At 65.3% G+C, this 55,144-nt stretch carries 59 protein-coding genes (2 of these 59 cut by a window edge); 34 read left to right on the forward strand and 25 right to left on the reverse strand.

Annotated features, from left to right (window positions below):
- The 5 genes from WDM24_RS17610 to WDM24_RS17630 form a co-directional block, all read left to right on the forward strand.
- Positions 1-887, forward strand: partial view of an ABC transporter substrate-binding protein gene (locus WDM24_RS17610; RefSeq protein ID WP_166296334.1) — the 3' portion only. It extends 334 nt beyond the left edge of the window; only the last 887 of its 1,221 coding nucleotides appear in the window; its start codon lies beyond the left edge, outside the window; the stop codon is at positions 885-887.
- 64 nt (positions 888-951) lie between these two features.
- Positions 952-1,815 carry a branched-chain amino acid ABC transporter permease gene (locus tag WDM24_RS17615; RefSeq protein WP_029083566.1) on the forward strand — a complete coding sequence of 288 codons (864 nt, stop codon included), beginning with the start codon at positions 952-954 and terminating at the stop codon, positions 1,813-1,815.
- 1 nt (position 1,816) lies between these two features.
- Positions 1,817-2,785, forward strand: coding sequence for a branched-chain amino acid ABC transporter permease (locus WDM24_RS17620; RefSeq protein ID WP_166296331.1), 969 nt, complete (start codon positions 1,817-1,819; stop codon positions 2,783-2,785).
- A gap of 147 nt (positions 2,786-2,932) precedes the next feature.
- Positions 2,933-3,577: a DUF47 domain-containing protein gene (locus WDM24_RS17625; RefSeq protein WP_166296328.1), complete on the forward strand. Its 645-nt coding sequence runs from the start codon at positions 2,933-2,935 to the stop codon at positions 3,575-3,577.
- Between the two features lie 103 nt (positions 3,578-3,680).
- A complete protein-coding gene (locus tag WDM24_RS17630) occupies positions 3,681-4,685 on the forward strand; it encodes an inorganic phosphate transporter (RefSeq protein ID WP_166296325.1) in 1,005 nt (334 codons plus the stop codon).
- A 56-nt stretch (positions 4,686-4,741) separates the two neighbouring features.
- Here WDM24_RS17630 and sugE read toward each other — a convergent pair whose 3' ends face one another.
- Complete coding sequence (gene sugE / locus WDM24_RS17635; protein WP_029083562.1) at positions 4,742-5,056, reverse strand: quaternary ammonium compound efflux SMR transporter SugE; 315 nt, start codon at positions 5,054-5,056, stop codon at positions 4,742-4,744.
- A gap of 155 nt (positions 5,057-5,211) precedes the next feature.
- Here sugE and WDM24_RS17640 point away from each other — a divergent pair, with 155 nt between their 5' ends.
- Positions 5,212-6,831, forward strand: coding sequence for a peptide chain release factor 3 (locus WDM24_RS17640; RefSeq protein WP_338831922.1), 1,620 nt, complete (start codon positions 5,212-5,214; stop codon positions 6,829-6,831).
- A 380-nt stretch (positions 6,832-7,211) separates the two neighbouring features.
- Here WDM24_RS17640 and WDM24_RS17645 read toward each other — a convergent pair whose 3' ends face one another.
- A complete protein-coding gene (locus tag WDM24_RS17645) occupies positions 7,212-8,102 on the reverse strand; it encodes a LysR substrate-binding domain-containing protein (RefSeq protein WP_338831923.1) in 891 nt (296 codons plus the stop codon).
- 99 nt (positions 8,103-8,201) lie between these two features.
- Between WDM24_RS17645 and WDM24_RS17650 the strand changes: the two genes are divergently transcribed.
- The 10 genes from WDM24_RS17650 (at position 8,202) to WDM24_RS17695 (ending at position 18,104) form a co-directional block, all read left to right on the forward strand.
- Complete coding sequence (locus WDM24_RS17650) at positions 8,202-9,464, forward strand: amidase (protein WP_338831924.1); 1,263 nt, start codon at positions 8,202-8,204, stop codon at positions 9,462-9,464.
- Between the two features lie 57 nt (positions 9,465-9,521).
- A complete protein-coding gene (gloA, locus tag WDM24_RS17655; protein ID WP_338831925.1) occupies positions 9,522-9,917 on the forward strand; it encodes a lactoylglutathione lyase in 396 nt (131 codons plus the stop codon).
- Between the two features lie 100 nt (positions 9,918-10,017).
- Positions 10,018-10,629 (forward strand): hypothetical protein, encoded by a 612-nt coding sequence (locus tag WDM24_RS17660; RefSeq protein WP_338832396.1) that lies wholly within the window; start codon positions 10,018-10,020, stop codon positions 10,627-10,629.
- A 198-nt stretch (positions 10,630-10,827) separates the two neighbouring features.
- Positions 10,828-11,412 carry an NnrU family protein gene (locus WDM24_RS17665; protein WP_029083559.1) on the forward strand — a complete coding sequence of 195 codons (585 nt, stop codon included), beginning with the start codon at positions 10,828-10,830 and terminating at the stop codon, positions 11,410-11,412.
- A gap of 2 nt (positions 11,413-11,414) precedes the next feature.
- Positions 11,415-12,236, forward strand: coding sequence for a 3-methyl-2-oxobutanoate hydroxymethyltransferase (gene panB / locus WDM24_RS17670; RefSeq protein WP_338831926.1), 822 nt, complete (start codon positions 11,415-11,417; stop codon positions 12,234-12,236).
- An 11-nt stretch (positions 12,237-12,247) separates the two neighbouring features.
- Positions 12,248-13,840 (forward strand): class I adenylate-forming enzyme family protein, encoded by a 1,593-nt coding sequence (locus WDM24_RS17675; protein WP_338831927.1) that lies wholly within the window; start codon positions 12,248-12,250, stop codon positions 13,838-13,840.
- 159 nt (positions 13,841-13,999) lie between these two features.
- Positions 14,000-14,656, forward strand: coding sequence for a tetratricopeptide repeat protein (locus tag WDM24_RS17680; RefSeq protein ID WP_029083556.1), 657 nt, complete (start codon positions 14,000-14,002; stop codon positions 14,654-14,656).
- Positions 14,657-14,764: 108 nt separating this feature from the next.
- Entirely contained in the window at positions 14,765-15,328 is a 564-nt protein-coding gene (locus tag WDM24_RS17685) for a hypothetical protein (protein WP_029083555.1), read from the forward strand.
- Positions 15,329-15,468: 140 nt separating this feature from the next.
- Complete coding sequence (der, locus tag WDM24_RS17690) at positions 15,469-16,851, forward strand: ribosome biogenesis GTPase Der (protein ID WP_338831928.1); 1,383 nt, start codon at positions 15,469-15,471, stop codon at positions 16,849-16,851.
- Complete coding sequence (locus WDM24_RS17695) at positions 16,848-18,104, forward strand: TCR/Tet family MFS transporter (protein ID WP_338831930.1); 1,257 nt, start codon at positions 16,848-16,850, stop codon at positions 18,102-18,104. The genes der and WDM24_RS17695 overlap by 4 nt, the downstream gene beginning before the upstream one ends.
- A 53-nt stretch (positions 18,105-18,157) precedes the next feature.
- Here WDM24_RS17695 and WDM24_RS17700 read toward each other — a convergent pair whose 3' ends face one another.
- Together WDM24_RS17700 and WDM24_RS17705 are read right to left on the reverse strand one after the other, a co-directional pair.
- Positions 18,158-19,096 carry a hypothetical protein gene (locus WDM24_RS17700; protein WP_029083552.1) on the reverse strand — a complete coding sequence of 313 codons (939 nt, stop codon included), beginning with the start codon at positions 19,094-19,096 and terminating at the stop codon, positions 18,158-18,160.
- 255 nt (positions 19,097-19,351) lie between these two features.
- A complete protein-coding gene (locus tag WDM24_RS17705; protein ID WP_338831931.1) occupies positions 19,352-19,741 on the reverse strand; it encodes a YybH family protein in 390 nt (129 codons plus the stop codon).
- 206 nt (positions 19,742-19,947) lie between these two features.
- Between WDM24_RS17705 and WDM24_RS17710 the strand changes: the two genes are divergently transcribed.
- From WDM24_RS17710 to WDM24_RS17725, 4 genes are all read left to right on the forward strand, one after another.
- Positions 19,948-20,229 carry a hypothetical protein gene (locus tag WDM24_RS17710; protein WP_166296293.1) on the forward strand — a complete coding sequence of 94 codons (282 nt, stop codon included), beginning with the start codon at positions 19,948-19,950 and terminating at the stop codon, positions 20,227-20,229.
- Positions 20,230-20,405: 176 nt separating this feature from the next.
- Positions 20,406-21,068 carry a TetR/AcrR family transcriptional regulator gene (locus WDM24_RS17715; protein WP_338831932.1) on the forward strand — a complete coding sequence of 221 codons (663 nt, stop codon included), beginning with the start codon at positions 20,406-20,408 and terminating at the stop codon, positions 21,066-21,068.
- A gap of 218 nt (positions 21,069-21,286) precedes the next feature.
- A complete protein-coding gene (locus WDM24_RS17720; protein WP_338831933.1) occupies positions 21,287-21,949 on the forward strand; it encodes a DUF3313 domain-containing protein in 663 nt (220 codons plus the stop codon).
- Positions 21,950-22,001: 52 nt separating this feature from the next.
- Positions 22,002-22,568, forward strand: coding sequence for a DUF2147 domain-containing protein (locus WDM24_RS17725; RefSeq protein ID WP_338831934.1), 567 nt, complete (start codon positions 22,002-22,004; stop codon positions 22,566-22,568).
- 125 nt (positions 22,569-22,693) lie between these two features.
- Here the strand turns inward: WDM24_RS17725 and WDM24_RS17730 are convergent, their stop codons facing one another.
- The 13 genes from WDM24_RS17730 to WDM24_RS17790 all read right to left on the reverse strand — a co-directional run bounded on the left by WDM24_RS17730 (position 22,694) and on the right by WDM24_RS17790 (position 37,056).
- On the reverse strand, positions 22,694-23,920 hold the full coding sequence (locus WDM24_RS17730) for an ABC transporter substrate-binding protein (RefSeq protein WP_338831936.1): 1,227 nt from the start codon (positions 23,918-23,920) through the stop codon (positions 22,694-22,696).
- A 148-nt stretch (positions 23,921-24,068) separates the two neighbouring features.
- A complete protein-coding gene (locus WDM24_RS17735; protein ID WP_338831937.1) occupies positions 24,069-25,205 on the reverse strand; it encodes a hypothetical protein in 1,137 nt (378 codons plus the stop codon).
- A gap of 307 nt (positions 25,206-25,512) precedes the next feature.
- The gene (locus tag WDM24_RS17740) at positions 25,513-26,253 is read right to left on the reverse strand and encodes an SDR family NAD(P)-dependent oxidoreductase (protein WP_166296276.1); all 741 of its coding nucleotides are present in this window, start codon (positions 26,251-26,253) and stop codon (positions 25,513-25,515) included.
- Positions 26,254-26,494: 241 nt separating this feature from the next.
- Positions 26,495-27,991, reverse strand: coding sequence for an amidophosphoribosyltransferase (purF, locus tag WDM24_RS17745; protein ID WP_414645758.1), 1,497 nt, complete (start codon positions 27,989-27,991; stop codon positions 26,495-26,497).
- Between the two features lie 64 nt (positions 27,992-28,055).
- A complete protein-coding gene (locus tag WDM24_RS17750; protein WP_029083542.1) occupies positions 28,056-28,691 on the reverse strand; it encodes a CvpA family protein in 636 nt (211 codons plus the stop codon).
- 188 nt (positions 28,692-28,879) lie between these two features.
- Positions 28,880-30,361 (reverse strand): DNA repair protein RadA, encoded by a 1,482-nt coding sequence (gene radA / locus WDM24_RS17755; protein ID WP_166296274.1) that lies wholly within the window; start codon positions 30,359-30,361, stop codon positions 28,880-28,882.
- A 106-nt stretch (positions 30,362-30,467) separates the two neighbouring features.
- Positions 30,468-30,932, reverse strand: coding sequence for a hypothetical protein (locus WDM24_RS17760; RefSeq protein WP_338700174.1), 465 nt, complete (start codon positions 30,930-30,932; stop codon positions 30,468-30,470).
- 17 nt (positions 30,933-30,949) lie between these two features.
- Entirely contained in the window at positions 30,950-31,675 is a 726-nt protein-coding gene (locus WDM24_RS17765) for a sulfite exporter TauE/SafE family protein (protein ID WP_338831938.1), read from the reverse strand.
- A 128-nt stretch (positions 31,676-31,803) separates the two neighbouring features.
- Entirely contained in the window at positions 31,804-32,607 is an 804-nt protein-coding gene (locus WDM24_RS17770) for an outer membrane protein (RefSeq protein ID WP_338831939.1), read from the reverse strand.
- 363 nt (positions 32,608-32,970) lie between these two features.
- Complete coding sequence (locus tag WDM24_RS17775) at positions 32,971-33,741, reverse strand: exodeoxyribonuclease III (protein WP_338831940.1); 771 nt, start codon at positions 33,739-33,741, stop codon at positions 32,971-32,973.
- A gap of 30 nt (positions 33,742-33,771) precedes the next feature.
- Positions 33,772-35,091 carry an alanine racemase gene (alr, locus tag WDM24_RS17780; RefSeq protein WP_338831941.1) on the reverse strand — a complete coding sequence of 440 codons (1,320 nt, stop codon included), beginning with the start codon at positions 35,089-35,091 and terminating at the stop codon, positions 33,772-33,774.
- Between the two features lie 48 nt (positions 35,092-35,139).
- The gene (locus WDM24_RS17785) at positions 35,140-36,642 is read right to left on the reverse strand and encodes a replicative DNA helicase (RefSeq protein ID WP_029083536.1); all 1,503 of its coding nucleotides are present in this window, start codon (positions 36,640-36,642) and stop codon (positions 35,140-35,142) included.
- A 291-nt stretch (positions 36,643-36,933) separates the two neighbouring features.
- Complete coding sequence (locus WDM24_RS17790) at positions 36,934-37,056, reverse strand: hypothetical protein (protein ID WP_256372062.1); 123 nt, start codon at positions 37,054-37,056, stop codon at positions 36,934-36,936.
- A 133-nt stretch (positions 37,057-37,189) separates the two neighbouring features.
- Between WDM24_RS17790 and WDM24_RS17795 the strand changes: the two genes are divergently transcribed.
- Positions 37,190-37,411, forward strand: a complete 222-nt coding sequence (locus WDM24_RS17795; protein ID WP_338700185.1) for a hypothetical protein — start codon at positions 37,190-37,192, stop codon at positions 37,409-37,411.
- Between the two features lie 20 nt (positions 37,412-37,431).
- On the opposite strand, the gene WDM24_RS17800 is transcribed toward WDM24_RS17795, so the two are convergent.
- Positions 37,432-38,685, reverse strand: coding sequence for a cyclopropane-fatty-acyl-phospholipid synthase family protein (locus tag WDM24_RS17800; RefSeq protein ID WP_338831942.1), 1,254 nt, complete (start codon positions 38,683-38,685; stop codon positions 37,432-37,434).
- Between the two features lie 258 nt (positions 38,686-38,943).
- Between WDM24_RS17800 and WDM24_RS17805 the strand changes: the two genes are divergently transcribed.
- From WDM24_RS17805 to WDM24_RS17815, 3 genes are all read left to right on the forward strand, one after another.
- On the forward strand, positions 38,944-39,921 hold the full coding sequence (locus WDM24_RS17805; RefSeq protein WP_338831943.1) for a hypothetical protein: 978 nt from the start codon (positions 38,944-38,946) through the stop codon (positions 39,919-39,921).
- Positions 39,922-40,013: 92 nt separating this feature from the next.
- Positions 40,014-40,619 carry a TetR/AcrR family transcriptional regulator gene (locus WDM24_RS17810; RefSeq protein ID WP_338831944.1) on the forward strand — a complete coding sequence of 202 codons (606 nt, stop codon included), beginning with the start codon at positions 40,014-40,016 and terminating at the stop codon, positions 40,617-40,619.
- Positions 40,616-41,077, forward strand: coding sequence for a PaaI family thioesterase (locus WDM24_RS17815; protein ID WP_338831945.1), 462 nt, complete (start codon positions 40,616-40,618; stop codon positions 41,075-41,077). The genes WDM24_RS17810 and WDM24_RS17815 overlap by 4 nt, the downstream gene beginning before the upstream one ends.
- A gap of 39 nt (positions 41,078-41,116) precedes the next feature.
- Here the strand turns inward: WDM24_RS17815 and rplI are convergent, their stop codons facing one another.
- From rplI to rpsF, 4 genes are all read right to left on the reverse strand, one after another.
- On the reverse strand, positions 41,117-41,716 hold the full coding sequence (gene rplI / locus WDM24_RS17820) for a 50S ribosomal protein L9 (RefSeq protein WP_166296244.1): 600 nt from the start codon (positions 41,714-41,716) through the stop codon (positions 41,117-41,119).
- Between the two features lie 53 nt (positions 41,717-41,769).
- Positions 41,770-42,732: a DUF2232 domain-containing protein gene (locus WDM24_RS17825; protein WP_166296241.1), complete on the reverse strand. Its 963-nt coding sequence runs from the start codon at positions 42,730-42,732 to the stop codon at positions 41,770-41,772.
- 126 nt (positions 42,733-42,858) lie between these two features.
- The gene (gene rpsR / locus WDM24_RS17830; protein WP_016844287.1) at positions 42,859-43,098 is read right to left on the reverse strand and encodes a 30S ribosomal protein S18; all 240 of its coding nucleotides are present in this window, start codon (positions 43,096-43,098) and stop codon (positions 42,859-42,861) included.
- 6 nt (positions 43,099-43,104) lie between these two features.
- Complete coding sequence (gene rpsF / locus WDM24_RS17835; RefSeq protein ID WP_029083529.1) at positions 43,105-43,569, reverse strand: 30S ribosomal protein S6; 465 nt, start codon at positions 43,567-43,569, stop codon at positions 43,105-43,107.
- Between the two features lie 341 nt (positions 43,570-43,910).
- Between rpsF and WDM24_RS17840 the strand changes: the two genes are divergently transcribed.
- The 9 genes from WDM24_RS17840 to gmk all read left to right on the forward strand — a co-directional run bounded on the left by WDM24_RS17840 (position 43,911) and on the right by gmk (position 52,623).
- Positions 43,911-44,627: a TetR/AcrR family transcriptional regulator C-terminal domain-containing protein gene (locus WDM24_RS17840; RefSeq protein WP_338831946.1), complete on the forward strand. Its 717-nt coding sequence runs from the start codon at positions 43,911-43,913 to the stop codon at positions 44,625-44,627.
- Positions 44,624-45,649, forward strand: a complete 1,026-nt coding sequence (locus tag WDM24_RS17845; protein ID WP_338831947.1) for a fatty acid desaturase family protein — start codon at positions 44,624-44,626, stop codon at positions 45,647-45,649. The genes WDM24_RS17840 and WDM24_RS17845 overlap by 4 nt, the downstream gene beginning before the upstream one ends.
- Before the next feature lie 209 nt (positions 45,650-45,858).
- Positions 45,859-46,812, forward strand: a complete 954-nt coding sequence (gene fabD, locus WDM24_RS17850) for an ACP S-malonyltransferase (protein WP_338831948.1) — start codon at positions 45,859-45,861, stop codon at positions 46,810-46,812.
- A 21-nt stretch (positions 46,813-46,833) separates the two neighbouring features.
- A complete protein-coding gene (gene fabG, locus WDM24_RS17855) occupies positions 46,834-47,571 on the forward strand; it encodes a 3-oxoacyl-[acyl-carrier-protein] reductase (protein WP_338831949.1) in 738 nt (245 codons plus the stop codon).
- Between the two features lie 289 nt (positions 47,572-47,860).
- The gene (locus WDM24_RS17860) at positions 47,861-48,100 is read left to right on the forward strand and encodes an acyl carrier protein (RefSeq protein ID WP_011441358.1); all 240 of its coding nucleotides are present in this window, start codon (positions 47,861-47,863) and stop codon (positions 48,098-48,100) included.
- Between the two features lie 96 nt (positions 48,101-48,196).
- Positions 48,197-49,462 carry a beta-ketoacyl-ACP synthase II gene (gene fabF, locus WDM24_RS17865; protein WP_338700232.1) on the forward strand — a complete coding sequence of 422 codons (1,266 nt, stop codon included), beginning with the start codon at positions 48,197-48,199 and terminating at the stop codon, positions 49,460-49,462.
- Between the two features lie 127 nt (positions 49,463-49,589).
- A complete protein-coding gene (mltG, locus tag WDM24_RS17870) occupies positions 49,590-50,849 on the forward strand; it encodes an endolytic transglycosylase MltG (RefSeq protein ID WP_166296220.1) in 1,260 nt (419 codons plus the stop codon).
- A 229-nt stretch (positions 50,850-51,078) separates the two neighbouring features.
- A complete protein-coding gene (locus WDM24_RS17875) occupies positions 51,079-51,966 on the forward strand; it encodes a YicC/YloC family endoribonuclease (RefSeq protein WP_338831950.1) in 888 nt (295 codons plus the stop codon).
- Between the two features lie 3 nt (positions 51,967-51,969).
- Complete coding sequence (gmk, locus tag WDM24_RS17880; RefSeq protein ID WP_338831951.1) at positions 51,970-52,623, forward strand: guanylate kinase; 654 nt, start codon at positions 51,970-51,972, stop codon at positions 52,621-52,623.
- A gap of 64 nt (positions 52,624-52,687) precedes the next feature.
- On the opposite strand, the gene WDM24_RS17885 is transcribed toward gmk, so the two are convergent.
- Positions 52,688-53,731, reverse strand: coding sequence for a hypothetical protein (locus WDM24_RS17885; RefSeq protein ID WP_338831952.1), 1,044 nt, complete (start codon positions 53,729-53,731; stop codon positions 52,688-52,690).
- Positions 53,732-53,855: 124 nt separating this feature from the next.
- Here WDM24_RS17885 and WDM24_RS17890 point away from each other — a divergent pair, with 124 nt between their 5' ends.
- On the forward strand, positions 53,856-54,392 hold the full coding sequence (locus tag WDM24_RS17890) for a hypothetical protein (protein ID WP_338831953.1): 537 nt from the start codon (positions 53,856-53,858) through the stop codon (positions 54,390-54,392).
- A 65-nt stretch (positions 54,393-54,457) separates the two neighbouring features.
- Here the strand turns inward: WDM24_RS17890 and WDM24_RS17895 are convergent, their stop codons facing one another.
- Positions 54,458-54,958 carry a hypothetical protein gene (locus WDM24_RS17895; protein WP_414645733.1) on the reverse strand — a complete coding sequence of 167 codons (501 nt, stop codon included), beginning with the start codon at positions 54,956-54,958 and terminating at the stop codon, positions 54,458-54,460.
- 33 nt (positions 54,959-54,991) lie between these two features.
- A protein-coding gene (locus tag WDM24_RS17900; protein ID WP_338831955.1) for a caspase family protein crosses the window boundary here: on the reverse strand, positions 54,992-55,144 show its 3' portion. 1,212 nt of this gene lie beyond the right edge of the window; the window shows 153 of its 1,365 coding nt (coding positions 1,213-1,365); its start codon lies beyond the right edge, outside the window; it ends in the stop codon at positions 54,992-54,994.

Below are 55,144 nucleotides of genomic sequence, written 5' to 3' on the forward strand. Positions count from 1 at the left end.
ACAACGTCGTGAAGGAGAAGAACGGCGTCTACATCAATTCGGGCGCCGCGACCTCCGACCTCACCAACGCGCAGTGCTCGCCGAACACCGTGCACTGGACCTACGACACCTACATGCTGGCCCACGCCACCGGCCAGGCGCTGGTGAAGGCGGGCGGGGACACCTGGTTCTTCCTGACCGCGGACTATGCATTCGGCGCCGCGCTCGAGCGCGACACCACGGCTGTCGTGACCGCCAATGGCGGCAAGGTGGTCGGCGGCGTCAAGCATCCGCTCAACACCGCTGATTTCTCCTCCTTCCTGCTGCAGGCGCAGGCCTCCAAAGCCAAGATCATCGGTCTTGCCAATGCCGGCGGCGACACCACCAACTCGATCAAGCAGGCCGCCGAGTTCGGCATCGTCAAGGGCGGCCAGAAGCTCGCCGCGCTGCTCTTGTTCCTCACCGACGTCAAGGCGATCGGGCTCGAGACTGCGCAGGGCCTCAACTTCACCGAGACGTTCTACTGGGACCTCAACGACAACACCCGCGCCTTCTCCAAGCGCTTCTCGGCGCGGATGAAGAGCGGCGCGCCCCCGACCATGGTGCAGGCCGGCGTCTATGCGGGCCTCATGCATTACTTCAAGGCGCTGGAAGCGCTCGGCGGCAATCCGCATGACGGCGCCAAGGTGGTCGCGAAGATGAAGACCATCCCGACCGACGATCCGCTGTTCGGCAAGGGCGAGGTCGAGGCCAACGGCCGTGTCACCCACGACGCCTATCTGTTCGAAGTGAAGAAGCCCTCGGAGTCCAAGGGTCCGTGGGACTTCTACAAGCTGGTCGGCACCGTGCCGGGCAACCAGGCCTTCACGCCGCTCGACAAGAGCACCTGCGCTCTTCTGAAGAAGTGACGGTCATGCCCGCCGGCCATGAGCGTGGCCGGCGGGCTTCATCTATCTAGCGAAAGCTCATTCGATGCAGGCTCTCTACGCACAGCTTCTGGTGGGACTGATCAACGGCTCGTTCTACGCGCTGCTCAGTCTGGGGCTCGCCGTCATCTTCGGCATGCTCAACATCATCAATTTCGCGCACGGCGCGCTCTACATGATGGGCGCCTTCGTGGCGTATTTCCTGCTCAACCTGGGCGGCATCAACTACTGGTGGGCGCTGATCATCGCGCCGGTCATAGTCGGCATCTTCGGCATGATCCTCGAGCGCACCATGCTGCAATGGCTGGCCGGCCTCGACCATCTCTACGGACTGCTCCTGACCTTCGGCATCGCGCTGATCGTGCAGGGCGTGTTCCAGAACTATTTCGGCTCCTCCGGTCTGCCGTATTCGATCCCGGATCAGCTCAAGGGCGGCGTCAATCTCGGCTTCATGTTCCTGCCGATCTATCGCGGCTGGGTCGTCATCTTCTCGCTGGTGGTGTGCCTTGCCACCTGGTTCCTGATCGAGAAGACGCAGCTCGGCGCCTATCTGCGCGCCGCGACTGAGAACCCGACGCTGGTGCGCGCCTTCGGCATCAACGTGCCGCGCATGATCACGCTGACCTACGGGCTCGGCGTCGGCCTCGCCGCGCTCGCCGGCGTGTTGTCGGCGCCGATCAACCAGGTCCGCCCGCTGATGGGGGCCGATCTCATCATCGTGGTGTTCGCGGTGGTCGTGATCGGCGGCATGGGCTCGATCATGGGCTCGATCATCACCGGCTTCGCGCTCGGCGTGATCGAGGGACTGACCAAGTATTTTTATCCCGAAGCCTCCAACACCGTGGTGTTTGTCCTGATGGTGGTGGTGTTGCTGGTGAAGCCAACGGGACTGACGGGACGGGCGGCCTGATATGTCAGCATTGACCGACGATACACTTCCGGTGACGCCGCGCGCGATGCGCGACGAGATGATCGTATTCGCCGTAATGGCGGCGCTGCTGGCGGTGGTGCCGTTCACGGGGATCTATCCTTTCTTCGTGATGCAGGCGCTGTGCTTTGCGCTGCTCGCCTGCGCCTTCAACCTGCTGATCGGCTATGGCGGCCTGCTGTCGTTCGGCCACGCGATGTTCCTCGGCACTGCCGGCTACGTTACCGCGCATGCGCTGAAGGTGTGGGGGCTGCCGCCCGAGCTCGGCATCGTGGTCGGCACCGCCGCCGCGGCGTTGCTCGGCCTCGTCACCGGCTTCATCTCGATCCGCCGCCAGGGCATCTACTTCTCGATGATCACGCTGGCGCTGTCGCAGCTGCTCTACTTCATCTATCTGCAGGCGCCGTTCACGCACGGCGAAGACGGCATCCAGGGCATCCCGCAGGGACGACTGTTCGGGATCTTCGACCTCTCGAAGCCGATGGTGCTTTACTACGTCGTGCTGGTCGGCTTCCTCGCCGGCTTCCTGCTGATCTACCGGACCATCAACTCGCCGTTCGGCGAGGTCTTGAAGGCGATCCGCGAGAACGAACCGCGCGCGATCTCGCTCGGCTACAAGACCGACCAGTACAAGATGCTCGCCTACATCCTGTCGGGCACGCTGGCGGGCTTCGCCGGCTCGCTGAAGGTGTTCGTTGCGCAGAACGCCTCGCTCACCGACGTGCACTGGTCGATGTCCGGTGAAATCGTGCTGATGACGCTGGTCGGCGGTCTCGGCACCATCTTCGGACCGGTGGTCGGCGCATTCGTGATCATCGCCATGCAGCAATATCTCGCCGGCTTCGGCCAGTGGGTGACGGTGATCCAGGGCGTGATCTTCGTCGCCTGCGTGCTGCTGTTCCGGCGCGGCCTGGTCGGCGAGCTGGCCCATATGCTCCGGCGGTCGCTGTAGGGCAGGGCGCGGCCCGCGATTTTCCGCTGACATAGCGGTGGACGACCGCCCGTTCGGGCGGTCGATCGGTGCTTTCCCCGCCAGATGCTCTATGACAGTTCTGTGACAGTCGCTAAAAGGGCTGTCCCGGAACGATGGAACTGAGACATGCTGCGCTGGTTTCGCGCCTTCCTGCCCAAGGAAGAGCGGTTTTTCGACCTGTTCGCCCGCCACGCCCAGACCTCCGTGAAGTGCTCGCTGGCGCTGCAGGACATGCTGAAGGGCGGCGAGGAGACCCCGGTCTTCTGTCAGCGCGTCAATCAGTTCGAGAACGACGCCGATAGTGTCACCCGTGAGGTGCTGACCGCGGTTCGCCGCACCTTCATCACCCCGTTCGACCGCGGCGACATCAAGAACCTGATCACGGCGATGGACGACGCGGTCGACCAGATGCAGGCGACTGCAAAGGCGGTCATGCTGTTCGAGGTGCGCGAGTTCGAGCCGCCGATGCGCGAGATCGGCACCCTGATCGTCGAATGCGCCAATCTGGTCGTCCGCGCGCTGCCCTTGTTGCAGGCGATCGGTCAGAACGTCTCGATGCTGACCCAGATCACCGAGGAACTGACCAAGCTCGAGGGCCGGGTCGACGATCTCCATGATATCGGGCTGAAGGAATTGTTCCTGAAGCACCGCAACGCCAACACGATGGACTTCATCGTCGGCGCGGAGATCTACGATCACCTCGAGAAGGTGGCCGACCGCTTCGACGACGTCGCCAACGAGATCAATTCGATCGTGATCGAGCAAGTATGAGCATGATCCGGAAAAGTGTGATGCGGTTTTCCGGCGCGACAAACGCGGAACGCGTTTGCGCGGAGATCATGCTCAAAAAAGCACAATAGAGCGGGGCCATCACGTGGACGCCACGCTGGGTCTTCCGGTTCTCACCATCCTGATCGCGGTCGCGCTGCTGTTCGACTTCCTGAACGGCCTGCACGATGCCGCGAACTCGATCGCAACCATCGTCTCGACCCGCGTGCTGCGGCCGCAATATGCGGTGTTCTGGGCGGCCTTCTTCAATTTCGTCGCCTTCGCAGTCTTCGGCCTGCACGTCGCCAACACCATCGGCACCGGGATCATCGACCCGTCGGTGGTGGACGCGACCGTGATCTTCGCCGCGCTGGTCGGCGCGATCGTGTGGAACGTGATCACTTGGGCGCTCGGCATCCCCTCGTCGAGCTCGCACGCGCTGATCGGCGGGCTGGTCGGCGCCGGCATGGCGAAGGCGGGCATTTCGGCTGCGGTGTGGAGCGGGCTCACCAAGACCTTGCTCGCGATCGTGCTGTCGCCGCTGGTCGGCTTCCTGCTGGCGCTGGTGCTGGTGGCCGTCGTGTCCTGGCTCTCGGTGCGCTCGACGCCGTTCGCGGTCGATCGCGCCTTTCGCATCCTGCAATTCGCCTCGGCCTCGCTCTATTCGCTCGGCCATGGCGGCAACGACGCGCAGAAGACCATGGGCATCATCGCCGTGCTGCTCTACTCGCAGGGCCATCTCGGCGACACCTTCGAAATTCCGTTCTGGGTCGTGCTGTCCTGCCAGAGCGCGATGGCGCTGGGCACCTTGATGGGCGGCTGGCGGATCGTGCGCACCATGGGGCTGCGGATCACCAAGCTGACGCCGATGCAGGGCTTTTGCGCTGAGACCGGCGGCGCCGCGACGCTGTTCATCGCGACCTATCTCGGGGTTCCCGTATCGACCACCCATACCATCACCGGCGCCATTGTCGGCGTCGGTGCGGCACGGCGGCTCTCCGCCGTGCGCTGGAATGTGGCGAGCTCGATCGTCTATGCCTGGGTGATCACAATCCCGGCGTCGGCTGCGGTCGCCGCCGCGACCTATTGGGCGGTGCAGATTCTGAAGTAGCGTTTTCGAGCGAAGTGGAAGCCGGTTCGCGTTAAGAAAACGCGTCCAGAAGAGATTCATCCGACGAGCTTCAGCCCGACGATGCCGGAAACGATCAGGGCGATGCTGGCGAGCCGCATCGCGGTCGCGGGTTCGCCGAGCAGGATGATGCCGAGCGCCGCGGTGCCGACCGCGCCGATCCCGGTCCAGACCGCATAGGCGGTTCCAATCGGCAGCGTCTTCAGCGCAATGCCAAGCAGGATCACGCTGCCGGCCATCGCCGCGAGCGTCAGCACCGACGGCACCAGCCGCGAGAAACCCTCGGTATATTTCAGCCCGATCGCCCAGCCGATCTCGAGCAGGCCAGCGGTGAACAGAATGGCCCAAGCCATCACGAACCCTCCAGAAAAGGCAGGGTCGTCCCCGCTGACGGTATGGTGAGGAGAAGGTCGTCCTTCTCGTACCTATATGGGGATGGTGCGCCCGTCCGCATCGCGACAAAACGCCCTTGATTGCGCCCGTTTTCCCTGCCAAACGCTGCCCCGCCATGTCCGATACCGCTGCAACAACCGAATCGCCGTCCCGCTCGCCACTGTCAGAGGAAGTGGCGCGACGGCGCACCTTTGCGATCATTTCCCATCCGGACGCCGGCAAGACCACGCTGACGGAAAAGCTGCTGCTGTTCGGCGGCGCCATCAACCTCGCGGGTCAGGTCAAGGCCAAGGGCGAGCGCCGCAACACCCGCTCGGACTGGATGAAGATCGAGCGCGAGCGCGGCATCTCGGTCGTCACCTCGGTGATGACCTTCGAGTTCAACGACCTCGTGTTCAACCTCTTGGACACGCCGGGCCACGAGGACTTTTCGGAAGACACTTACCGGACGCTGACCGCGGTCGACTCCGCGGTCATGGTGATCGACGCCGCCAAGGGCATCGAGGCGCGGACGCGAAAGCTGTTCGAGGTGTGCCGCCTGCGCGACATCCCGATCATCACCTTCATAAACAAGATGGACCGCGAGAGCCGCGACACGTTCGATCTGCTGGACGAGATCGAGAAGACGCTGGCGCTCGATACCACGCCGATGACCTGGCCGGTCGGCCGCGGCCGCGACTTCCTCGGCACCTATGACGTGGTCAATGGCGGCGTGCGGCTGCTCGAGGGCGGCGGCGCCAAGACCGGCGCCACCGAGCAGATCGACATCGCCGATCTCGGCAAGCGCAACCCCAATCTCGACGTCTCCGAGGTCAGGGACGAACTCGCGCTGGCCTCGGAAGCCTGCAAGCCGTTCGAGCTCGCGGCGTTCCGCGAGGGCCATCTGACGCCGGTCTATTTCGGCAGCGCACTGCGCAATTTCGGCGTCGGCGACTTGCTCGAAGGCCTCGGCAAGTTCGCACCGGCGCCGCGCGCGCAGGATTCCGATCTGCGCAGGGTCGAGGCGGCCGAGCCGCGCATGAGCGCGTTCGTGTTCAAGATCCAGGCCAACATGGATCCGAACCACCGCGACCGCATCGCCTTCGCCCGGCTGTGCTCGGGCAAGCTGAGCCGCGGCATGAAAGCCAAGCTGGTGCGCACCGGCAAGAACATGAGCCTGTCGAGCCCGCAATTCTTCTTCGCCCAGGACCGCTCGGTGGCGGACGAGGCGTTTGCCGGCGACGTCGTCGGCATTCCGAACCACGGCACCTTGCGGATCGGCGATACCCTGACCGAGGGCGAGGATCTGACCTTCGTCGGCGTGCCGAGCTTTGCTCCGGAAATCGTCCGCCGTGTTCGCCTCACCGATGCGATGAAGGCGAAGAAGCTGAAGGAAGCCCTGCAGCAAATGTCGGAGGAGGGCGTCGTGCAGGTGTTCCGCCCGCGCGACGGCGCGCCGGCGCTGGTCGGCGTGGTCGGCCCGCTGCAGCTCGACGTGCTGAAGGCGCGGCTGGACGCGGAATATTCACTGCCGGTCGAGTTCGAGATCTCTGAATTCTCGCTGGCACGCTGGATTTCCTCCGACGACCGCAAGAAGCTCGACGCCTTCGTCGCCGCCAACAATTCCGGCATTGCCGACGACGTCGACGGCGATCCCGTGTTCATGGCCAAGAACGAGTTCTATCTCGGCTACACCCGCGAGCGCGCCGAGGGCATCACCTTCTCCAACGTCAAGGACGTGAAGAAGAAGGCGTAATGCCCATTCCTCGGTGTCGTCCCCCGGCTTGACCGAGGGACCAGTACGCCGCGGCCTCTCGATTGATCACAACTGCCTCTGGAATACTGGATCGCCCGGTCGAGCCGGGCGATGACAGTGGGGGTGTGACGCGAAAAGCGCGAGGACGTGAAGAAGCGGGCGTAGTGTCGCCAAGCCTGCCGCTGTCGTCCCCCGGCTTGCCGCCTTCGCTAAAGCTTCGGCGCGCCTGGGATTCGTGGCCTCGTCGAAGCCTTGGCGTAGACGGGACCGGGGGACCCAGTACGCCGCGGCTTCTCAATGACACACCGCCGCCTCTGGAATACTGGATCGCCCGGTCAAGCCGGGCGATGACAGCGAGTTTGCTGCTACCCGGAGCGGCGCTACCGAGCAAGCGCTCGGTTCGCGCCGTGTAGGCTATCGGCCAACGTTTCGACCAGGATGGCCTTCAGTCGCTCGGCGGCGGGCGACAATTCCCGGCCGGCATCATGCAACGCCAATCGGATCGTTGGGGCAGGCGGGAGGCCGGAGGATTCGTGCAGCACCGTCAGGGAGCGAGGCAAACCGACGACCGTGCGCAGGGTAATGCCAAGGCCCGCATCGACGGCGGCCCATAGCCCGTGCAGGCTGGTGCTTGTGAACGATGTGTGCCAGGCGATGCCGGCCTTGTCCAAGGCATCGATGCTCGCCTGACGGAAGAAGCAGGGAGGGCTGTACACCACCAGCGATATCGGCTCGCTCGTCTTGATCACAGACTCTTTCGGTACGGGGCCAATCCACGTCATCGGCAGCTCGGCCAATTGATGCGCATCGGCACGTGGACCGCCGCCAAATGCGATCGCAAGATCAAGCTGTCCCTTATCCAGCCGCTCGAGCAGCAGCGCGTTGCGCTCGACGACGACCTCGATCAAGACAGCAGGATGGGCGCGCTTGAAGTGCCCCAACACTTTCGGCAACCACGTCTCGGCGAGGTCGCTCGGCAAGCCAAACCGGACGGTCCCCGCGATCGCGATTCCCCGCACCGCGGCGATCGCCTCGTCGTTGAGATCGAGGATGCGACGGGCATAGCGCAGGATCACGTCGCCGGCTTCGGTGGGGACCAACCCTCGTCCTTCCTTGCGGAACAAGGCCTCGCCAACCTGCTCCTCCAGTTTCCGGACTTGCTGGCTGACCGCTGACTGAGACCGGCCGACCTGGTCGGCAGCGCGGTTGAAGCCACCCAGGTCCTGGGCAGCCACCAAAGTCCGAAGGATGTCCATGTCGAGGTTGCGCATAGTTCAGTTAAGCGAAATTGTTGGATAAGAAATATTGGTTTTTCTTATCATATGTCCCGAGCTATTTCCAGTGGCAACGCCACAACTGGAAATCGCGCCATGGATGACCTTTCTCAGCTGACCGCAACGGACGCCACTCGCCGCATTCAAAGTGGCAGGTTGAAGCCGGCCGACCTTCTCGAAGCGTGCCTCGCGCGTATCGCCGATCGCGACCCGGCGGTCCGGGCGCTGGCCTTCCATGATCCGGATCAGGCGCGAAGTGCCCACGCAAATCCAGGGCCGCTCCATGGCATCCCGATCGGGGTAAAGGATGTCATCGATACGCACGACATGCCCACAGAGCATGGTTCTCCGATCTGGAAGGCGTGGCGTCCGAAAGCCGATGCGGCCGCCGTCACTTGGGTACGCGCCGCCGGGGCCGTGGTGATCGGCAAGACGGTCACCGCGGAGTTCGCCATCCGCACGCCTGGTCCAACGGTTCACCCGCTGACGCTCGGGCACACCCCAGGTGGATCGAGCAGCGGCTCGGTGGCGGGTGTTGCGGACTACTTCTTCCCGCTTGCGTATGGGACGCAGGCGATGGGCAGTCTGATCAAGCCGGCCGCCTATTGTGGCGTGGTGGGTTACAAGCCGAGCTTCGGAGTGATCAATCGCGGCGGTGTGAAGCTGGTCGCCGAGACCGTTGACACGGTTGGCGTTGTCGCCAGATGCGTCGCTGATTGCGCGCTCTTGGTCGGGACCGTCAGCGGCCTGCCGCTCGGCGATCCTGATCGGAAGCCTGAACGCGCGCCTCGCATCGGAATATGCAGATCGCCCAGCTGGGACAAGGCGCTGCCCGAGACCCGCAAGCTTCTTGCTGACGTAGCGACGGCGTTATCGCGCGCGGGTGCCGCGGTCGTCGATCGCGAGCTGCCGTCAGCGTTCGATGCATTTCACACTGCATTCCCCAAGGTGCTCAATCGCGAGGCCGCTCAAGGGCTCGGCTGGGAGCTGGCGCATGCACGAGACCAGATCAGTTCGCCTCTCCGGCAGCAACTCGACGCAGGATTGGCCATTTCCCACGCCGACTATCTCGAAGCGGCGGAGACACTTTCGCAGCTGCGCCGCCGGTTTCCGGCGACGATCGAGGATCTTGATATTCTGGTCACGCCCGCCGCGACCGGCCAGGCTCCCGAGGGCCTCGCTTCCACCGGGGACTCGTCGTTCAATTCACTTTGGACCGCCTTGCATGGCCCTGCCATCACCGTTCCTGCTGGAGCCGGCCCCGAGGGGCTGCCGCTTGGAATTCAGATCGTTGCCCGACCCGGTGCCGATCGAGAAGCGCTCGCCTGGGCGCAATGGGTCGCTGCCGCTCTGGCCTGATGAACACTGCGCAGCCGCTGACCCTAGCCATCGAAAGATTTTCCAAAAGGACTAGCCATGAACAGAATCCTGTACACGATGATCCGCGTCGGTGACCTCGAACGAAGCATTTCGTTCTACAAGCAGCTCGGCATGACGGAGCTCCGGCGCCGCGATGTTCCGGAAGGGCGATATACGCTTACGTTTCTCGGCTGCGGCGAGGCGGCCGGTTCGGGACTCGAGCTGACATACAATTACGGCATCGAGACTTATGAACACGGCAACGCGTTCGGCCAATTGGTCATCGAGGTCCCGGACATCTACCACCTCTGCGGCAGCCTTCGCGCGGCCGGAGTCAAGATCAGACGGGATCCCGGCCCGGTCAAATTTGGCGCGTCGATCATCGCCTTCGTCGAAGATCCGGATGGCTACAAGGTCGAGCTCATTCAACACGCGCGAGCCGCGTCAGCCTAGCATCGCAGCATGAAACACGCGCGGGGACGTGAACGCGGCAAGGCTTGAACCTGCCCGCCGCGTTTCACATCTTGGTTGGACCGCCTTCCAGGGCTCGTCCATGCTCCGACGCATCGCCATCTACCTCGTTCTTACCGTGCTGGCCATCAGCCTTGTGGGCGTGGCCGGCGCGCAGGAAAGGCAACAGACCAACCCGGTGCCGTTCGCGCACACACCCTGCAGCGTGCTCGACGGCGGGCCCTGCACGCCGTCTTATTGCAGCGTGTTCAACCACGGCCCGTGCCTTCCCGAGATGGATTATCCGTACGGCGAAAATCTCCAGCTCACGATCCTGACCGTGCCGCCCGAGGGGCAAGCCCAGAAGTACCGCAAGCCGGACCATGATCTCGATACCATCGGCGATCTCTTCGCGGCGCTGCGTTCCTGTTGGGCGCCGCCGCCAGTGGACGATGCGCGCGAGGGCATGCAGATGTCGGTGCGCTTCAGCTTCAAGCGGACTGGCGAGATGATCGGCGCGCCGCGCCTGACATTCGCGACGCGGGGCGTCCCGACGGACACCCGCACGACCTACCTCAATGCCATCAACGCCTCGCTCGGCGCCTGCCTGCCGCTGAAATTCACCGGCGGGCTCGGCGGCGCACTGGCCGGCCGCCCGATCATGATCCGCTATGTCGACAACCGCGAGTTCGGCAAGCAACCAGAGAGACCTTGAGGCTCGTCATTCCGGGGCGATGCGGAGCATCGAACCCGGAATCTCGAGATTGGTTTGCGCGCCCGACAACTTCGAGATTCCGGGTCTGGCCCTGCGGGCCATCCCGGAATGACGGAATATGGCGGTGGGCGTGATGCATTGCCTACCGCCCGGCGAAGATGTTACGCGAAGACACCAATCGATCAGGGGAGGAACATCGTGGGACTGCTCGTCATGATCCTGGGTCTCGTGCTGTTCCTCGGCATCCATGTGCTGACCAGCCTACGCGACCTGCGTGCCGGCCTGATCAAAACGATGGGCGAGGGCGTCTACAAGATCGTCTATTCGCTCGCCGCCGCCGCAGGGCTGTTCCTGATTGTCTGGGGCTTCGGCCACTACCGCGCGACCGGATGGATCGATGTCTGGACGCCGCCGACCGCGTTGAAGCACATCACGGTGGCGCTGATGCTGCCCGCCGTCATCCTGGTCGTCGCCTCCTATATCCGCGGCCGCATCTATACCACGCTGAAGCACCCGATGCTGGCGGGCGTGAAGCTGTGGGCGTTCGCGCATCTGCTCGCCAATGGCGACCTCGGCTCGATCATCCTGTTCGGCTCGATTCTCGGCTGGGCGGTCTATGACCGCATCTCGCTAAAGCGCCGCGCGGATGCCGGCGCGCCGCCGATCCCGGTGGGCGGCCCAACTAACGACCTGATCGCGATCGCGGTTGGTGTCATCGCTTATCTGGCGCTGGCGTTTGCGTTCCACCCGGTCGTGATCGGCGTGCCTGTCATGGGAGCCTGACAATGTCTGTTCAATCTGCCATCAAGCGCAAGACCGCGCCCGATCTGCGCGCCCGCAAGAACGGCGAGCCGATCGTGATGCTGACGTCCTACCACGCGCATACCGCGGCGCTGGTCGACCGTCATTGCGATGCGATCCTGGTCGGCGATTCCCTCGGCAACGTCATGCACGGCTTCGAGACCACGGTGCCGGTCACGCTCGACATGATGATCCTGCAGGGCCGCGCCGTGATGCGCGGCTCGCAGGCGGCGCTCGTCGTGGTCGACATGCCGTTCGGCTCCTATGAAGGCTCCAAGGAGCAGGCGTTTCAATCGGCGGTGCGGATCATGAAGGAGACGCTGTGCGGCGCGGTCAAGCTCGAGGGCGGCGCGCGGATGGCGGAGACGGTGGCGTTCCTTTCCGAGCGCGGCATTCCCGTGATGGGCCATATCGGCCTGACGCCGCAGTCGATCAACACGCTTGGCTCGTTCCGCGCCCAGGGCCGCGAGGAGACCAACTGGGCGCCGATCGAAAACGACGCTCACGCGATCGCGCAAGCCGGCGCGTTCTCGATCGTGGTCGAGGCGGTCGCCGAGCCCTTGGCGCGCAAGATCACGCAATCGATCGCCGTGCCCACCATCGGCATCGGCGCCAGTGCCGCCTGTGATGGCCAGGTGCTGGTGCTGGAGGACATGCTCGGCCTGTCGCCGGGCGCGCCGAAATTCGTGCGCCGCTACGGCAATCTGGGACCGATGATCGAGGAAGCGATCGCGGGCTATGCGCGCGACGTCAAGAGCCGCGCCTTCCCCGGGCCGGAGCACGTCTACGGCATGAAGAAGAGCTGACGAGAGCGCGCATGGACTGGTCGCAACACGCACTGCCGCCGATGCGGCTCGAGCCGCGCTTCGCTGACCGCGTCGTGCCGGCGTTCCCGGAACGGCCGGGCAGCCTGTGGGCGATGGTCACTGAGGCCGTCGCGCAGAACGGCGACGGCGAGGCGCTGGTCTGCGGCGATCAACGCCTGAGCTGGCGCGAGGTGGCCGAGCAGTCGGCGAAGGTTGCGGCGGGCTTTGCTGCGTTTGGTCTTGCGCCCGGCGATCGCGTCGCGATCCTGCTCGGCAACCGCATCGAGTTCGTGCTGACGATGTTCGCCGCCGCCCATGCCGGGCTGGTCACGGTGCTGCTCTCGACCCGCCAGCAGAAGCCCGAGATCGCCTATGTGCTGAACGATTGCGGCGCGACGCTTCTGGTCCATGAGGCATCGCTTGCCGATCGCATCCCGGACGCTGCCGACATTCCAGGCCTCAAGCATCGCATCTCGGTCAGCGACGACGGCGCGTCGCAATTTGCAGGTCTGCGCGACAATGCGCCGGCCAAGGCGCCAGCGGAGGTGAGCGAAGAGGACACCGCGATGATCCTCTACACCTCGGGCACCACCGGCCGGCCGAAGGGCGCGATGCTCGCCCATTGCAACATCATCCATTCCTCACAGGTGTTCGCGTCCTGCCTGAAGTTGACCATGGACGATCGCTCGATCGCCGCGGTGCCGCTCGCGCATGTCACCGGCGCGGTCGCCAACGTCACCACCATGGCGCGCTGCGCCGGTGCGCTGATCATCATGCCGGAGTTCAAGGCGGCGGAGTATCTCAAGGTCGCCGCCCGCGAGCGGGTCACCTACACGGTGATGGTGCCGGCGATGTATAATCTCTGCCTGATGCAGCCGGATTTCGACAGCTACGACCTGTCGAGCTGGCGCATCGGCGGCTTCGGCGGCGCGCCGATGCCGGTTGCCACCATCGAGAAGCTCGACGCAAAAATTCCCGGGCTGAAGCTCGCCAATTGCTACGGTGCGACCGAGACCACGTCGCCCTCGACCTTGATGCCGGGCGAACTGACCGCGGCCCATATCGACAGCGTCGGCCTGCCGTGTCCCGGCGCCGAGATCATCGTGATGGGGCGCGACGGCCGCGAGGTGCCGCGCGGCGAGATCGGCGAGCTCTGGATCCGCAGCGCCTCCGTCATCAAGGGCTACTGGAACAATCCGAGGGCGACCGCGGAGAGCTTTACCGCCGGCTTCTGGCATTCCGGCGATCTCGGCTCGGTCGACGCGGCAAACTTCGTCCGCGTGTTCGATCGCCAGAAGGACATGATCAACCGCGGCGGCCTGAAGATCTATTCCGCCGAGGTCGAGTCGGTGCTGTCAGGCCATCCGGCCGTGGTCGAGAGCGCGATCATCGCCAAGCCGTGTCCGGTGCTCGGCGAGCGCGTCCACGCCGTGATCGTGACCCGTACCGACGTCAACGCGGAGAGCCTGCGCGCCTGGTGCGCGGAGCGCCTGTCGGACTACAAGGTGCCGGAGACGATGGCGCTGACCGTAGAGCCGCTGCCGCGCAACGCCAATGGCAAGGTGATCAAGCGCCAGCTGCGCGAGGGCCTGGCGGGGGCGTGAGCCCCGGGGCAGGACAAACTTCCCCTGTTAACGCGTTGATCCGCCTCGCTTTGCCTTGCCTCCGCCACACCGTTAGGGTAACGCCGCCGCGATGTGGGGATCGGGTGCGGGCATGGCCCCACCGAGATTCGCGGTCCCGAGGGGATGGGATAGCCTTAAGTGTCTGAATTATTTGACGAAGTCGACGAGGAAGTCCGTCGCGATCAGCTCAAGAAGCTGTGGGACAAGTACTCGATCTTTATCATCGCGCTGGCGATCCTGGTGGTCGCCGGCGTCGGTGGCTGGCGTGGCTACCAATATCTCGAGGCCAAGAAGGCGGCCGAGGCCGGTGCGGCGTTCGACCGCGCGGCCGAGCTGTCCGAGCAGAACAAGCACGCCGAGGCAGAGGCTGCGTTCGCCGACCTCATCATCAAGGCGCCGTCCGGCTACCGCAATCTGGCGCGGCTGCGCATGGCCGCCGAGGTCGCGACCCGCGACCAGCCGGCCGCAGCGAAGATCTATGACGAGATCGCGGCCGATCGCAGCGTCGGCGGTCCCGAGCAGGATCTGGCGCGGATTCGTGCCGCGCAGATCCTGATGGAAACCACGACCTATCCGAACATGCTGCAGCGGCTCGAGGCGACGGCCACGGCGAAGGATTCGACCTTCCGCCACTCCGCGCGCGAGCTGCTGGCGCTGTCGGCCTTGCGCGCCAACGATGCCACCGCCGCGCGCCAATGGCTCGAGCAGATAGCCAATGACGGTGAGACGCCGCCGAGCCTGCGTTCGCGCGCCGAAGCGCTGCAGGCACTGTTGCCGCCGGTCGCCAAGAGCTGAGGAGGCATGATCCGCAAAAGTGGGAACCGGTTTTCCCTCGCGACAAACGCGAAGCGTTTGCGCGGAGATCATGCCCAGACGAACCCGAGTTTGAGTGAGAGATCGACCATGCGCCGCTCGCAACGCCTGATCGCAGCCGCAGTTCTCATCGCGCTTTGCAGCGTGTTGGCGGGCTGCGGCGGTGGCGGCATGTCCAATTTCGACCCGAGCGACCTGCTCGACTTCCTCGACACCAAGAAGAAGCTGGCCGGCGACCGCAAGCCGGTGTTCCCGGAAGGCGTGCCTGGCCTTGAGCAGGGCGTGCCGAAGGAATTGTACAAGGGCTCGCAGCAGGAACAGCTCGACCAGCAGAACGCCGCGGCTGCCGCCGCCCAGCAGGCTCCGCCGCCCGAGCCGCCGAAGGGCGCCAAGAAGAACGCCAAGGGCAGGGCGGCGCCGGCCGCAGCCCCCGCGGCGGATCAGGCGGCGGCTCCCGACGCTGCGCCGGAGGAGGGCGCGCCCGCCGCGCTGCCGCCCGAGCCGAAGCCGAAGAAGATCGTCCGCCGCCGCACCACCGCGCCACCGGCCGACGACCAGCAGGCGCAGCCTGCGGCGCCGGCCCAGACCCAGACCTCGCAACAATCCGGCGGCGGCTTCCCCGCGCCGGTGCCGAGCGGCGGCTTTACACGCTAACCGTTAAGCTGAGTTCCACCTCGCCCCGCTTGCGACGAAGGGGCAAGGTGCCCGATCATTTGCTTCGACCGACCAACATTCCTGCTGTAGTTCTTGCCAGCACCTTGACCCGCGCGTCGCAGACCGCGCCTGGATGATCCATGTCCTTCACCATCGCCATTATCGGCCGGCCCAATGTCGGAAAGTCGACGCTGTTCAACCGGCTGGTCGGCCAGAAGCTCGCGCTGGTCGACGACGAGCCCGGCGTCACGCGTGACCGCCGCGAGGGCCAGGCCCGGCTCTACGATCTCGACTTCACCATCATCGATACCGCGGGTCTCGACGAGGGCGCCAAGGGCTCGCTGACGGCTCGGATGCAGGAGCAGACCGAGACCGCGATCGAACTCGCCGACGCCCTGATGTTCGTGATCGACGCCCGCGTCGGCCTGACGCCGACCGACCGCGCCTTCGCCGATTTCGCCCGGAAAGCCAACAAGCCGGTGGTGCTGGTCGCCAACAAGGCGGAGGGCAAGCACGGCGAGATCGGCGCGATGGAATCCTACGCGCTCGGCCTCGGCGATCCCGTGCAGATATCTGCCGAGCATGGCGAGGGCATGGGGGATCTCCGCGATGTGCTCAGTGCGTTGATGCCGGAGCCCGTCGAGGAGGAAGAGGAGATCGAGGGTGTCGAGGATTGGTCGGACGAGGAGATCGCGCAGCGCCCGATCCGGGTTGCGATCGTCGGCCGGCCCAATGCCGGCAAGTCGACGCTGATCAACCATCTGCTCGGCGAGGAGCGGCTGCTGACCAGCCCCGAGGCCGGCACCACGCGCGATTCGATCGCGGTCGAGATCACCTGGCAGGGCCGCCAGTTCCGCGTGTTCGATACCGCCGGCCTGCGCCGCCGCTCGCGGATCGAGGAGAAACTGGAAAAGCTCTCGGTCGCCGACGCGTTGCGCGCGGTGCGCTTCGCCGAAGTCGTCGTGATGATGATGGACGCGCAGAACAGGTTCGAGGAGCAGGATTTGCGGATCGCCGACCTGATCGAGCGCGAGGGCCGTGCCATCGTGCTCGCGGTCAACAAATGGGACCTCGTCGAACGCAAGCCCAACCAGATATCGCAACTGCGCACCGATGCCGACCACTGGCTGCCCCAGGTCAAGGGCGTGCCTGTTGTCGCCGTCTCCGGCCTGATGGGTGAGGGTATCGACCGCCTGATGATTGCGATCCAGGAGGCCTATGCGGTCTGGAACCGGCGCTTGCCGACCGCCGCGCTCAATCGCTGGTTCGAGCAGGCGATCCAGGCAGCGCCTCCGCCGGCCGTCTCGGGCCGCCGGTTGAAGCTGAACTACATCACGCAAGTGAAGGCGCGGCCGCCGAGCTTCGTGCTGTTCTGCTCGCGCGCCGACGCGATCCCGAGATCCTATTTGCGCTACCTCACCAACTCGCTGCGCGAGACCTTCGATCTGCCGGGCACGCCGGTTAGGATCACGTTGCGCGAAAAGGCCAACCCGTTCGCCCACAAGCGCAAACGCCCGTCATGAGCGGAGAGGTGGCGAACGGCAGAACGGACGCGCCGCAGGCGCGCGGTGCCGCCGTCATCTTCATCTTCGTCACCATCCTGCTCGACACGCTCGCGCTCGGCGTGGTCATCCCGATCCTGCCGAAACTGATCGAGAGTTTCGTCAACAACGACACCGCGAACGCCGCGCGCATCTTCGGGCTGTTCGGTACGATCTGGGCGTTGATGCAGTTTTTCTGCTCGCCGATCCTGGGTGCGCTGTCCGATCGCTTCGGTCGCCGGCCCGTGGTGCTGTTGTCGAACTTCGGGCTTGCCGCCGACTATGTGGTGATGGCGCTCGCGCCGACGCTGGGCTGGCTGTTCATCGGCCGGATGGTCTCGGGCATCACCTCGGCGAGCATCTCGACCGCATTCGCCTACATCACCGACGTCACCGCGCCGGAGCAGCGCGCCGCCGTGTTCGGCAAGATCGGCGTCGCCTTCGGCGCGGGATTCATCCTCGGGCCGGCGCTGGGCGGTTTGCTCGGCCAATTCGATCCGCGGCTGCCGTTCTGGGTCGCAGCCGGCCTGAGCTTCGCCAACGGCCTCTATGGCCTGCTGATCCTGCCGGAGTCGCTGCCTGCCGGGCGCCGCTCGCCGTTCCGCTGGCGGAGCGCCAATCCTGTCGGCGCATTGCATCTGTTGCGCTCGAACCGGGTGCTCGCCGGGCTGTCGCTGGTGAATTTCTTCGCCCAGCTTGCCCATGTCGTGCTGCCGTCGGTGTTCGTGCTCTACGCGACCTATCGTTATGGCTGGAGCACCGGCACCGTCGGCGCGACGCTGGCGCTGGTCGGCGTCTGCGCCATGATCGTGCAGGGTGCGGCGATCGGCCCGATCGTCAAGCGCTTCGGCGAGCGCAAGACGCTGTTCCTCGGCCTCGGCTTCGGCGCGGCCGGTTTCTTGATCTTCGGTGCGGCGCCGACCGGCCATTGGTTCTGGGTCGGCATTCCCGTGATGGCGCTGTGGGGCGTCGCGGGCGCCGCGACCCAGGCGCTGACCACGCAGCTCGTTGCGGCAGATCAGCAGGGCCAGCTGCAGGGCGCGACGTCAAGCGTGCAGAGCGTCTCGCAGCTGATCGGCCCGTTCCTGTTCACGCTGACATTTGCGCATTTCATCGGCGCCAACGCGCCAGTGAAGATGCCCGGCGCGCCATTCTATCTGGCGGGCGCGCTGCTGCTGCTCGCGCTCGCGATTGCATGGCGTTCGACGGCGAAGGCGCCTGCGCAGGGTGGGTGAGTTAGTTCGGCCGAAGGCCTCACCCGGCCGACGCGCGCGCAGTCTCGGCGTGGTCAGGTCGCGTGCTCGATCTTCCGGGTCAGCGCGGCCGCTTCGGCGTCGGCCTGGCGCATCGGATTGAAGCTTGCGTCGGCCTTGGTGAGCGCCGCATAGAAAGTCCCCTGCTGCGAGCGAAGCCAGCCCATCAGCAGTCGCGGCGACGGCGTCAGGTTCTTGTCGAGGAACGACGCCGCATCGATCGGCGCGCCGGCATAGTCGAAGATCGACTGCCGCCGTTCCGAGCGATAGACCATCTGTACGACACTGGCGAAGAACTCCTCCATATTGCGATAGCTGCCGCTGACCGGCGCCTGAAAGGAAAGTCCCTTCGCCAGCCGCGCGGCATGCACCAGCTCATGCAGCAGTGCATCGTCGGCGCCCATCGGCTGATCGTCGAAGCGCTGCGCCGTATAGAACATATAGACGCCTGTCCCCGCACCGGTGGCCGGATAGGTGAAGTCGAGACGACTCCACTGCGTGCCCTTCAGCATGCCGTCGAGCTGCGGCTGCAGCGCCGCGGGTGGAACCGCGGGATTGGCCCGCCAGGCGGCGATCATCTCCGGCGTCGGCATGATCACAGTCGCCTCGGTCGCGGCCGCCGTCTCGGATTTCCACTGCCCCGAGGGCAGGAAATCGAACGGAAAGATCGTCACCTTGTGCGACGGCTTGCGGCCGATTTCCGCAAGCACGGCGCGGCCAGTGGCGCGCTTGGGGATGAGATCCAGCTGCGCCTTCACGGTGCGCTCATGATGGCCCTTCATGTCCTGGTAACGGGATTCCAGCGCCATGACGTCGCGATAGATGCCCTGCTCGTTGGGCATGCGCAGCGGGCCCGGCTGGTACAGCGCCAGCCAGTCCAGCCGATGCGGATAGCCGATGACGATGTCAGGCGCCGCCGCATACGGCGTTTCCTCGATCGGCCTCGTGATTGCGAATTTGGGTCGATTGGCCATCTGTCCAGCTCCCGTGTCGAGCTCCCGTGTCGAGCTCGGGCTTGGCCGCCCCTTCTCCTCGGTCGCCCCCCGGGAGGAGAGGGTTCACGCCGTTAGGCGAAATAGCTGTCGGCCACATCACGACACAAAATGCCGAAAGCTTGCGGAACGATGTGTGCGTCGCGCGCTCCATGCTGGAGCCGTTGGATGCAATGTGATCCGTCACACTGAGAGGATCTGAGGCAATTTCCGGCCAGGCACGAGTGAGGGCACACATCAATCCGTCGCGGGCACCGAATGGTGCTCGTGCGTGATGCGCCAGCCGTCGCCGACCTTGCGCAATCCGATCGTCAGCCTGAACTGGAAGGTGGCATCGGGCGGGCCGCAGCGCATCACCGCAGCCGCGAAGGCGACATCCTCGCCGGCCGTGATCGCGATCTCCTCGATATCGAAGGCGTAGCCAGGGCGATTATATCTGAAGAACAGATCCCAGGTCTTGCGGTATTCATCCAGTCCACGTGACAGCAGCGGCGGCGGCACGTCGAACATCACGATGTCCTGATCGTGATGGGCGAGAACGCCGGGATAGTCGTGCCTGCGGACGGCGTCCGCCCAGGATTCGATGAGTGCCCTGATTTGGGTTTCGGCTCTCTCGCTCTGTGTCATCGCTCGCATGCTCCGGTGCTGGCTGATCGATGCTTCGAGGACGAATGCGCGGGCGGCTATCCGACAGGCCGATGCGCCCGATCGGCCGAATCTGGCGGATTGCGCCATTTTGCCTATTTACAAACCATCCGGTTGGTTTGTATAGAGAATGGTATTGGATCTAGACGCGCGCCTCGCCCCGGGGCCGCGCTGGCAGGAGAAACAGGGTGAACGACGAGGCCGTTGATATCTGCGATGAATTGAGCCGCTTCAGCGACACGCAAGCGGCGCTGCTGACGTCGCGCGGCCTCGTCTATCTCACCGACCTGAAGCTCGAGGGGAACAGGCACGGCACGATCGTCGCCGCCAGTTATGCCGATGCAGAGTCTGTTGCCCGCGCGCGTGGTCGAGGGGAAAGGGTCATCGGCCGTATGGCGCACGGTTTCCTTCACGGCCTGCGTCGCTGCTTGCTGCAGACGGTTCGCGGCACCGTACGCGCATGCGCGTGAGCGATCAGATAGCGCAATGATCGATTCGTTCGCATGATGCGCCACCCCGATGCCGACGCCGGCATTTCGGGTACGTCGTTCGCGCTGCCTGGCAGAATCAGATGCAGCGCTTGAGATTGACCGAGGCCGCTGAGATACTGTGCGCTCAAGCGACTCCTTCCTGAGTAAGTAACCCCATGGATAATCCTTCTCGCTCGGAACGCTCCCGCAACGCCGCACTCGAGGCCGCGATCACCATCGTGACGCGCGATGGTCCGGGGCGCCTGACGCTGGACGCGATCGCGCGCGAGAGCGGGCTCAGCAAGGGCGGCGTGATGCATCAGTTCCGCACCAAGGAAGCGGTGTTGCGCGCGTTGCTCGAGCAGCAGATGGCGCATTTCGAGGAGTTCTCGAAGCGCTACATCGAAAAGGCGCGCGAGACCACGGACCAGCCCGAACTCGCGGCGCAGATCGCCACGCTGCGGGAGGCGATCTCAACGCCGCGAGCCGGGGCGTTCGCGCTGCTGGCGGCGATGAACGAGAATCCCGAATTGATGGCGATGCCGCGCGATGTCGACGTCAAGAAGATCGCGCTGATGAAGGCCGAGGCGCGTGACCCCGATCTCGCGCTGCTGCGCTGGGCGGCGGCGAGGGGGCTGCTGCTGAGTTCGTTGTTCGGCCTGTCATCATTGAGCGATGCCGAGCGCGATCGCCTGTTCGAGCGATTGCTCGACGACAGCAAGTGGGCTCCGATCGAGCAGGGCGCGACGGCGGCTGCAAAGCCGGCCAGGACGGTCGCGGCGCGCGCGGCATCGCAGGCTCCGGCCGCAAAGCCGGCCGCAGCCCGCAAGCGCAGCTGAATCTCGCTGATAACCCCGGCGCTTCGAGCGCCGCATTTTTCTAATGCGTTTCCTGCGATTGCAACTTTACAAACCAACTGGTCGGTTTTATAGTTCGTCGCACTGAGGCCAGATCTGGCGGCGAGCCAGGTCGGCAGTGGCGGCCGCAGCCGCACTTTCAGCCCCGGACGTGGCTGCGGCCGAGCTGCTTTTTCCGCAGGTCGGATGAGGAGATTGGAATGGAGAGCTCGATCGCCGCGCGCGGTCTGGGAGCGATGGCGCTTTGCGTCCTCGCAGCAGGATGTGCCGCCGTGACGCCGGTGGCTTATTCGGAGGTGGCCTCGTCGGCCTACATGACGCCTGACACGTCGGATTCTTCCGGCCGTGTGCCGTATCGCTATGCGCCGCCGGTCGAGTGGCGGAGCTACAACAAGGTGATGCTCGAACCGGTCGTGATCTATCGCGGCGCGAATCATCAGTTCGGCGAAATGTCCGAAAAGGACAGGGAAACGCTCGCCGCCTACATGCAGACCCGCTTCGCCGACAAATTGCGCGGCCGCTTCACGGTGGTCAACACGCGAGGGCCGAACACATTTCGGCTACGGCTGACGCTGACCGGCGCTGTCGCCAACACGCCGGTGCTTGGCACGCTGTCACGCTTCGATCTGGCAGGCGCGGTCTACAACGGGGTCCAGGCCGCGCGCGACGGCGAGGGCACCATGACGGGCTCGGTGATTTATGCCGTCGAGATGTTCGACAGCTCGACCTCGCGGCTGCTCGGCGCTTACGTCAGCAAGCAATATCCCAACGCCTACGACATCAAGGCCAGCGTCGGCGATCTCGCCGCCGCCACCGCCGGCATCGACAAGGGCGCCGATGCCTTCATGGCGCAACTGAAGTGAGGCGCGCGTCGCGCGTCCTTAAAGCCATCCCGGCAATGAAAGGTCCTCTGCCATGAACTTTCTGGTTCGCATGTTTCTGCGCAGCCTCGTCGCCGCCTTGCTGATGAGCTCGACCGGCCGCGCCGAGACGATTGCTCCGGCCGATCCCAGCGGTACCTGGCTGACCGAGGACGGGCGCGCGCGCATCCGTCTCGAGCGCTGCGGCACCGCGCGTGACCGCATCTGCGGCTTCATCGTGTGGATGAAGGATCCGCTGGATCCACGCGGCCAGCCGTTCCGCGACAGCTTCAATCCCGATCCTGACAAGCGAACGCGCGCGCTGCTTGGCCATCAACTGATCCTTGGATTGAAGCTGACGCCAGAGGGCCGGTTCGACGGCGACATCTACAATGCCGAGGACGGCAAGTCCTATGCGGTCTCGCTGTGGCGCGACGCGTCCGACCGGCTGAAGCTGAAGGGCTGCCTGCTCAAGCTGCTGTGTCAGACCCAGACCTGGACGCAGACGCTCGACGTGCAGGCTGGACAGCTCGTCGGTCTAACCGGCGATCCCGGCGGCCCGCGCGCCGACAGGGAATGGGCGTCGTTGCCGCCGCAGGCGAGGAAGGCGGCTGCGAAGTGATGGGGTGGAGCGAGTCATTTCCGGGGCGCGCAAAGCGCGAACCCGGAATCTCGAGATTCCCCGGGGCGCAATTGCGCCCCTGAGGTCTGGTGCTTGCGCACCATCCCGGAATGACCGCTACGCGGTCACTTCTTCACCAGCGGACACTCGCTGGCCTCGAGCGGCTTGGCGGCGTCATCCGGCGAGATGGTGGCGATCAGCTTGTAATAGTCCCAGGGATATTTCGACTCTTCCGGCTTCTTCACCTCGAACAGGTAGGCCGGAATGATGCGGCGGCCGTCGATGCGCAGCGGGCCCTTGCCGAACAGCGGATCGTCGGTCGGGATCTCCTTCATCTTGGCGACGACCTTGGCGCCGTCATGCGGATTGCCGCCCATCGCCTCCAGCGCCTTCAGGTAATGCAGCACGCCGGCATAGACGCCGGCGACCGTCATCGAGGGCATCGCGTTCTTCGGCGAGACCTTCTGGAAGCGCTTCGACCAGGCGCGGGTCTGGTCGTTCATGTCCCAATAGAACGACTCGGTGAAGGTGAGGCCCTGGGCGATCTTCAGGCCCAGCGCGTGCACGTCGTTGACGAACAGCAACAGCGCCGCGAGCTTCTGTCCGCCCGCCGTGATGCCGAATTCGGAGGCCTGCTTGATCGAGTTGGTGGTGTCGCCACCGGCATTGGCGAGGCCGATGACCTTGGCCTTGGAGGCCTGCGCTTGCAGCAGGAAGGAGGAGAAGTCTGCGGTGTTGAGCGGGTGCTTGACGCCGCCGAGCACCTTGCCGCCGCTGGCGACGACGACCGCCGTGGTGTCGCGCTCCAGCGCATGGCCGAACGCATAATCGGCGGTGAGGAAGAACCAGGTGTCGCCGCCCGCCTTGGTCAGCGCCTTGCCGGTGCCGTGGGCGAGCATGTAGGTGTCGAAGGTGTAGGAGATCGTGTTGGCGTTGCAGGCCTTGCCGGTGAGATCGGCGGTCGCCGCGCCCGAATTGAGCACGATCGAGTTCTTCTCCTTGGCAAGGTTGCTCACCGCCAGCGCGACGCCGGAGTTCGGCGTGTCGGTGATGATGTCGACCTTCTCGTTGTCGATCCATTGGCGGGCGATGTTGACGCCGACGTCGGGCTTGTTCTGATGGTCGCCGCTGACCACGTCGATCTTCCAGCCCTTGGCACGCAGGCCGGAATCTTCCACCGCCATGTTGGCCGCGGCCACCGAGTTCGGGCCGCCGATGTCGGCATAGAGGCCCGACATGTCGTTCAGCACGCCGATCTTGACGTTCTTGTCCTGAGCAAAGGCAGGTGTTGCAAGGCCGAGTGCAGCGCAAGCGAGAAGCACGGCGTGGCGCCGCACGAGCGTCGTCGTCATGAGTATTCCCTCCATTGTCATTTTCCGGACGGCCCTCTTGTGGAGCCTTGTGCCGGTCGTTCGAGTTTCCGCTTACCCTTTCTTCGGTTGAGCGGCAATCCGCATAAAGCCTGATGGACTGCGTCGAAGCGTCATCCAGCTGCAATCCTCACTTCAGCGCATCCGAGGTCAGCTTGAACTTCTGGATCCGCTTGCCCTCCACCTCGCCGGTGTAGACGTTGCCTTTCTGGTCGACCGCCATGGCGTGCAGCAGCGCGAACTGGCCGGCATTGCGGCCGCTATGGCCGAACGTGCCGACCACAGTGCCGTCGTCGCGCTTGAGCACGCGGATCTCGTTGTTGGCGCCGTCGGCGTTGAGCAGATAGGTCTGCTTCGGATCGGGCCACAGCGCGAGATCGAACACCGCGCCGTCGCCGCGCGTGTTCTTCTCGTAGAACCATTCCCTGACGAAGGTGCCGTTCTTCTGGAATACCTGGATGCGGTCCTGGCTGCGATCGCAGACATAGACCAGCCCGTCATTGGCGATCTTGATGCAATGCACGGGATTGCCGAACTGCTCCTGCACCGCGGCGCTCGGATCGTAGGGCGGCTGCTTGTCGTCGGTGGGGAGCTTGCCATAGCCGCCCCAGTGCCGCTTGTAGGCCAGCGTGGTGGCGTCGAACACGATGACGCGGCGGTTGCCATAGCCGTCGGCGATGTAGAGCTCGTTGGCATCCTTGTCGATCGCCATCTCGGCGGGGCGGCCGAGCTGGGTGGTGTCGTTGCTGTTGGTGCGCGGCCCGATCTTGCCGATCTGGCCGAGATATTTGCCGTCGAGCGTGAACTTCAGGATCGCGCTGTCGTCGTCGGCATTGCCGCCGATCCAGACGAAGCCGCGCTCGTCGACCTCGATGCCGTGCTCGCGGCCGACCCATTGATAGCCGTCGCCGGGGCCGCCCCAGGATCGCAGCAGATTGCCGTCGACATCGAACTCCAGCACCGGCGGCGCCGCCACGCAGCATTTCGCGCGCGGCGGCGTGAGGCTCAAAGCCTTCTCGCCATCGGTCAGCGAGCGCGGCCGGTGGATCACCCAGATATGCCCCTGCCAGTCGACCGTGATGCCGCCGATCTGGCCGATGATCCAGTTGTTGGGAAGCTGTTTTGGCCAGGACGCATCGACCGCGAAGGTCGGGACATCGCCGGCCCTGGCGGGGAAGGGCAGAGCGAGGAGGGATGAAGATGCGATACAGGCAGAGAGAATGAACCCGGACAGTTTTAAGCGCGCGCGATTGAGCTTCGGCGTCATGATTGTCTCCCGAGATTTTCTTGGCGGTCGTCCCGCTTGGGAGCGCAGTCAATCGTGGGGCGGGGGAGGAGTCAATTGCATCGCAAAGGCAGGCCCACGCGTCAGAAGAGGTGTCATCGCCCGGCTTGCCGCCTCCGCGAAAGCTTCGGCGTGCCAGGGATTCGTAGCCTCGTCGAAGCCTTGGCGTAGACGGGACCGGGCGATCCAGTACGCCGCGGCTTCTCGATTCAAACGCAATCGCCTCTGGAATACTGGATCCCCGCATTCGCGGGGATGACAATGGAAGGCGCGGCTCACCTGTTACTCCTTACGCCGGCGGCTGAAAACTCCGCAGCGTGCGCGCCTTGTAGTCGTAGAGCTTACCGGTCTCGGTCCACGCGGGCGAACACATCGGCACGATGTATTCGGCAGCCATGTCGGGCGTATCCAAGGTCATCGGGTCTTCGCCGGGAAATACCTGCGCGCGCATCCGCGTGCGGATCGGACCGGGGCTGAACAGATTGACGCGCAATGCCGTATTCGCGGTCTCATTGGCCCAGGAGCGCACCAATGCGTCCAGCGCCGCCTTCGAGGCTGCGTAGGGGCCGAGATAGGCGTTGGCCTTGTGCGCGGCGCCCGAGGTCACGAACACCGCGCGGCCGGCGTCGGATTGGCGCAGCAACGGGTCCATGCAGCGGATCAGCTGGAAGTTGGCGGTGACGTTGATCGCGAACACGTCGTTCCACGGCTTCAGCTCGATATGGCCGAGCGGCGACGACGGTCCGGCCGTGCCGGCATTGCCGACCAGGATGTCGAGCCTGCCGTGCCGCTCATGCAACGCGAGCCCGAGCCGTGCGATGCCGTCGTAATCGGTGAGCGAGAGCGGCACCAGCGTGGCGCTGCCGCCGTCCTTCCGGATCGCGTCGTCGAGTTCTTCCAGCCCTCCTTGCGTGCGCGCCACCGCCACGACATGGGCGCCGGCCTTTGCCAGCGCGACCGCGGTCGCATAGCCGATTCCGCGCGAGGCGCCGGTCACGAGGGCGATACGGGAGGCGAGGGGTTTTGTCATGTCTGTCTATCCGCGTCTTTGCCCGGGGTATTACAGACAGAAATGACCGGGACAAGCCCGGCCAAGACGAATTCCTTTCTATCGCGACGTCAGCTACCGCCCGGATACGAGTTGTGGTCGCTGTTGGTTCCGTTGCCCGACCTATCCGAGGTTACCTTCATGCCTTGCCTGAAGGCAAACACGATAAAGCCAACCAACAGCACTCCGCAGAAAATGCCGATGACTGGCTGCATCTCGTGCGTCAGCTCGCCTCCGCCAGCAGCGAGAGCTGGCGCGGCGGGGCCTCGGTTTCGCTCTGGTCGGTGAGGTGGGTCGGATAGGCGCCGGTGAAGCAATGGTCGGCGAATCTCGGATTGGCCGGATCGCGCCCCTCATAGCCCATCGCGCGGTACATGCCGTCGATTGACAGGAAGGCGAGCGAGTCGGCGCCGATGATGTCGCGCATCTCCTCGAGCGAATGGGTGGCGGCGAGCAGGCCGCCGCGGTCCGGCAGGTCGATGCCGTAATAGTCGGGATAGAGGATCGGCGGCGAGGCGAGGCGGAAATGCACCTCGCGGGCGCCGGCGTCGCGCATCATGCGCACGATCTTCTTCGAGGTGGTGCCGCGCACCAGACTGTCGTCGATCAGGATGATGCGCTTGCCCTCGATCGCGGCGCGGTTGGCCGAATGCTTCATGCGCACGCCGAGCTCGCGCACGCTCTGGGTCGGCTGGATGAAGGTGCGGCCGACATAGTGGTTGCGGATGATGCCGAGCTCGAACGGCACGCCGGAATATTGGCTGTAGCCGACCGCGGCGGGCACGCCGGAATCCGGCACCGGCACCACGACGTCGACCTCGGGATGGCTCTCGCGCGCGAGCTGCGCGCCGAACGCCTTGCGCACGTCGTAGACCGAGCGGCCGCCGACGATGGAATCCGGCCGCGCGAAATAGATGTATTCGAAGATGCAGGGCCGCGCCGGTTTCGGCGGGAACGGCTTGTGGCTGTGCGCGCCGGTCTCGTCGAACACGATGATCTCGCCGGGCTCGATGTCGCGGACATATTTCGCGCCGATCATGTCGAGCGCGCAGGTCTCCGAGGTCAGGATCGGATGGCCGTCGAGATCGCCGAGCACCAGCGGGCGGATGCCGAGCGGGTCGCGCGCGCCGACCAGCTTCTTGTTGGTCAGCGCGACCAGCGCATAGGCGCCCTCGATGGTGCGCAGCGCCTCGATGAAACGGTCGATGAAGCGGGTGCGCTTCGACTGTGCGACCAGATGCAGGATCACCTCGGTGTCGGTGGTCGACTGCATCATCGCGCCGCCCTTGACCAGCTCGCGGCGCAGGGTCAGGCCGTTGGTGAGGTTGCCGTTGTGGCCGACCGCAAAGCCGCCGGCGCTGAGCTCGGCGAACAGCGGCTGCACGTTGCGCAGGATGGTGCCGCCGGTGGTGGAGTAGCGGACATGGCCGACCGCGGCATTGCCGGGCAGGCGCTCGATCACCTCGCGGCGGGAGAAGGCATCGCCGACCAGGCCGAGGCGGCGTTCACTGTGGAAGCGGCCGCCGTCGAAGGTGACGATACCGGCGGCCTCCTGGCCGCGGTGCTGCAGGGCGTGCAGGCCGAGCGCGGTGATCGCGGCGGCTTCGGGATGGCCGAAGATGCCGAACACGCCGCATTCCTCGCGGAGCGAGTCGCCATCGAGATCTGGGTGGTATCTGAGAGGGTCCTGCAGTTCGATCGGGCCGAGGTCGAGATCCATCTGGTCGGCTTGATCCGAAGGGGTCTGCATCTCGTTCATCGCCTCTCGTAAGGGCCCAAATAGTTTATCGGCCCGCGGGTTTCTCGATCAGCTTTTTCAAGCTGTCACGCGCAGGTTTGCTATAGCCATCACCCGACGCCGGCGTCGCCTGATCATTGGTATCGGCCGCAGAATCGTCGTCTGGCTTATTCTTCTTGAACTTCTTTAAAATGGTGTTCTCGGGGTCGTCAGGCAAGAGCGTCATCAGCCAATCCCCGGTTCCCTGCAGCACCACGCGGGACTTCGCCCCGGTGACCCAGTCGGGCCGCTGCTTGTCCGGAACCAGCCAGGTGAAGAACATGAACGCCACGACTACGATCAGAAGGCCGCGGGCGAGCCCGAACAGGAAGCCGAGGGTGCGGTCGAGCGCGCCGATCCGGGAATCCAGGATCATGTCCGAGATCCGCACCGTGATCACCGAGACCACGATCAGCGTGCCGATGAACGTGCCGGCCACCACCACCACGGCCGCGACCGTGTCGTTATTGAAGTAAGTTTTGGCGGTCGGCAGCAGCTTCGAAAAAGCATACAGCGTGACCAGGGCGGCGGCGCCCCAGGCCGCGATCGACAGGATCTCGCGCATAAAGCCGCGCACCATCGCCAGCAGGCCCGAGATCAGCATCACGCCGAGCAGGACAAGATCGAGTATCGTTACGGGCATCGGCTGGTCAGGTCCGCTGGTACGTTTCGGTACGCTGTTAAGGGCTTACGCTGTTAATGGCTCTCGCGAATCGGCAAAGTCGGTGCCGTCCTAAATGAGGCGCATCGGGGGCGTCCGGCAAGTCCGCAACACCACCTGTCCCGCGCGGCGGATGTATAGCGGCGAGGGGCTGAGACGTCACGCCCGCTTTAGCCGTTGTCGCGACGGAATCGGGCCGGTGTGGCATTTTTCCCAGCCGATTCAGCGCGCCCAGAACCGTCTTGGTCGCCCGAAGACGGATTCCGGCCGCCTCTGGGCGTTCCGCGTGCGGCAATTTCGGCGACCAGCGTGGTCAGATTGCCGACGCTGTTCAGCGCCAGGCCGGCATCGCCGCCGCTCTCACCGCGGACCGATTCGGGCAGGATGGCGCGGCCGAAGCCGAGCTTGAGCGCCTCCTTCAGCCGGGCCGGGGTCTGCGCCACCGGGCGGATCGCGCCCGACAGCGAAATCTCCCCGAAATAGACCGCGTCCGTCGGCAGCGGCGCGTTGACCAGCGAGGACACCAGCGCGGCCGCCGCGGCGAGGTCCGCGGCCGGCTCCTGGATGCGCAGGCCGCCGGCGACATTGAGATAGACGTCATGTCCGGACAATTTGACCCCGCAATGCGCTTCCAGCACCGCGAGCACCATCGACAGCCGGCTCGGGTCCCAGCCGACCACGGCGCGGCGTGGTGTGCCGAGCGAGGTCGGCGCCACCAGCGCCTGCAGCTCGACCAGCACCGGTCGGGTGCCCTCGATGCCGGCGAAAACAGCCGTGCCGGGGCTGCCGAGCTCGCGTTCCGAGAGGAACAATTCGGAGGGGTTGGTAACCTCGCGCAGCCCAAGCCCGGTCATCTCGAACACGCCGATCTCGTCGGTCGCGCCAAAGCGGTTCTTCGCCGAGCGCAGGATACGGAACTGCTGCGAGCCTTCGCCCTCGAACGACAGCACCGCATCGACCATGTGCTCGACCACGCGGGGGCCGGCAATCTGGCCGTCCTTGGTCACATGCCCGACCAGGATGATCGTTGCCCCGGTTTTCTTGGCGAACCTGATCAGGGCCTGCGCCGAGGCGCGGACCTGGGTCACGGTGCCCGGCGCGGATTCGACGGTGTCGGTCCACATGGTCTGGATCGAATCGATCACGATCAGCCGCGGCACTGCGCCTTCCGAGAGCGTCGAGACGATGTCCTCGACCGACGTTTCGGACGCCAGCTGCACCGGCGCGTCGGCGAGCCCGAGCCGCTCGGCCCGCAGTCGCACCTGGGCGACCGCCTCTTCGCCGGAGATATAGACCGCGCGGTGGCCGGCGCGCGCCATCATGCTGGTGGCCTGGGTCAGCAGCGTGGATTTTCCGATGCCGGGATCGCCGCCCACCAAGAGCACCGAGCCGCGGACAAAGCCGCCGCCGGTGACGCGGTCGAGCTCGGCCATGCCAGACGACAGCCGCGGCGCGTCCTGGGTCTTGCCGGAGAGCGATTCCAGCGCGAACGTCCGTCCCTTGCGCTTGGAGCGGATTGAGACCGGCACCGAGCCCGTGGTGTCTTCCTCGGCCAGCGTGTTCCACTCGCCGCAGGAATCACACTTGCCCTGCCAGCGATTATACGCCGCGCCGCAGTTCTGGCAGACAAAGGAGAGGGTGGATTTGGCCATGAAGGGACTCGATTCCGCATCCTTTCAATAGCACGGATCACAAGGGGGCAATGCCCAAGGCATCGCCGTGCCCAAGCGTGTTTGGTCCGAGACCTGTTGGGATGGTCTATGTCGAACGCTGCTTGACGACCCGAACAGCGATTGCGGCGGCTGGCCATAGCTGCAGCCTGTAATGATCATCCCCATCCAGGCCGTTTGCCGACAGCGTGTCGAGTGCCCCATACGAGACGCGCACCCGATAGCTCCCCGGCGAGACCTCGATGCGTTTCGCGTCAGGGAAGTAATCGGTGCAACCGGCGATCACGATGCGCCCGGACGCGACATCCAGGCTGGCTTCGACGACGTGATCCCATTCAGAGGAATCGTCGTCCGGCTCGCCTTCGAGAATCTGCACAGCGACCGGAACGTCCATGTTTCGCACGGTGCCGATCCCGACCGTCCCGGGCGCTACCGCGAGCAATCGGTCGGTCGCTTCCTCTGTCCACGCCTCGGAAAGGTTGCCATCCGCAGGTTCATCCTGGATGTAGAATTGGAAATAGTCCGCAAACAGCGAGAGTTCGAAAGATTTCATGTTCAGCTTCGCCTGGATTAGTGCACCGCCGCCGACCACAGCAGCGACACGCCCGCCGCCAGCATGATGCCGTCCATGATCAGGCGGAACGCGTCGGGCTTGAGATGCAGCACGAAGCGTTTTGCGATGAAGGCACCGGACATCAGCGATGCCCCGGCGATCAGGCCCTTGAATGCGATATCAGGCGTCAGCGCGCCGAAGCGCTCGAACATCACCGACTTGCTGACATAGAGCCCGAGCGAGCTTGCCGCTTCGGTGGCGAGGAACGCGCCCTTGCTGAGGCCGTAAAACAAAAACAGCGGCACGCTGAGCGGGCCGGTCGAGACCACGACGCCGGTGAGATAGCCGATCACGGCGCCGCCGATGGCGAGATGCCAGAGATTGGCCTTCAGCTCGTGCCGCGCCAGCCAGTGCCGTACCGGCACCATCGCGATCAGGAACACGCCGATCGCGATATCGACCGCATGCGAGGGCAAAGCGAGCAGCGTCCGCGCGCCGAGCGCTGCGGCCGGAATGCCCGTGATCGAATAGGCCGCGCAGGCCCGCCAATCGACCTCGCGCCACCAGGCGAGAATCCGCGACAGATTGGCCATCACAGCGGCGACCGCCATGATCGGCACCGCCTGCTTCGGCCCGTACTGATAGACCAGCACCGGCATCAGCATGATCGACGAGCCGGTGCCGACGATGCCGGAAATGGTCCCGGCGACCAGGCCGACGATGAGGACGAAGAGAAAACCCACCTGCGCACTCCGGAACGTGGTCCCGAGCTACGCTTGATGCGTGTCTCGAGAGCCGCGCTTCACTGTGACCCAATGGTTCGAAGCAGCGCAAGGCGCGTCTGAACCACAGACAAGCATCGTGAGGCGCGTCAGTACTTCGCGACGACCGGGCCGCCGAACCGGTAGTTGACGCGCACCGTCACCATGTCGACGTCCTGGCGGATGCGTTCGTCATGGTTGAGCGCGGCGATGAAAGCCGGATCGTAGGTCATGCGAACATTGTTGGTGCCCATGAACAGATGGTCGTATTCGACCGCCAGCGACCAGTTGCGCGCGATGCCATATTCGGCGCCGGCGCCGATCGCGCCGCCCCAGCGCGTCTCGGCGCCGCGATCGGCGATGAATCCGACCGGCACGCCGGGGCCAAATCCTGTCGTGATGAAGCTCTCGTAGCGATCGCGCACCACGGCCGCGCCGCCCTTTGCGTACAGCAGGAACGAACCCCAGGAATAGCCGACCTGTCCGGTGAACAGGCCGATGGCATCGATCCTCGAGCGGTTGGCGAAGCCCGCGAACAGCGGGGCGACGGACGGGTTCGAGCCGGAAAGGTCGGCCCAATTGCCCTGCGCTTCCACGCCGAACACCCAGGCCGCCTGCTGCCCGCGATAACCGATCTGGCCGCCGGCGGTCGCGCCAGAGGCCGTGTGGCAACCTTCGGGGCCGGCAAAATTCAGCACGCCGAGCGTCGGATTGGTGATCGTGAACGGCACCACGTCCCAGCATTTCCGGCTCCAGCTGCCGCCGCCATTGGCGCCGACATAGAAGCCGCTCCAGTCATAGGCGGTGGCGACGATCGGCGCCGCCTTGGTGTAGGGGCGGGCGGCGATGTCGGCAGCGGACGCGCTGGCAATGCCGAGCATGAGCATCGATGCGGCGACGAAATAGGACTTCATTTGCAGGCCCAATGCATGAATCAAATCGGCGCGACTGTAGTCGATTTGCACGACCCCAGGCTGTACCCGGTCCGCCACATCCGCCGCGCATTCGCCCACATCGGGTGGCCTCGGCGGCCGTGCAAAAACTGCCCGTCGGGCAAATGCGAAGCTGCGTCCCCATCCACAACTGTCATCGCCCGGCTCGACCGGGCGATCCAGTACGCCGCGGCCCATCCGCTCAACTACGACTGTCTCTGGAATACTGGATCGCCCGGTCAAGCCGGGCGATGACACCGAACGAGCTGTTTGACAGGTTGAATCGAGAACCATCCTGATCGTCGTCCTGGCCTTCGCCAGGACGACGTCAACAATGAGCATCCATCACTTCAACACCACCCACGCCGGCGCATGGTCGCTGGCGCCTTCCTCGCCGCGGATGTCGCGGTCGACGCCGGCTTTCGCCAGCCGCGCAGCAACTGCGGGGCTGAGCAGCAGATGATCGAGCCGGAGGCCGGCATCGCGCGGCCAGCGGTTGCGCTTGTAGTCCCAGAAGGTGAACATCTGATCATCCGGATGCATCGTGCGGATCGCGTCGCACCAGCCCTGATCGACCAGAGCCTTGAATGCGGCGCGGCTCTTCGGCTGGATCAGCGCGTCCTTGTCCCAGGAGCGGGTCGGATAGATGTCGAGAGGCGTTGGCGCGACGTTGTAGTCGCCGGCGAGCACCACAGGGACGTCCTGCTTGAGCAGCTTGGCGGCGTGGGCGCGCAGCCGCTTGAACCAGGCGAGCTTGTAATCGAATTTCGGTCCCGGCTGCGGATTGCCGTTCGGCAAATAGAGGCTGGTGACGACGATGCCGCGCACCGCGGCCTCGATGTAGCGCGCCTCATGGTCGTCGCGGTCGCCGGGCAGGGCGGTGCGGATCAGGACCGGCTCGGCCTTGCGCGCGAGGATGGCGACGCCGTTCCAGGTCTTCTGTCCCTGCCACACCACGCCATAGCCGGCCTTCTCGATCGCCGCAGCCGGAAACTCGGCATCGCTTGCCTTGAGCTCCTGCAGGCTGACGACGTCAGGTCTGGCCGACTTCAGCCAGCGCAACAGGTTCGGCAGCCGGCGATTGATGTTGTTGATGTTGAAGGTCGCGATCTTCATGCGTGCAGCCGATCGCGCCGATCGATCGCGTCAAGCGGATGGCGGGGTTGGTTCGGCGGGCAATGGCGGTGGCGCAGCGGGCGCTGTCGGCAGCGCAGGCGGCGCTGCAGGTGCGGCGGCAGCTGTCTCGCTCTTCTCGGCGATCGCCTCGCTCTTCTCGACGGCATCGCTTCGCGCAGCGACGGCATCGCCGCCCTTGTAGATGCGCACGAAGCGGCGGCCGAGGCTGGTCAGCACCTCATAGCCGATGGTGCCGAAATGATGTGCGACCTCGTCGACCGTGATGCCTTCGCCGATCAGCGTCACCATGTGGCCGCGCCGCACGGCATTCTTGTCGAGGTCGGTGACGTCGACCGCGATCAGGTCCATCGAGACCCGGCCGGCGATCGGGCAGCGCTTGCCGGCGACCACGACCTCGGCGCCGCGGGTGCCGTCATTGGCGCTGGCGGCGCGGAAATAGCCGTCGGCATAGCCGGCGGAGACGATCGCAAGCCGGGTCGGCCGCCGCGCGGTCCAGGTGCCGCCATAGCCGACGGTCTCGCCGCGATCGATGTTGCGGATCTGTACGATGCGTGCCTTGAGGTCGACCACAGGCTGCATCGGGTTGTCGGCCTCGGGCGTCGGATTGACGCCATAGAGCGCGCAGCCCGGCCGCACCATCTCGAACTGGAACGGGGCGCCGAGGAACACGCCGGAGGAGTTGGCGAGCGAAGCCGGCACGCCGGCGAACAGGCTCGCGATTTCGCGGAAGCTCGCAAGCTGCCTGGCGTTGGCGGGACTGTTGAGCAGTTCGGCGGAGGCGAGATGGCTCATCACCAGCGTGATGCCGTGATCGCCGGCATTGATCCGCGGAATGATGCCCTGGGCCTCGCTGACCGTGAGCCCGAGCCGGTTCATGCCGGTGTCAATATGGATGGCGGCGCCGCCGGACCAGCCGGAGCGGCGGCAGAACACGTCCCATTCGGCGAGCTCGTTGAGATCGCCGATCACCGGCTTGCAGTCGATCCTGGCGTAGGCGTCGCCGGTGTTCTGGAAGAAGCCGCCCAGCGAATACACCGTGGCCTCGGGAACGGCCGCGCGCACCACGGCGGCCTCTTCGACGGTGGCGACGAAGAAGGTCTTGCAGCCGGCCTTGGCCAGCGCCTGCGAGACCTGCTCGGCGCCGCAGCCATAGGCGTTGGCCTTGACCACGGCGGCGCATTCGGCCGGGACTGCGGTCTTCTCGAGCTTGCGCCAGTTGGCGATGATGGCGTCGAGGTCGACGGTGAGGATACCGCTGGCGGTCGGATGGGCCGCCAGCAAACTGGCTTCGGGCGTCAGCTGCGATTTCGCGTCGGTCACGATGTTCATGCCGCATTTCTACGCGTCGCGCTTGCGGCGTTCAACCGCGTCAGAGCATCAATAGTGGCGATCCGGAACCTGACCGTCGGGTGCGAGGTCGCCGAAGCGCGTCACGCTGGCCTCGAAGTGCAGGTCGACCGTGCCGGTCGGGCCGTGGCGCTGCTTGCCGATGATGACTTCGGCCTTGCCGTGGGCGAGGTCCATGTCCATCTGCCACTTCTCGTATTCCGGCGTACCCGCGCGCGGCTCCTTGTTGGCGAGGTAATATTCCTCGCGATACACGAAGATCACGACGTCGGCGTCCTGCTCGATCGAGCCGGATTCACGCAAGTCGGAGAGCTGCGGCCGCTTGTCTTCGCGGTTTTCGACCTGACGCGACAGCTGCGACAGCGCGATGATCGGGACGTTCAACTCCTTGGCCAGCGCCTTCAAATTGGTGGTGATCTCGGTGATTTCCTGCACGCGGTTGTCGTTGCCCTTCTTGCCCGAGCCCTGCAACAGCTGGATGTAGTCGATCACGATCAGGTCGAGACCCTTCTGACGCTTGAGCCGCCGCGCCCGCGCGGTGAGCTGCGAGATCGAGAGGCCGCCGGTTTCGTCGACGTAGAACGGCAGCGATTGCAACTCGATCGAGCAGTCGCGGATCTTCTCGAAATCGAGCTCGGAGATGCCGCCGCGGCGGATCGAGCTCGAGGGGATGCCGGAGCGTTCGGCGAGAATACGGGTGGCGAGCTGCTCGCCGCTCATTTCGCAGGAGAAGAAGCCGACCGCGCCGCCGTTGATCGCCTTGGTGGTACCGTCCGCCTGCACCTCGCCCTCATAGGCCCTGGCGACATTGTAGGCGATGTTGGTGGCAAGCGAGGTTTTGCCCATGCCGGGACGGCCGGCAAGGATGATGAGGTCGGAGGATTGCAAGCCGCCCATCTTGGCGTCGAGGTCGCGCAGGCCGGTCGAGATGCCGGACAATTTGCCGTCGCGCTGAAACGCCTTCGCCGCCATGTCGACGGCGACGGTGAGCGCCTGCGCGAAGCGCTGGAAGCCGCCATCGTAGCGGCCGGTTTCGGCGAGGCTGTAGAGCTGCCGCTCGGCATCCTCGATCTGCGCGCGCGGGGCAAAGTCGACCGGCGCGTCGAACGCGACGTTGACGATGTCTTCGCCGATCCGGATCAGGTCGCGGCGCAGGCTGAGATCGTAGACGGTACGTCCGTAATCCTGCGCGTTGATGATGGTGGTCGCTTCGGCTGCGAGCCGCGCCAGGTATTGGCTGATGGTCATGCCGCCGATGTCGGTGTCGGCCGGCAGGAACGTCTTCAGGGTCACGGGGGTCGCGACCTTGCCCATCCGGATCAGGGAACTGGCGGTCTCGTAGATCGTCTGGTGCAGCGGCTCGAAGAAATGCTTCGGCTCCAGGAAGTCGGAGACCCGATAGAACGCGTCATTGTTGACCAGGATCGCGCCCAGAAGGCTCTGTTCCGCTTCGATGTTGTGCGGCGCACTCCGATAGGTCGGGGACGCAGCGTCGGGCGCGAGCTTGTGGACGTTCGAATCAATCAAGGCCATGGACAAGCTTATTCTTCTGATTTCGTCGCTACTGCGATTTTCGGATGTGGGGCGGCGATCAAGCGCCAGCCCGGCACGAAGCGAAAGGACGGATGTGCCTTATGCACGATTCACACAACGCGATGTGTGAATCCGCCACGGCCGGATGCATTCCGCTTGACGGGGTTTTGCTCGAAACCGGGCGGAGCTCGGCCGATCTGTGATGTCGTTGGTAAAAATTCGACGCGGCCTGAACCTTTTGCCGGGCTGCCGCGCCCAACCGGAAGCGAAGTCGCTGCTGGCCCCGGTTCCTCAGACCAGAATGAGGAAAGCCAGTGCGATCAAGGCGGCCGCCACGCCGGTTGCGATCAGGGCGTAGTCGGTCACGAGGTCGCGCTGCGGGTCCAACATCGTCTGGTGCGTTTCTCGGGTCATTCCGGACCTCTACGACAGACCGGGACGGACCTCTGTGAAGCAGATCACACCTGGCGCACTTTCTTTGCGTCAGGTTCGCGGGAACGACCCGGCGGATTCCGGGTTGTATTCGCTCAGGGAAGATACGGGGACCATGGCTCACGAGTTTCAGACAGCGCGAATTCAGCCCGGCCGGGCAGGTGGCATGGACCGCCGCTGGCTGGCGGCGCTTGTCGAGGCCATGGAGCAGGCGGCGCGTCCGGAAGTTCGGGGTGTTCCCTGCGATGCCCGGCTGATCTCGGCGGCCGCGGCCCATCTGGCGCGTCCGGCCCCGACCTTCGCCCATTGCGGGTCCGCCTTCAGCCTGCGCAACTAGCAGCTGGCATTATTTCAGACTTATTCGCCGGCGAGTTGCAGCCGGGGCTTGGCGGCGCCGGCTTCCTCGAGCCGCAGCCGGGCTTCCTCGCGCCCGATATAGTCGCGGGTCATCGGGACCACGCCCTGGCGCTTGGTGAGCTGCAGCTGGAAGTTCATCATGTTCTGCACCCGGAACGACATCTCCGAGGCCGCCAGATAGAATTCCCACATCCGGGCAAAGCGCTCGTCGTAGAGCCGCACAGCTTCCTCGCGCCGCGCCATGAAGCGCTCGCGCCACGCCTTCAGCGTCTCGGCGTAGTGCAGGCGCAGGATCTCCATGTCGCAGATCAGCAAGCCGGCCTTTTCGATCGCCGGCACGACCTCGGAGAGCGCGGGAATGTAGCCGCCGGGGAAGATGTATTTGCGGATCCAGGGGCTCGTGACATCGGGCCCGGTCGAGCGGCCGATCGAATGCAGCATCATGACGCCGTCGTCGCTCAGGAGCTCGGCGCAGCGCTTGAAGAAGGTTTCATAGAAGGCGACGCCGACATGCTCGAACATGCCGACCGAGACGATGCGGTCGAACGGGCCGGGGATGTCGCGGTAGTCCTCGAGCAGGAAACGCGCCGAATGCGACAGGTTTCGCTCCGCCGCCCGGGCGTTGGAGATCTGCAGCTGCTCGGTCGACAGCGTGACGCCGGTGACGTCGGCGCCGCTCATCTCGGCGAGATAGAGCCCAAGCCCACCCCAGCCGGAACCGATGTCGAGGATGCGGTGGCCGGGCCTGATCAGGAGTTTTGCGGCGAGGTGGCGCTTCTTGGCGAGCTGGGCATCGTCCAGCGTCGCGTCCGCCGTCTCGAAATAGGCGCAGCTGTACTGCTTGTCCGCGTCAAGGAACAGGGAATAGAGGCGGCCGTCGAGATCGTAATGGCTGGCAACATTGCTCCTGGAGCGGCCGCGCACATTGATCTGCTGGGCGCGCCGTCCAAGGAAACGAACCCAGGCCTGCAGCCTGGCAAAGTTCGGCAACATGGCCGCCTGGCCCATCAGGACAGACAGCACCTCGGCGATGGTGCCTTGTTCCACCACGAACGTGCCGTCCATGAAGGCTTCGCCGAGATAGAGCTCGGGATCGACCAGGACGCGGACTTCAGCCCCTGGGGTCATGAAGCGCGCGGCAACGGGTTCGCCGGTGCCGTCACCGCAGGTGAATTGGGCGCCGCTCGCGGTCGTGAACGTGATCGAGCCGCGGCGGATGAAGCGCTCCAAGAAGAATCGCAACAATCGGTCCATCGAAACACCAACGGAACGGCAAGCTGCACACCGACACCACCGGAGCTGATCACTCCAATGTGTCCCCATCCTCAACATAGGCAGGGAATTAAAAGCCGCTATTGCGTTGTGGTCAAAGCCGATATTCCAAAATGTGACAATTGCGTGGATGCGTCATGCGCGCGCTTCCATTCGCGTGATAATCGGCTAAAAGGTCACCGCCGCGGCCGATCCATGAGGCGCAGGCGGCGATTTTTCCGGAATCTGGAGACTTAAGGAATGTTGAGCCGAGCCCTCAGTCTGGCGACGGTGACGCTTCTGATTGGCTGCCTGTCAGCCGTATCGGCGCAAGCGCAAAACCTCGAGGCCGGCAAAAGCCCCTCCCAGATCTTCGCAAACACCTGCACAGCCTGCCACAAGAGCCCGCGCGGCCTGCTGAAGACCGTGCCGGCCGGTTCGCTGCCGGGTTTCCTGCGCCAGCACTACACGACGTCCAGCGACATGGCCGGAGTGCTTTCATCCTTTCTGATTTCGAACGGCGCCAACGACCCGCGCTACCAGGCCAAGGATCAGCCCAAGGGGGCCAAAGGCAGCAGGGAAGGCCGGCAGGAGGCGAACCAGTCGCCGGAGCAGCAGCCGCCTGAGCGTCCGTCGCGCCGCCAGCATCAGGGTGCTGCGCCGCAGGAAGGCGCCAAGGAAGCGTCGAAGCCCGACGCGGACGGTCTGACGCCGGCTCCAGGTGAAGGACGCCATCGCGGCCGGCGCATGGCGCGCCCCACCGAAGCGCCCGAGGGCGTCAAGCCGGACGACGGCCAGACCCCGCAGGCCGCCGGCGAAGGCAAGCCGTCGCGCCAGAAGCACGGCCGTCGCGGTAAACCGGTCGACGAGCCGAAGTCCGACGAGGCGCCCAAGGGAGAGGCGAAGGGCGCGGCGACGGGCGACGAGCCCAAGGCCCAGACCGCCGTCAAGCACGAGGACAAGGGTGAGACCGAGAAGCCGGCGAAGCCCGCCAGCGAGCCTGACACGGCCAAGGTCGATGCGCCCAAGAGCAGCGGCGAGCCGGCCGCGGTGCGGCCCGATCCGGTTCCGCAGGTGACGCCGGTAGCACCCGCCGCTTCGTCATCACCCGAGCCCGCCGCAGCCGCGTCTCCCGCTCCAGCGCCCGCCGCGCCGCCGGTGACCGCGACGGCGCCGCCGCCACCACCGCCCCCGACGACGCCGGGCTCCGGTCCACCGGAAGCTCCGACCTCGAGGTAATTGCCAACGCCGGGCCGCGAGGTCCGGCGTTATCGTTTGACAGCCATTAGAGCAAAACTCTAGAGTAATGATCTAGTCAGGGGGAAGACAGGTTGACCACGGTGCGCGAAGATCTGCTGGCGGCGGGACTGGCGGTGTTCGACCGCGACGGTTTCGAGGGCGCGACGGTGGCCGAGATCCGGTCCCGGGCGCGCGCCTCCAACGGCAGCTTCTTCCATTTCTTCGCCTCGAAGAAGGAGCTCGCCGGAACTCTGTTCCTGGAGATCCTGCAGGCCTATCACGCCGCGATCATCACCTCGGTCGACGCCACATGCGGCGCCGCCGAGGGCGTTGCGCGGCTGATCCACGCCCATCTCGATTGGGTCGTGACCTTCAGGCGCGAGGCGCGCTTCCTGTTCGAGATTTCGCGCAGCGAGTGGGGCGAGGAGGTGCGCGGCGCACAGCGCACCGAGAATTCGCGGCTCACTGATGGCATCGAGCGCTGGCGCGGGCCGCTGCTCGCGCGCGGCGAGTTGCTGCCGATGAGCGCTGTGCTGTTCTTCAGCCAGATCATCGGGCCGGCGCAGATCTTCTGCCGCGCCTATCTGTCGGGCCGCCATCAGAGTGATCCGCGCGAACAGGTCGAGACGCTGATCGCCTGCGCGATCCGCGCGGTGGTGGCGCGGGGGGCGTCGGAGCGAGCAGGAGAAACGTCATGAGCGAGACCGATCCGGACTTTGCGCCGATCGCAACGCGGATTCGCGACAATGTCGGCCGTCAGGGATTCATGGGGCTGGTTGGTGCTGAAGTGGCCGAACTGTCGCGCGGCGCGTGCACGCTCGCGGTCGACCGACGGCCCGAGCTGCTGCAGCAGCACGGCCTGTTTCACGGCGGGGTGACGGCGTTCCTGGTCGACAACGCCACCACGATTGCGGCGGCGACGTCGCACGGCCAGCCGGCGCTGACGGCGGAGTACAAGCTGAACCTGCTGTCGCCGGCGTCGGGCGATCGGCTGATCTGCCGGGCGCGGGTGATCAAGCCGGGACGTCAGGTCGCCGTCGTTGCAGCCGACGTGTTCTGCATCATCGACGGCAAGGAGAAGCACACCGCGACAGCACTGGCGTCAATTGCGATGCTTGACGACAAGGCGGCCGCACGAATCCAAAGCCCGGCCTGATGGGGCCGGGCTTCAGTCGGTGGAGTGATGAAGCGAAGCTTACTTCTCTTCGGCAGCCGGGGCCGGCTCGGCTTCGTCGTGCTGGGCTTCCGGATCGAAGAACTCGCCGGCGGCGGCGATCGCCTCGGCGGCAGCGTCCTGGTCTTCCTGGCGGGTCGAGATGTCCTCGCCGCGCTTGATCCGATCGGCCTCTTCGGCGGAGCGGGCGACCGTCACGGTGACGCTGGTCTCGACCTCGGGGTGAACCGCGATCGTCACCTTCTGCTGGCCGATCGTCTTGATCGGCGAGTCGAGCCAGACCTGCGGACGGGCAACCGTGACGCCGTCGGCGGCAAGCGCAACCACGATGTCGCGCACGGTGACCGAGCCGAACAGCTGGCCGGATTCGGAGGCCTGGCGGATGATGACGATGTCGCGGCCGTCGATCTTCTCGGCGACCACGGCGGCTTCGCCCTTGGCCTTGATGTTGTTGGCCTCGAGCTCGGCCTTCATGCCGTCATACTTGGCGCGGTTCGCGTCGGTGGCGCGCAGCGCCTTGCCGCGCTTCAGCAAGAAGTTGCGGGCGAACCCGTCCTTGACGCGCACGACTTCGCCCATCTGGCCAAGCTTGGCGACGCGTTCGAGCAGAATGACTTCCATTTTCGTTCTCCTTTGAGATGCAAAGTCTCGGGTTGAAGTGGTTGGATCGAATGTCACGCCACCGGCAAAGGCGGCGGTCTTGTTTGCAGATAGCGCTGCCGCAGTCCGAACACGGCGTCGGCGATGCCGAGTGCGGCCATCACGAGGATCAGTCCGCTGAAAACGAACATGACGGCATAGACGCAAACGAGCCACAGGGTGCGGTTGCTGGCCGACAGGGTCAGGACATGCAGGACGGCAAAGCCGACGAGCGCGTAGGCGAACAGCAACGCGGTCGCGACCGCCTTTGCCAGCATTGCGAACGTGCCGCCGACAAAGCAGAACGCGACGGCCGCGGCCAGGATCGCGAGCGTGACCGGCGGCAGCGCGGTGCTTCGCAGGTCCGGCCATGGCCGATGCAGGCGTCCGGATGTCAGTGCGACTTTCGCCGCCAGCCACAGGTTCAGCGTGAACATCATCGTCACGCTCACCGGCAGCGCCAGCGGGGCAAGGAACACGAACAGCCTCGCGAGCTGATCGATTTGCTCGGCCGTCATATTGCCGTCGGTCTGGCGCATCATCTCGCGCAGGCCCTGCCGGATGGTCTCGGCGATGGCGTCGACGTCTGCACCGAACGACAGCAGGATGCCCGCCGTCGTAAGGACCGCTATGGCCACGATCCAGATCAGGATGCGGCCGACCGGATACCATTCGAGATTGGCGGCGCTGCCCGCGACCGCTGTGGTCGCGCCCGGCCGTCCGAGCATGGCGAGATGGCCGAGCCACCAGGCCGGCAATGCGACCCCGATTGCGAAGCCGACGCCGTGGGACAGGCCGAGGAGGGTTGTCAGCGCGGCGGTCGCGATGATGCCGCTGAACACAGCGGCAAGCGGACCCCAGCCGAGCGCCACCACCATGAGCGGCAGCGGAGCAAAATAGGCGAGCAGCAACGAGACCGCCGCGCCCGAAACGATCGAGGCGAACATCAGCGCCGACGCGGCGCCGGCTGCAAGTGCAACGATGAGTATCGCGATCATCAGCTGTCCCGCTCCTTTCGAGCGGTTAGAGGCACTCTGTCGAGAACCCCAACCATCGGCGACCGGACGACCCGGAAGCCTTATGAGAATAAGCGGCCGGCGGCGCGTGCCGCCGGCCGGAAACGTTTACCTGATAACGTAGGGCAGCAAGCCGAGGAAACGCGCGCGCTTGATGGCGCGGGCGAGCTCACGCTGCTTCTTGGCGGACACCGCCGTGATGCGGCTCGGCACGATCTTGCCGCGCTCGGAGACGTAACGCATCAACAGCTTGGAATCCTTGTAGTCGATCTTCGGCGCGTTCGCGCCCGTGAACGGGCAGGACTTGCGGCGACGGAAAAACGGACGGCGGGCACCAGCATCAGCCATGATTCATTACTCCTCGGTCGCAGCTTCTTCTTCGCGCGGACGGCGCGGGCCACGGTCGCCACGGAAACCACCCTCGCGGTCGCCACGGAAGCCGCCTTCGCGGTCGCCGCGGAAGCCACCGCCGCGGTCATCGCGCTCGCGGTCACGGTCGGCCTTGCGCATCATCGCGGACGGGCCTTCCTCGTGCTCTTCGACGCGCACGGTGAGATAGCGGATGACGTCTTCGTTGATCCGCTCCTGGCGCTCGATCTCGGTGACGACAGCCGACGGTGCGTCGATGTTCATCAGCACGAAATGCGCCTTGCGGTTCTTGTTCATGCGGTAGGTGAGGGAGCGCACGCCCCAGCTCTCGGTCTTGGTGACCTTGCCGCCGCCCTGCTCGACGATCCCCGTCATCTGGGCCGTCAGCTCATCCACCTGCTGGGTGCTCGCATCCTGACGCGCGAGAAAAACATGCTCGTAAAGAGGCATGGTTGTCCTTTCCTGTGTTGGCGCGGGTTTCCGGCGACAAGCCCTTCGAGACCTTCGGAAAGGACTCGAGCTGCTCAGAAGGCGGGAGCACGGGACGACGGGCCGACTGGCCCTGCCACATCAAAATCAACGGGTGAATTTGCTGAGACCGTCCGTTCAGCTCCCGGCCGGAGCCCACGAATGGGGCGCTTTATACGGATTTTGGCCGCGAAGGCAAGGGTTGTCGTCCCTGGGATTTCGCGACGAGGCCGGGCCTCTCCGGCGCTCCATAGCCCACTTTCGCGGATCCTTGTTGATTTCTTTGTTTGTATATCATACAAATATCTCCGGGAGGACGATCAATGGGTTCGGAGACCGCCAGCGGCATGTCCGCGTCCGATCCGAAGCACGCCGTCCGCGCGACACGGTCGGCGGGGCGCAAGATGCGCTCGCTGCTGCTCGATGCCGCCAGCCGCCTGTTCAAGGAGCGCGGGGTCTCGGGCACGTCGATCTCCGATATCGCCGCAGCCGCCGACGCCTTTCCGAGCCAGATCACCTATTACTTCCGCACCAAGGAGGCGCTGTTCGTCGAAGCCGCCAGCCGCGACATGCTTTATCTGGCGCGCGCGACCGAGCAGGCTGCGCTGCAGGCCCACACGCCGCGGGAGTACACGCACGCTTTGGCCGAGACCGTGACGGCGACCGACACGGTCGCCTTCTTCGCCGAGGCCCTGACACTCACAAGGCGCCGGCAGGATCTCGCGCCGCTGGTCGAGCGAACCATCGAACGTCTGCACAGCGAAGGCGCACGCGCCTATGCGGGCCAGGTCGAGCGGCACGGCTGGCGCTCGTTGCGCGCCCCCGAGGAGAGCTCGCGGCGCTTCTGGGCGATTGCGATCGGTGTGATCGTCGAAGGCTTCGCCATGGGCCGCGCCTCCGAGGAGATGCGCCGCGAATTGCTGCGCGCGCTCGGCGAGCAGGCGACCGCAACATCGACGTCCGCCAATGATGAATCGCGCCTGCGCCTGGTCAGCGATCGCGACAATTCACCCTCCACGGACGGGGAGACCAGCTCATGACCGCGCTTCGCATGCGTGCCCGCGATTTTCTCACCGAAGACGAACTGGTGGCGGTCCGTGAGCGCACCACGTGGAAGGGCGTCGCGCTGATCGCGCATGCCTGGGCCTTGATCCTGGGGGCGATCGCGATGGTCGCATGGTGGCCCAATCCGCTGACCTATCTGCTTGCGGTCGCGATCATCGGCTCGCGCCAGCTCGGGCTTGCGATCCTGATGCATGACGGGGCGCATGGCTGTCTCTCGGCGGACGAGAAGACCAATCTCACGCTGAGTCAGTGGTTCTGCGCCTATCCGATCTTCGCCGAAACCCGCGGCTATCGCCGCTATCATTTGCAGCATCATGCGCGGACGCAGCAGGAGGACGATCCTGATCTGGTGCTGTCGGCGCCGTTTCCGATCACGAAGATGAGCTATCGCCGGAAATTCTTCCGCGATATCACCGGGCAGACCGGCTACCAGCAGCGCAAGGCGCAACTGCTCAACGCACTCGGGCCGAAGGACTGGCCGTTGTCGCAGCGTGCCGCGAATTTCTGGGACAAGCTCGGGCCGCAATGCGTCACCAACGCGCTGCTGTTCGCAGGCCTTGCCGCCGCGGGCGTGTGGTGGGCCTATCCGCTATTGTGGCTGGTGCCGCTCTTCACCTGGATGATGGTGATCACGCGCATCCGCAACATCGCCGAACATGCCGTCGTGCCCGACAGCTCCGATCCGTTGCGCAACACCCGCACCACGCGCGCCAATGTCCTCGAGCGGCTGTTCATCGCGCCATACTACGTGAACTATCACCTCGAGCACCATTTGCTGTTCTACGTGCCCTGTTACAACCTGCCGCGCGTCCACCGCATCCTGAGCGGAAGCCGCTATGCCGGCCGGATGGAGGTGCAGCCGGGCTACGCCGCCGTGCTGCGGCTTGCGACGGCCAGGCCCGCCCACGAGGATCGTCCGGGGCAACTGGTCAACAGCGCGCGCCGGGCGCAGGCCGGCGCCAAGGTTAACGCCGACCAGAATGCCGGTGGGTTCTAGCCGGAAGCCCGTCCGGCATCCCCAGGGTTCCGCGCGCGCGGCTTGACATCGCGCCCCCCATCAGTGTCTTACGGCCCGGTCCAGGGCCGGGGTGCACGGCAGGGCCCGGACCCGCTGTGGCGCGTTTCGCGCGACGCGGATACCGTTTCCCCTGCGGCGGGCGCAAGGCGCCTGCGCGGGGATCACGCTCAACAAGGTGGGGATCGCCGATGACGGCAGCATTTACGTTTCCCGGGCAGGGCTCGCAGGCGGTTGGCATGGGCAAGGCCCTGGCCGACGCCTTTCCGGTCGCCAAAGCGGTGTTCGAAGAGGTCGATTCCGCCCTGGACCAGAAGCTGACCGCGATCATCTGGGATGGTCCGGGCGAGACTTTGCAACTGACGGAAAATGCCCAGCCGGCCCTGATGGCGGTCTCGATCGCCACCCTGCGCGTGCTCGAGAGCGAAGCCGGCTTCTCGGTCGGCCGCAACGCGGCCTTTGTGGCCGGGCACTCGCTCGGCGAGTATTCGGCGCTGGCCGCCGCCGGCAGCCTGACCGTCAGCGACACCGCGCGGCTGCTGCGCACCCGTGGGCTCGCGATGCAGAAGGCGGTGCCGGTCGGCGCCGGCGCGATGGCCGCGCTGCTCGGCCTCGACTACGAGGCGGCTGTGGCGGTCGCCAATGAGGCGGCGCAGGGCCAGGTCTGCCAGGCCGCCAACGACAATGGCGGCGGCCAGGTGGTGGTCTCCGGCGACAAGGCCGCGGTCGACCGCGCCGTCGAGATCGCCAAGACCAAAGGGGCAAAGCGCGCCATGCTGCTGCCGGTGTCGGCACCGTTCCACTGCAAGCTGATGCAGCCGGCGGCCGATGCGATGGCCGAGGCGCTGTCCGGCGTCACCATCAAGGCGCCCGCGGCGCCGCTGGTTTCCAACGTGCTGGCCTCGGCGATCACCGATCCCGACGAGATCCGCCGCCGCCTGGTCGAACAGGTCACGGGGACGGTGCGCTGGCGCGAGTCGGTCGCCTATATGGCAGGGCAGGGCGTGACGCGGTTCTTCGAGATCGGCGCCGGCAAGGTGCTGAGCGGCCTCGTCAAGCGCATCGCCGATGGCGCGGTCGGCGTGTCCGTCGGCGGCCCGAACGATATTGCTGCGGCCAAGGACGCGCTCGCAGCTTCGGCTTGAAGCAGCCGGAAGGAGAATTCGATGTTTGATCTGACTGGCAAGACGGCGCTCGTCACGGGCGCAACCGGCGGCATCGGCGGCGCGATCGCCCAGGCGCTGCACGCGCAAGGCGCGACGGTCGCGATTTCGGGGACGCGGCGCGAGGTGCTGGACGGCTTTGCGGCCAAGCTCGGCGAGCGCGTTCACGTGCTGCCGTGCAATCTCTCCAGCAGGGATGATGTCGAGGCGCTGGTGCCGGCAGCGGAAGCTGCGATGGGGCAGGTCGACATCCTGATCGCGAACGCCGGCATCACCCGCGACAATTTGTTCGTGCAGTTGCGCGACGAGGATTGGGACGACGTGATTGCGGTCAACCTGACCGCGACATTCCGCCTCGCGCGCGCAGCGACCAAATTGATGATGCGCAAGCGCTTCGGCCGCATCATCGCGATCACCTCGATCGTCGGCGTCACCGGCAATCCGGGGCAGGGCAACTACACCGCCTCGAAGGCCGGCATCATCGGCCTGATCAAGACGCTCGGTGCCGAATACGCCAAGCGCGGCGTGACCGCCAACTGCATCGCGCCGGGTTTCATAAAGACGCCGATGACCGATGCGCTCAACGACAAGCAGCGCGAAACCATCCTGGCGAAGGTTCCTGCGGCGCGGCTTGGAACGCCCGAGGACATCGCTGCGGCGGCGGTCTATCTGGCCTCGAACGAGGCTGCCTACGTCACCGGACAGACCATTCACGTCAACGGCGGGATGGCTATGATTTGAGCTGCTTACTGGCTCTCGCAATGCGGCGAAAAGCCGTTTTCGGGAGCCGGTTCAGGCGTGTAGTCAAGGCTTGGGAAGTATGATAGCTGAACCCCCCATGGATGGGCAAAGAACGCCATTGCAGGATTTTGAAACCCTGTATATTGGCGTGGCGACGCCTGCCGTTCGCCGGGGCTTTAGTCGGCTACGACCGGGCCGAATCAAGACTATGCGCGACTGAGTAATCGAGACGACCACGATGGCTCGTATCGTCTTGGGGTCGGGTCCAATGGAACAACGAGGTTGAACGATGAGTGAGATTGGCGAGCGGGTTAAGAAGATTGTGGTCGAGCACCTTGGTGTCGAACCCGAGAAGGTGGTCGATGGCGCGAGCTTCATCGATGACCTCGGCGCCGACAGCCTCGACACGGTCGAGCTCGTGATGGCCTTCGAAGAAGAATTCGGTTGCGAGATTCCCGACGACGCGGCGGAGACGATTCTCACCGTCGGCGACGCGACCAAGTTTCTTGAGAAGAACGCGAAGAGCTGACGCCGATCGCGGAGTTGATGGGGCCGGAGGGACCGCGGTTGAGCGGTCCCCCGGTTTCTTACTATTAGCCGCCCATTGCTGGCCGGAGGCGTGGAAATGAGACGGGTTGTCGTCACGGGGCTGGGCATGCTTACACCGCTCGGCTGCGGCGTTGACGCAACCTGGACGCGCATCCTCGCCGGCGAGAGCGGCGGCAAGAAAATCGACACGTTCGAAGTGTCCGACCTGCCGAGCCAGGTCGCCTGCTACATTCCGCGCGGCGACGGCTCCAACGGCACCTTCAATCCCGATCAGTGGATGGAGCCGAAGGACCAGCGCAAGGTCGACGACTTCATCCTCTACGCGATGTGCGCCGCCAGGCAGGCGCTTGACGATGCCAACTGGCATCCGAAGTCCGATGAGGACCAGTTCGCCACCGGCACGATGATCGGCTCCGGCATCGGCGGCCTCACGGGCATCGCCGAGACCGCGGTGCTGCTGAAGGAGCGTGGACCGCGCAGGGTCTCTCCCTTCTTCATTCCGGGCCGCCTGATCAATCTGGCGTCCGGCTACGTCTCGATCGAGCACGGCCTGAAGGGGCCCAATCATGCGGTCGTCACGGCGTGCTCGACCGGTGCGCATGCAGTCGGCGATGCGGCGCGGCTGATCGCGCTCGGCGATGCCGACGTGATGCTCGCGGGCGGCGCCGAATCGCCGATCTCCCGCATCGGCATCGCCGGCTTCTGTGCGGCGCGCGCGCTGTCCACCGGCTTCAACGATACCCCGCAAAAGGCATCGCGGCCATACGACAAGGATCGCGACGGCTTCGTGATGGGCGAGGGCGCCGGCGTCCTCGTGCTCGAGGAATACGAGCATGCCAGGCAGCGCGGCGCGAAGATCTACGCCGAGGTCACCGGCTACGGCCTGTCGGGCGATGCCTTTCACATCACCTCGCCGCCGCCGGACGGCAATGGCGGCTTCCGCAGCATGAGCATGGCGCTGAAGCGCGCCGGCCTCGCGGCGTCCGATCTCGACTACATCAATGCGCACGGCACCTCGACGCAGGTCGGCGACGAGATCGAGCTCGGCGCGGTCGAGCGTCTGCTCGGCAATGCGGCCTCGAAGGTTTCGATGTCGTCGACCAAGTCCGCGACCGGACATCTGCTCGGAGCGGCCGGCGCGATCGAGGCGATCTTCGCGGTGCTGGCGATTCGCGACAATGTGGTGCCGCCGACCATCAATCTCGACAACCCGTCGGTGCAAACGGCGATCGATCTTGTGCCACATACGTCGCGCAAGCGTGACGTGAATGTGGCGCTCTCCAATTCCTTCGGTTTCGGCGGCACCAACGCCTCCGTGATCGTGCAGCGCGTGACCAATTAGTAGGTCTTTAGAACTAGTCCACCGTTTTGCCGTATTCCGCGGTGACTCCTAATAGCGGGCGTATGCTATTGGCAGGGCAGGGGTTTGTCCGGCCACGATTCAACCGGCAGGATATTGGTTTGCATCGATGAGTGAGAGACCGCCCATTTCACCGAGGAGTCCACGTGCCGCGCTGGAGCCCGAACAGGTTCCGCCGCCGCCCAAGCGCTCGGATCGTGCCCGCAATCCCTTCGTGATCGTCGGCAATGCCATCTTCACCATCCTGATCATCCTGATGATCGGCGCCGGAGCGACGTATTACTACGGCAGGCAGACGCTGGAATCGCCGGGCCCGCTGCAGGAAGACAAGATCGTCAACATCCCCGCGCGCGCCGGCAAGCGTGACATCGCCGACGTGCTCTCGCGCGAGGGCGTCATCAACGTCAATCCGTGGATATTCATCGGCAGCGTGTTCGCACTGAAGGCGAGCTCCGATCTCAAGCCCGGCGAATACTCGTTCCAGAAGAATGCCAGCCTGCGCGACGTCATCGCCACCATCGTCGACGGCAAGGTGGTGCAGCACGCCATCACGATTCCCGAAGGTCTCACTTCGGAGCAGATCGTGACGCGGCTCACCGACAACGACATCTTCACCGGCTCGGTGCGCGAGATTCCGCGCGAGGGAACGTTGCTGCCGGAGACCTACAAATTCCCGCGCGGCACCACGCGCGATCAGGTGATCCAGCGCCTGCAGCAGGCGCAGAAGCGCGTGCTTGCCGAAATCTGGGAGCGCCGCAATACCGACACGCCGCTGAAATCGCCGGACCAGCTGGTGACCCTGGCCTCGATCGTCGAGAAGGAAACCGGCCGCTCCGACGAGCGCAGCCGCGTCGCCGCCGTGTTCGTCAATCGCATGCGCCAGAAGATGAAGCTGCAGTCCGATCCGACCATCATCTACGGACTGGTGGGCGGCAAGGGCACGCTGGGGCGTCCGATCAAGCGCAGCGAGATCACGCAGCCGTCGCCCTACAACACCTATGTGATCGACGGCCTGCCGCCCGGACCGATCGCCAATCCCGGCCGTGCCTCGCTGGAGGCAACCGCCAATCCGGCGCGCACCCGCGACCTGTTCTTCGTTGCCGACGGAACCGGCGGCCACGCCTTTACCGAGACCTACGACCAGCACGCGAAGAACGTCGCCAAGCTGCGCGCCTCGGAGAAGCAGATCCAGAACGACACCGTCGAGCCCGCGGATGATCCGGCGCCGGCCGCCGCGGCGCCGGGCGCAGCCGACAACAATCCCACGGCGGCCACGCCGCCGAAGCCCACCAATCAGAAGAAGCCGCCGCGCAGCGGTCGCCAGGGCGCAGCCCAGCAGACCAATTCGCCGCCCGTCGTGCAGCGCTAAGGCGCGATGCAATCGGGCTGTATCGTCATCGCGCTTTAGCTTCTTGTTTGGGCATGATCTTTCCGGAAAACCGCTGCACGCTTTTCCGGATCATGCCCTAGCTCTGCATTTTCCGGGGGTGGACGTAATTCCACTTTCACGGAATCCGTTTTAAGGTCGCACCGGCTCCCCCCGGGTCTCGTTAGGCTCCGGGTGAGTGCCATATCCTTCTGTTGGAGAGTTTCACGCGATGGCGCTGTCGAGCATGACTGGCTTTGCCCGAAGCCATGGCGGAAGCGGTCCCTACACGTTCGAATGGGAGCTGAAATCGGTCAACGCCAAGGGCTTTGACCTGCGGTTGCGGCTGCCGCCGGGCTGGGACGAACTGGAAGCCCTCGCCAAGAAGCGCGCCGGCGAGCTGCTGTCGCGCGGCACGGTCTACGCCAATCTTACCGTCAAGCGCACCGATGCAGCGCAGACCATCCGCATCAACGAGGACGTGCTGGCCGCCGTCGTGAAGGTCGCAGGTGAGCTCGCGCAGCGGATCGACGCGGTGGCGCCGAGCATCGATGGGCTGCTCGGCATCAAGGGCGTCATCGAGGTGGTCGAGCCTGACAGCAACGAGGACGAGGACAAGGCGGCACGCGGGGCGGCGGCGAAGGCGTTCGAGCAGGCGCTCGGCAGCCTCGTCGAGATGCGCCGCCGCGAAGGTGATGCGCTGGGCGCGATCCTGATGCAGCGGATGGACGAGATCGAGCGGCTCGCCAGGCGCGCCGAGGCGGCGCCCGGCCGCAAGCCCGATGCGATCAAGGCGCGGCTTGCCGAGCAGATCGCAGCGCTGCTGGAGACCTCCGATCGCTTCGATGCCGACCGGCTGAGCCAGGAGGCGATCCTGATCGCCACCAAGGCCGACATCCGCGAGGAGCTCGACCGTATCGCCTCGCACATCGCCCAGGCGCGCGAGATGATCGGCAAGGGCGGCCCAGTCGGGCGGCGGCTCGACTTTCTCGCCCAGGAATTCAATCGCGAGGTCAACACCGTCTGCTCGAAGTCGAACGACGTCGAATTGACCAATACCGGACTTGAGATGAAGAACGTGGTCGAGCAGTTCCGCGAACAGGTCCAGAATCTGGAGTGAATGATGACGGCGCAGGGTTTTGACGGCGTTGAGCGGCGCGGACTGATGTTCGTCCTGTCGTCGCCCTCGGGCGCCGGCAAGACGACGCTGTCGCGCATGCTGATCGAGCGCATGCCGGATTTGAAAATGTCGGTGTCGGCGACCACGCGTTCGAAACGGCCGGGCGAGGTCGAGGGCCGCGACTACTTCTTCGTCGACAAGGCGAAGTTCGAGGCGATGGCCAAGCAGGGCGAGCTCTTGGAATGGGCCACCGTGTTCGATAATCGCTACGGCACGCCGCGCGCGCCGGTCGAGGCGGCGCTCGCGGCCGGCCAGGACGTGCTGTTCGACATCGATTGGCAGGGCACCCAGCAGTTGCGCGAGAAGGCGCGGGCCGACGTGGTCAGCGTCTTCATCCTGCCGCCGTCAGCCGCCGATCTCGAGAAGCGGCTGCATACCCGTGCGCAGGACTCGGAGGAGGTCATCCGCGGGCGGATGAACCGCGCCACCCATGAGCTGAGCCACTGGGCGGAGTACGATTACATCGTCGTCAACCAGAACGTCGACGACGCGTTCGCCGAGGTGCAATCGATCCTGAAGGCTGAGCGTCTCAAGCGCGAGCGCCGCACCGGCCTCACCGAATTCGTGCGCGGCCTGCAGCGTCAGCTCGAGAAGTAGCTGACCGCGATCGTGATGCGATCGCGGGGATCGCATCACGTCTCATATCCTGTTCAAGCGCGCTCTAGTTCGCCGCGCTGCGCGCCAGCCGCTGCAGCATGGCTGCGATCTGCTGGTTGTCCTGCTCCCTTTGATCCAGATCGCGCGCGGTCTCGCGGCGCGCAACCGGCGTCTCGGTACGACGCGCAGCAGGCGTCTCGGCGCGGCGCGGCACCGGTGTCTCGGAGCGGCGCGGCGCCGCCTCGGACAGGCGCAGCGGGCGGTCCCGGCCGACCACGGTCATCGGTGGTGCCGGCTCGGTGTGGAGTGAATCCCAGGGCGCGCGCCACTCTTCCTTGATTTCGTAAGGCGGCGTCCGCGTGCGCGTCAGGCCGAACACCAGCGCGCTGACGAGGCCGGCCAGCGCCAGGGCGCCGACCATCACGATCAGCAGCATCTGGGTCGAGGACGACGATTTCTCCGCGGGCGCCTCGGCCGCGGCGGAGGCGGCAGGAGCTGTCGCGGCCGCCTGTTGCGGCGCTGTATCCGCCTGCGCGACCACGGTCGGCTGGTCTGCGGTGTGCCGGGTTCCGTTGGTTCCGGCCATGCTCGACGAATCCAGCCATCTCGTATTCACGGCCGACGGCTGGGCGGTCGCGTCGGGCGGCGCAGCAGACGCCGCCGGATCGGTTGCCGCCGTGCTGCCGGCCTGGCCTGCAGGGCCCGCGACAGGCGCGGCAGCAGCCTGCGGCGAGGGCCACTCGGCATGTGCATCGGAGACCGATTTGCGCATCGCCGGCTGTGGCGCCGGCTTGCTCGGTGGCGGCGCCGCGTCGGCCGTCGCCGTGTCGGGCGCGGCGGCCGGCTGCTGCTGCGTGGTCGCGGTCTTGGTAGCCTTGTTCTTGGCCTCACCGAGATACCAGCACTTCTTCTTCGTGCGGTCGAGATGGTAGAACCAGTGGCTTCCCGCAGGAGCGGTTGCCTTGGGAGCGGACAGACAGGTGTCCGCCGTATTCGCCGTATTGGTGCTCGCCGTATTGGCGGCCGTCTGGGCCATGGCGCTGAAGCTGGCGCCGGCCAGGATGCTGGCGGCAAGCGCCGCAGCGAATTTCGCTGAACGATTTGACATACGCGTCCCCGGTATTCTTTTTTACGCAAACGCTGGTGACGCCAATCTCGGTAAAGAGTTGGGTCGCAATGCGCCGCAAATCCGGAGCGGGTAGGGCTTAATTGCGGCTTGCGGCGCCCCGCAATTGCGGCGCGCCGGTGGTCAGAAATCGTGCTGGTTCGGTCAGGGAACGGCCTACCGCTTTGACGCGGTCCAGTGGCCCTTGCATCCGTCAGATCGCACGAACGAGCCGGAACCGCTGCGGCCCGAGAAACGGCCCGAGCTGGTCCAGCTCAAGCCTCCGGCGGATCCGCTTCCCGTCGTGGACCCATTGGGGCTGACACGTCCGGAACTCAGCTCTCCCGAAATGCTGCCGCCTGAGATCACCAGCCGTTCGGTGCTGGAGCCGCAAGGCGACCCCTCGGCGACAACCACCCACGAACCATCGAAATTGCCGCCACCGCCGCCCTCGCTGCCGGCTTTGCGCGTTGCGCGGCGCGGCGCCTCCGAGCTTCGTGCAGGCTTCGACGGCGCGACGGCGCGCGGCGCCTGCCGGGTCCCGGACAGCGACTTCTCGTCATTGCCGATGCTGCCGCCGCTGCTGCCGGATTGCGCCAGCGCGGCCGCCGAACCGGTGAGGCAGAGCAGGGCAGAGAACAGGGTCATTCGGACGTTCGGCTGAAACATCGTGTGCATGGTCGGGCGTGTCCAAATTCTTGATCTGCAAATTCAGGGTCCGGGGCAGCTCTATTGTTTGGTGGCGGACCAGGTCCCGCCGCAGCCGTCGGAGCGGCGGAACGTTCCCGAACCGCTGCGGCCGGACAGGCGACCCGACCCGATCGAGGTCAAGCCGTTGGCCTGGAAAACGGAGCGCGCCGCGCCGCTGGCGCTGACGGATCCGGTGAGCCCTTCGCCGATGATCCTGCCGCTCGTGATCACGACCGCGCCGGAGCCGGTGCCGCCGCAACCGACTGACGTGACGACCCAGGCGCCGTCGACGCTACCGCCGCCGCCGCTCTTGCGCGCGGCGCGGCGCGGCTCGTCCGCTTCGGGCTTGCTGCGCCGGGCCGGTCGATCGGTCTCGACTGAGCGCGGCGCAGCGCGCGAGCCGGACAGCGACTTCTCGTCATTGCCGATGCTGCCGCCCGAGCTGCCGGACTGCGCAAGCGCGGCCGTTGAGCCGAGGGCGGAAAGCAGCAACGCGGAAAACAGGATCGATCGAGGCATCGAGTGAAACATGCTTGTCATTCTCGGCCCTATTTAAAATGATCATCAGCAAATTCAGTGTCCGGCGCCGTCGGCGCAGACGGCATCGATAATGCGACAGGATTTCCCGGCCTTGCCACACTCGTCAAGTGCGGCGGTCCTGGCGCGATCGAGCGTGTCGCGCTGGATCAGCGACCAGGACTTGCTCGATATCGCAAACGCGCCGCA

The sequence above is a fragment of the Bradyrhizobium sp. 27S5 genome, from assembly GCF_037217225.1.
In the GTDB taxonomy this organism is placed as follows: Bacteria; Pseudomonadota; Alphaproteobacteria; order Rhizobiales; family Xanthobacteraceae; genus Bradyrhizobium; species Bradyrhizobium septentrionale.

What these genes read in the sequence shown, in the direction of transcription:
- WDM24_RS17705 (WP_338831931.1), bottom strand. Translation starts at nt 19,741, where the DNA reads ATGACACAGAGCGAGAGAGCCGAAACCCAAATCAGGGCACTCATCGAA.
- radA (WP_166296274.1), bottom strand. Translation starts at nt 30,361, where the DNA reads ATGGCCAAATCCACCCTCTCCTTTGTCTGCCAGAACTGCGGCGCGGCG.
- gloA (WP_338831925.1), top strand. Translation starts at nt 9,522, where the DNA reads ATGAACAGAATCCTGTACACGATGATCCGCGTCGGTGACCTCGAACGA.
- WDM24_RS17760 (WP_338700174.1), bottom strand. Translation starts at nt 30,932, where the DNA reads ATGAAATCTTTCGAACTCTCGCTGTTTGCGGACTATTTCCAATTCTAC.
- purF (WP_414645758.1), bottom strand. Translation starts at nt 27,991, where the DNA reads ATGGATCTCGACCTCGGCCCGATCGAACTGCAGGACCCTCTCAGATAC.
- WDM24_RS17695 (WP_338831930.1), top strand. Translation starts at nt 16,848, where the DNA reads ATGAGCGGAGAGGTGGCGAACGGCAGAACGGACGCGCCGCAGGCGCGC.
- WDM24_RS17715 (WP_338831932.1), top strand. Translation starts at nt 20,406, where the DNA reads ATGGATAATCCTTCTCGCTCGGAACGCTCCCGCAACGCCGCACTCGAG.
- rpsR (WP_016844287.1), bottom strand. Translation starts at nt 43,098, where the DNA reads ATGGCTGATGCTGGTGCCCGCCGTCCGTTTTTCCGTCGCCGCAAGTCC.
- WDM24_RS17640 (WP_338831922.1), top strand. Translation starts at nt 5,212, where the DNA reads ATGTCCGATACCGCTGCAACAACCGAATCGCCGTCCCGCTCGCCACTG.
- WDM24_RS17735 (WP_338831937.1), bottom strand. Translation starts at nt 25,205, where the DNA reads ATGACGCCGAAGCTCAATCGCGCGCGCTTAAAACTGTCCGGGTTCATT.
- fabG (WP_338831949.1), top strand. Translation starts at nt 46,834, where the DNA reads ATGTTTGATCTGACTGGCAAGACGGCGCTCGTCACGGGCGCAACCGGC.
- WDM24_RS17750 (WP_029083542.1), bottom strand. Translation starts at nt 28,691, where the DNA reads ATGCCCGTAACGATACTCGATCTTGTCCTGCTCGGCGTGATGCTGATC.
- WDM24_RS17805 (WP_338831943.1), top strand. Translation starts at nt 38,944, where the DNA reads ATGTTGAGCCGAGCCCTCAGTCTGGCGACGGTGACGCTTCTGATTGGC.
- WDM24_RS17720 (WP_338831933.1), top strand. Translation starts at nt 21,287, where the DNA reads ATGGAGAGCTCGATCGCCGCGCGCGGTCTGGGAGCGATGGCGCTTTGC.
- fabD (WP_338831948.1), top strand. Translation starts at nt 45,859, where the DNA reads ATGACGGCAGCATTTACGTTTCCCGGGCAGGGCTCGCAGGCGGTTGGC.
- WDM24_RS17675 (WP_338831927.1), top strand. Translation starts at nt 12,248, where the DNA reads ATGGACTGGTCGCAACACGCACTGCCGCCGATGCGGCTCGAGCCGCGC.
- alr (WP_338831941.1), bottom strand. Translation starts at nt 35,091, where the DNA reads ATGAACATCGTGACCGACGCGAAATCGCAGCTGACGCCCGAAGCCAGT.
- der (WP_338831928.1), top strand. Translation starts at nt 15,469, where the DNA reads ATGTCCTTCACCATCGCCATTATCGGCCGGCCCAATGTCGGAAAGTCG.
- mltG (WP_166296220.1), top strand. Translation starts at nt 49,590, where the DNA reads ATGAGTGAGAGACCGCCCATTTCACCGAGGAGTCCACGTGCCGCGCTG.
- WDM24_RS17825 (WP_166296241.1), bottom strand. Translation starts at nt 42,732, where the DNA reads ATGATCGCGATACTCATCGTTGCACTTGCAGCCGGCGCCGCGTCGGCG.
- WDM24_RS17615 (WP_029083566.1), top strand. Translation starts at nt 952, where the DNA reads ATGCAGGCTCTCTACGCACAGCTTCTGGTGGGACTGATCAACGGCTCG.
- WDM24_RS17815 (WP_338831945.1), top strand. Translation starts at nt 40,616, where the DNA reads ATGAGCGAGACCGATCCGGACTTTGCGCCGATCGCAACGCGGATTCGC.
- WDM24_RS17885 (WP_338831952.1), bottom strand. Translation starts at nt 53,731, where the DNA reads ATGTCAAATCGTTCAGCGAAATTCGCTGCGGCGCTTGCCGCCAGCATC.
- WDM24_RS17625 (WP_166296328.1), top strand. Translation starts at nt 2,933, where the DNA reads ATGCTGCGCTGGTTTCGCGCCTTCCTGCCCAAGGAAGAGCGGTTTTTC.
- fabF (WP_338700232.1), top strand. Translation starts at nt 48,197, where the DNA reads ATGAGACGGGTTGTCGTCACGGGGCTGGGCATGCTTACACCGCTCGGC.
- WDM24_RS17795 (WP_338700185.1), top strand. Translation starts at nt 37,190, where the DNA reads ATGGCTCACGAGTTTCAGACAGCGCGAATTCAGCCCGGCCGGGCAGGT.
- WDM24_RS17660 (WP_338832396.1), top strand. Translation starts at nt 10,018, where the DNA reads ATGCTCCGACGCATCGCCATCTACCTCGTTCTTACCGTGCTGGCCATC.
- WDM24_RS17740 (WP_166296276.1), bottom strand. Translation starts at nt 26,253, where the DNA reads ATGACAAAACCCCTCGCCTCCCGTATCGCCCTCGTGACCGGCGCCTCG.
- WDM24_RS17800 (WP_338831942.1), bottom strand. Translation starts at nt 38,685, where the DNA reads ATGGACCGATTGTTGCGATTCTTCTTGGAGCGCTTCATCCGCCGCGGC.
- WDM24_RS17790 (WP_256372062.1), bottom strand. Translation starts at nt 37,056, where the DNA reads ATGACCCGAGAAACGCACCAGACGATGTTGGACCCGCAGCGCGACCTC.
- WDM24_RS17895 (WP_414645733.1), bottom strand. Translation starts at nt 54,958, where the DNA reads ATGACAAGCATGTTTCACTCGATGCCTCGATCGATCCTGTTTTCCGCG.
- WDM24_RS17770 (WP_338831939.1), bottom strand. Translation starts at nt 32,607, where the DNA reads ATGAAGTCCTATTTCGTCGCCGCATCGATGCTCATGCTCGGCATTGCC.
- gmk (WP_338831951.1), top strand. Translation starts at nt 51,970, where the DNA reads ATGACGGCGCAGGGTTTTGACGGCGTTGAGCGGCGCGGACTGATGTTC.
- rplI (WP_166296244.1), bottom strand. Translation starts at nt 41,716, where the DNA reads ATGGAAGTCATTCTGCTCGAACGCGTCGCCAAGCTTGGCCAGATGGGC.
- sugE (WP_029083562.1), bottom strand. Translation starts at nt 5,056, where the DNA reads ATGGCTTGGGCCATTCTGTTCACCGCTGGCCTGCTCGAGATCGGCTGG.
- WDM24_RS17785 (WP_029083536.1), bottom strand. Translation starts at nt 36,642, where the DNA reads ATGGCCTTGATTGATTCGAACGTCCACAAGCTCGCGCCCGACGCTGCG.
- WDM24_RS17775 (WP_338831940.1), bottom strand. Translation starts at nt 33,741, where the DNA reads ATGAAGATCGCGACCTTCAACATCAACAACATCAATCGCCGGCTGCCG.
- WDM24_RS17875 (WP_338831950.1), top strand. Translation starts at nt 51,079, where the DNA reads ATGGCGCTGTCGAGCATGACTGGCTTTGCCCGAAGCCATGGCGGAAGC.
- WDM24_RS17650 (WP_338831924.1), top strand. Translation starts at nt 8,202, where the DNA reads ATGGATGACCTTTCTCAGCTGACCGCAACGGACGCCACTCGCCGCATT.
- WDM24_RS17730 (WP_338831936.1), bottom strand. Translation starts at nt 23,920, where the DNA reads ATGACGACGACGCTCGTGCGGCGCCACGCCGTGCTTCTCGCTTGCGCT.
- WDM24_RS17860 (WP_011441358.1), top strand. Translation starts at nt 47,861, where the DNA reads ATGAGTGAGATTGGCGAGCGGGTTAAGAAGATTGTGGTCGAGCACCTT.
- WDM24_RS17725 (WP_338831934.1), top strand. Translation starts at nt 22,002, where the DNA reads ATGAACTTTCTGGTTCGCATGTTTCTGCGCAGCCTCGTCGCCGCCTTG.
- rpsF (WP_029083529.1), bottom strand. Translation starts at nt 43,569, where the DNA reads ATGCCTCTTTACGAGCATGTTTTTCTCGCGCGTCAGGATGCGAGCACC.
- WDM24_RS17645 (WP_338831923.1), bottom strand. Translation starts at nt 8,102, where the DNA reads ATGCGCAACCTCGACATGGACATCCTTCGGACTTTGGTGGCTGCCCAG.
- WDM24_RS17685 (WP_029083555.1), top strand. Translation starts at nt 14,765, where the DNA reads ATGCGCCGCTCGCAACGCCTGATCGCAGCCGCAGTTCTCATCGCGCTT.
- WDM24_RS17845 (WP_338831947.1), top strand. Translation starts at nt 44,624, where the DNA reads ATGACCGCGCTTCGCATGCGTGCCCGCGATTTTCTCACCGAAGACGAA.
- panB (WP_338831926.1), top strand. Translation starts at nt 11,415, where the DNA reads ATGTCTGTTCAATCTGCCATCAAGCGCAAGACCGCGCCCGATCTGCGC.
- WDM24_RS17840 (WP_338831946.1), top strand. Translation starts at nt 43,911, where the DNA reads ATGGGTTCGGAGACCGCCAGCGGCATGTCCGCGTCCGATCCGAAGCAC.
- WDM24_RS17620 (WP_166296331.1), top strand. Translation starts at nt 1,817, where the DNA reads ATGTCAGCATTGACCGACGATACACTTCCGGTGACGCCGCGCGCGATG.
- WDM24_RS17700 (WP_029083552.1), bottom strand. Translation starts at nt 19,096, where the DNA reads ATGGCCAATCGACCCAAATTCGCAATCACGAGGCCGATCGAGGAAACG.